This is a genomic window from Helicobacter sp. 12S02232-10 (assembly GCF_002272895.1).
Classification (GTDB): domain Bacteria; phylum Campylobacterota; class Campylobacteria; order Campylobacterales; family Helicobacteraceae; genus Helicobacter_J.
The window spans coordinates 1-57,671 of sequence record NZ_MLAQ01000010.1 but is presented as its reverse complement, the minus strand read 5'-3'; the positions used below and the strand labels follow the sequence as shown (position 1 = coordinate 57,671).

Genomic DNA, 57,671 nt, shown 5'->3' with positions numbered 1-57,671 from the left:
GAGTTGATGATATTTTTTTGAGATAGACTTGAAACCTCAAGACTCATAGCAAAGCCGTCTTGCAAAATATCACTGCTTAAATGCAGGTCTTGAACTGAAATTCCTTTGCCTTTAAGCATTTTGGTTAAATTTGCAATCAATTCATAACGTGGTAGGTAGGAGATTTCAGCCTCATAAAGAGAATGTAAATGTTCTTGAAGGAGGGAATTTTTAGCTTTTTTTGCATAGAGATGAGAATTTTGAGGGAGTGCTGATATTTCTTTGAGAATTTGGAGATTTTTGTTTGCAAGATCTTCAAATTTGGTTTTTAAATAAAGGTTATAAAAAAATTCGCCCATCGGATAAGTAAGCATTAAGATGATGGCACACATTGTTTTAAAGAGCAATCTGAAAGTATTGCTTTTAGAGAAAGAGGAAGTTTTAGAATTGAGAAAAAGGAGAGGTAAAGGGGTTATTTTGGATTTGGAAAAATAGAGAAAAGAAAGTGCAGCGATAGGGTTTTCGTTGTTATTTACAAGGGTTTTTAATGGGCAAATCTGAAGAGGGAGATCAGTAATATTAGGATTTTGACTATAAATAATCGAAGGGGTTGCAGAATAAATGGCGCGAATGTATTCCAAAGCCTTTAGAATTGATTGGGAATTTTCACATAAAGCGTGATAAACGAGTTTATTTTGATGATAAAATACAAGATTTTTATCAAATAAAAATAAACCTGATACCGTCATTGCCGAATCTAATCCCATTGGCAGGAAAATATCAGGGATCAGGATTTGATTTGATTGTAAAGCCACATCAGTCCCATAAATTTGAAAAATTTTTTCAGATGAAGTATCTTCACATAGATAAACAAAAGCATATTTCGTATTTGCCTCAAATATATCTTGTTCAATACATTTAGCATAAAGCCAATCTGAAAAGGCAATATTTGAAGAAGGTAAAGAATTTTTATCAATACGTATTTGCCCTTTGATAAGTGAAGTGCTATTGGCGCAGGCAATGATTGCATCTGATTTGGAAGGTTTTACAGGGCGAAAGCTTGTATCTAAAAAGCCATTGCCGGTGGAAAAAACAACCTTAGTTTTTTTGTCTGTGCGAATCATTTGCAATCATTCCTTAAGAAAATTGAAAAAGAATTATTCCAAATATAAAGTTAAATATAATTTAAATCCTATAAGTAATTTGCAAAAAAGCATTGATGCCAACCTATTGAATCAAAATTTAAAAATTTTTAAATACAAGAATAAGACAATCGAAACCATAAGAAAGTCGCCTAAATGAATAAAGACAGGACTAGTTTAATGAAAAATTTAGAATAAGATTAAGCAAAGGTTGGAATAATAAAGGTGATAATCGTTGGGTAATAACATCGTATGAAAATACAGAGTTGCCCCATTTTGATGTCCTTCCAAAAATGGGATTACTTCGGGCGATGGTCTTCACCCAAACAACCCTCTTTCAAATGTTGCCGAAAAAACATTAACACAGCAAGAAGAAGCACTCAAAGAAGAAAGTATCCGTTTTCAAAGAGGGTTAAAGTATTGGGAGGCAGAATTAAAAAAGAATGAGGCAAAATTAAAAAAAGCTTCGCCAAAAGATATCCACGATCTCACAAGCTGGCAAAATATCATTAAAGATAATATCCAATTCAATAAAAATGAATTAGAATTTTCAAAACAAGGGTTTTTAACAATCGAACCCATTGTTATCAAAGACAATGCTTTGATTAAAGAAATTAAAAAACTCTCCAATGCCACATCTTATACAAAAAAATATGCAGATGAACTTTTTAGACAAGCTCGAACAAAAACAGGGGTGTCTCTCATAGAACCAAAAGATGCTATACCGATAGCAGAGGCAAAGGTTTTTATATTGAGAAGAGTCAAAGAAGTTGATAGAGTCGTAGAAGGGCACTATAAAAGTGCAGTTGCAGAACTTCAATTTCTTCGATCTAAGATAAAACCTTTAGAGGAGTTTGGCAGGAATTATTCTAATTATTATCATAGAGGAAAAGAAGCGATTGATCATCTTTTGAGGACAAAAGAAGGGCAGGTTGCAGGGGCTTTTTTTAAAGAAGGCTTAGGCGATATTGATTTAATCTGGGGAAATGAAAAGATGGGGTTAAAACACATCTTAGAAAAACATCCTGAAATGGTTGAAAAGATTCCTAGGATTGTAAAAGATGGTGAATTGGTTAAGAATGGGGAATTTAAAACTATTGTATTAAATAATTATAAGTTAGGTTTATCAAAAGGTTGGCACAATAAAGGTGATAATCATTGGGTAATAACAGCTTATGAGGATACAAGATTGTCCCGTTCAGACCTTCTGCCAAGTAACGGGGTTGCCTCAAGGGATGTTCTACCCTCGAACAATCTTCCTCGTGATTTTACCGAAAAAACATTAACACAACAAGAAGAAGCATTAAAATTAAACTCGGAAGCTACAAGTAAAACAAAATTAAAAGAATCCGATTTTGTTTCTAAAAAACAAGAAGAAATATTGGATCCACAAACCGACCCATCAAAAATCAATGCTATCATCAATGATCCTCGATTCATTGAAGAAAGCATTCAAAAAGAAGCGACAAGCATTGCAAATGATGTGAGTCCTACTCAAGACTTCGTTCCATTGTTTAAAGACACTCGAGAAAGAATCCGCCTGCAAAATCTTGCCGAAAATAAAACAAGCATTATTTTTAATGATCTTGAAGATATCCGTGCAGATTTACCTTACTTATTAAAAGAGCAAGTAGAAGATGTAAAGTTTGCTGAAGAGAGATTTGCTAATGGAGGCAGGGGGGTATTATTCACAAATGGCACAGGAACGGGCAAAACATTAACAGGGCTTGGAATCATTAAGCGTAAATTAAAAGCAGGGGGGAGAAATATTTTAATCTTAACTCCAAGCACGCAAAAAAATAGCGATTGGATCAAGGAAGCGAAGTTATTAAATATTGATGTATCTGAAATCAAAACCACAAAAGATTTTATTTATTTTTTCGTCGTTTCGGGCGATAAAAATTAATGAGGTAAATTGCACCAATGGCAACACCTCCACCGATAATTGTGTGAATTTTTGGTATTTCACCCAAGAATATCCAAGCAAATAACAATGCTCCGACAGGGACCAAAAGAACAAAAATTCCTCCTTGTGTAACTCCTAAGACTTTGATCCCTTTATAGAAAATAGTTGTGGCAAATGTCGTGGATAAAATGGTAACGCTAAACATAGAAAGCCAAAAACTCCGATTGGCCTCAAATATAGGTTGCATATCTTGAATGAATAAAAAAGGCAAAAATATAATAAAAGGGATCATCGAACTATAAAAATTAATTGCAATAGGATTGGCTGATTCTGTAGCGTATCGCGAGCTGATAGTAATGCACGCCCACATCAGAGCAGCAAATACATAAATAGCGTTAAAGAGTGAAAATAAAACACGCGGGTTAGAAATATCTACCAAAAAAGCTGCTGAAACAATACCCAAAAATAATCCGATTTTTTCTTTTCTTAAAAGTGTGCTTTTTTTGACAATCATCCAAACAAATGTAGCAAAAAATGGAGCTAAAACTTCAGCAATCACACCGGCACTGCCTGCATCTCCATATTGCAATCCGATTAAGAGCAAATAATTATAAATTGTATTGAAAATGCCTACCAAAATTGTAGGGAAAATTGAGCTTTTAGGGAGATGAAAAGGGATTTTTAAATAAAGCATCAGAGGCAGGAAGCTTAAAGTCACAATGCCACATTTGATACAAGCAATCACAAAGGGATCAGCTTGTTCGACCATTATTTTTGATGCTGTCCAAGTCAGCCCCCAAAGCATCATAGACACAAACATCAAACCCCTCATAGGATTCCTTTATTAAGCGTTTTTGTGAATTTCTTTCAGCATTGTTTCAAAGGCTTCTTTGGTGCCTGGTCTTACTGGTTGCATCAGACTTACTCCAATAATGGCGATACTTGCACACAAAAATCCTGGTACGATTTCATAAATGTCAAAAAATTGTGTGCCAAAATTTTTATATAGAATAACTACCGCTGCTCCTGTAATCATACCTGAAATAGCACCCATTCGGGTCATTCTTGACCAAAAAAGTGAAAAAATAATAACACTCCCAAAACTTGCGCCAAATCCTGCCCAAGCGTAGGCTACGATACTGAGTATGCTTGAGTTTTTATCGGTAGAAATCAAAAAAGCCACGCAAGCTACAATTAAAACTGAGATACGCGAAACAATCATCACTAGCTTTGGCGGGGCTTTGCGATTGAAAATTTTTCGATAGAAATCTTCTGCGATGGTTGAAGAAGATACAAGAAGTTGAGAGCTTGCTGTACTCATAACTGCTGCTAATATGGCGCTGAGTAAAATCCCTGCAATCCAAGGATTAAAGAGTAATTGACTCATTACGATAAAGATTTTTTCAGGATCATTCAAAGAAATGTCAAATTTTACAATATAAGCGATCCCTGAAATCCCAATCAGACAAGCCCCTAAAAGGCTAATAACCATCCAAGAAATCCCTATTGCCGTAGCTATTGGAATTTCTCTAACTGAGCGTATCGACATAAAGCGCACTAAAATATGGGGTTGTCCAAAATATCCTAGTCCCCAAGCTAGTGAAGAAATAATGCCTATGACACTCACTCCTGTTCCAAATGATAAGGCTTCGGGTTTGATTTCTTTGACTAAAGAGGTGGCTTCACCAACACCGCCTAGATGATAAAGCATAACAAGGGGCACTACAACTAATGCACCCATCATCAAAAGCCCTTGAATCAAATCTGTCCAACAGACTGCTTTATAACCGCCAAAAAATGTATATGCCACAATAATAATCGTTCCAGTGATGAGGGCATAATTATATTTGATTCCAAAGGTTGCTTCAAAAAGTTTAGCTCCGCTGACAAGCCCTGAAGAAATGTAAAATATAAAAAATATCAGGATAACAAACGCCGAAATGAGTCTTAAAATATGCTTATCGTCAGAAAATCTTGTTTCAAAATAATCTGGAATCGTGATGGAATTTGCAATCACGCTTGTATAAACACGCAGTCTTTTGGCGACCAACGCCCAATTGATGAACGCTCCTATGCTTAATCCAATGGCAATGTAGCTTGTAGCAAGACCACCTACATACAAAGCTCCAGGCAGTCCCATTAAAAGCCACCCGCTCATATCTGAAGCACCTGCTGAAAGCGCACTGATGAAAGGACCCATAGTCCTGTTTCCAAGAAAATAATCTTCTGTGGTTTCATTTTTCCTATAAAAATAAAAACCGATGTAAAGCATAATCAGTGCATAGATAATAAAAGTCGTGACAATTGGAAAACTTAATGTGACTGTTTCTAATCCCATTTTAATCCTTTTTTTCAAGCGCTCTAGCGCCTAGATTTCCGTATCGATGGTAAGAAATACTAACGGATTTTTCAAAATGATAATAAAGCAGTTCAAAACGCCCATTGATAATTGGTTTTGCTGAAGCAATGACTATAGCATTGGTTGCTGCGGCTTGATAGATAGGATCTGTTCTGTTTGGTTTGGCAAAATATCTTACGCGTCCGAATTGGGAAATTTTTTCTGCGAATTCTTTATCACTTTCATAATGGATTTTGGCATTGAGGGCAAGTTTGCTCAAACTTTTTTCTACAAACTCAAAGTAGGGATTGTTTTCTTTGGAAGCAATGCTTAAGGTTAAGGGAATGTCGCAGGTATTAGCTCCGATGATAACGCCCATAATGTCTTTTAAGCTGTCTTGCTTGCTGATACGATAACCGATGGATTTGACTTTTGTATAAGAAAATAGGTTGTCTTCACCTCGAATATGGACATAGTCTTTTTTGGTTTCAAATTCATTTTTATTATGATAAGCATAGCTTTTTGCCATCATTATGATTGGCTTCAATGCTTCTTGTTGTTCTTTATTTAAGTCAGGAGAATTTTCAAGTTGCTCTAGACTTTTTGAAATTGTTGAGTCGAGCAGGTGTGAATCCGCATCTTTTTGGATGATATCTGTAAATTGAGTAATGTAGTTAAAAATACCTACTTTGCGTCCAAATCCGATGGCAGATTTTTTAACCCCGCCAAAAGGTTGGCGCAATACAATTGCTCCGGTAGTGGGCTTGTTGATATAGATATTTCCTGCTTCGATATGATTGATATAATAATCCCATTCTCTCTCATCTAAAGATTCTAATCCACTTGTGAGCCCATACCCTGTAGAATTTGCAATCGATATGGCATCAGCGAGATCTTTTGCACACATTACTGAAAGAATAGGAACAAAAAGTTCTGTTTTGTGTGTATAGTCACCTTTTTTTGTGCCGTATTTGATAGCAGGTTTCATTAAATACGGATTGTTGTTGATAAATTCAGGCTTGATAACCCATTCTTCGTGATCTTCTTTGGAATCAATCGCTTTTTGAACTTTATCATTGACCTTATCAGCAAGCGTCCCAATTTTGTTTTTTAAGATAAATGGATTGCCGACAGACATACTTTGTGTCGCATCAATCAAGGTTTTTTTGAAATTCTCATCTTTATAAACTTCTTCTTCCAAAATCAAAAGTGAAGTTGCAGAACATTTTTGTCCTGAATTACTGAATGCAGAATGGATAATATTTTTAATGGCTTGATCTCTGTCGGCCATTTTACTGACGATGGTTGCATTTTTTCCGCCTGTTTCTGCAGAAAGTAAAAGTGCAGGGTTGGCTTCAAGCATTTTATAAGCGGTGTCTTCACCTCCAGTGAGGACGGCAAAACTGATCGCTTCATCTTTTAAAAGATATTTGCTGATATCTGAACCTTTTGCAGGCAGATAAATGAGTGCATCTCTTGGAATTCCTGCTTCCCAAAAGCATTCACAAAGCATATAACCTGTGACACTTGAGAGACTTGAGGGTTTATAAATCACTCGATTTCCTGCAGCTAAAGGAGCAGCAATGGTGCCTGCAGAAATTCCTACTGGAAAATTCCAAGGGGCAATGACTACCCCGACACCCTTAGGAGAAAAATTTGCCTTAGGATTTTGTTCTTTGAGTGTTTTTAAGCTGTAAGGATAAAATTCCAAAAAGTCAATCGCCTCACTGACTTCTGCATCTGTTTCAGCGTAGGTCTTACCAACCTCTAAGGCTGCAATACCAATCAAATCCCCTCTTTTTTCGCGCAATTTTTGAGCGGCTTGCGAAAGAAGTTTGTGGATTTTTTCCGAATCTGTTTTGGAAAATCCGCTTTTATCTTCTTTAGCTATTTCAAGGACTTTTTCAATCGCTTCTTGATCAGCTAAAGCAATAGAGGCGATTTTTTTATTTTCTATTTTGTCAAAAATATCTGTTTTTTTCATTCCAGCTGTTTCAACTCTTTCTCCTGCTACTGGGTAGAGTTCTAAAATGGGAAAATTACTATATTTATCTTTGATTTTTTGCGCCCATTCGCGATTTTGTGGGAGAATGAAATCCGTATCGCTTTCATTGCTGAATTCTTGATGGTCATAAGTGCTTTTTCCTGTTTGGGGCAAGAGACGATTTTGGGTTCTGTGGGTAGAGTTGTCTAGTTTGACGATATTTTTTAAAGAGTCTAAGAAGAGTTGTTTTTGGATTTCCCAATTTTTTGATCCTACTTTGAGATTGAAAAAATATCGCATAAAATTATCTTCGCTAGTATTTTCATCAAGTCTTCTGACTAAATAGGCAATTGCATTGTTAAAATGTTCTTCATTGCATACGGGTGCATAAAGAATGAGTTTATGCATTTTGCTGAGTTCATAAGAAGCTTGCAGACTCATTCCCTCAAGCATTTCAAACGTAAAGCTTTCTTGCGCTTTTTTCTCATAGATTTTTGTGTAAGCATAAGCAATTTCAAAGATATTATGGGAAGCGATACCGATTTTGATGTATTTGTAATTATCTTCCTCTAAAACGAAATCAAGCATTTTATTGTAGTTGGAGTCAGTATCCATTTTTTTACAAAACGTTGGGAGTGCCCAACCCTTTTGTGAAGCGATGGTTTCTTCTGATTCCATATTTGCCCCTTTTACAAATCTGATTTTAATGGGGGGTTTGCCTGATTTCACTCTTTCTTTTGAAAATGCGTGGAGTTTTTCCAAATACATCAAAGAATCTGGAATATAGGCTTGTAAAACAATGCCTGCATTGATGTCAAATTTTGAGACAGATTCCATAAATGCTGCAACGGTAAGTTCTAAATCTCTGAATTCTTCCATATCTAGATTGATAAATTTTTGCACGCCGTGTTTTTTCTCATACTCTTGAGCAATACCATAAAGTGTGTCAAGACGTTTGACAACTTCGTTTTTGGAGTATTCAAAATCAATGATATTGATTTGTGAAAAAATGGTTGTGATTTTAATGGAAATATATTTGATATGCTCGGATTTAAGGGCATCTTCATATTTATGCATTCTGTATAAGGATTCTGCTTCGCCCAAAACTTCTTCGCCGATAAGATTTACATTCAGAGTGATGTTTTGCTCTTCTCTTTTAATGATATGGGCATCAAGCTTTGATTTTTCTTCATCTAATACCATTGTTTGGGTGTCTTTTCTGATATGATTGACAAAAAAAGGCACACTAATGCTAGGAGCAAGTTTTCCTGCAGACAAAAAAGCCATTAATAAAAATTTCTCATAGGCGGAAAAAAAGTCGGCAATGCCGTATTTTTCTAAAATGTATTCGATTTCATTGAACCTTGCTTTATTATCAAAGCATCGGAAGCTTCGATCAAGAAGTTCAATCAACATTACTTTATTTTTGGGATTTTCTAAGAGTTTTTGCATTTTTTGATGAAATTTTTTTTCTGATGAAGAGATGTGTTGCGTAATTTTTTCTTGTAACATTTCTGCTAGTTGTAGAGATTTGGAAATGAGCTTATCCATAATTTTGTCCTTACTTTTGGAATTTTAAAATTAACCTATTTAAAATATGTTAATTTCTCTTAAAAATTTTAATAAATAGCAAGTAAGTTGAACGGATTTTGTATGTGAGTGTAAAAATGCTACATAAATACCCAAATTTTTAGATTTTTCAAAGAGAAATATTTGTTTGTCTCTAAAGAATCTTTTCAAATAGTTATCTCTTTAATCTGTTACTAATTTACAAAAAACTAAAAAATTAATATATTTTATTACCGGTTTTTTAACAGGAATAATTATTATTTAAAAATAGAAAAATAATATAAAACAGGAGATTGGCGATGAAAAACAATCATAATTTGTTTGTACGCGATTTGAAAACGCGCCATTTAGTGATGATTGCCTTTGGTGGGGCAATGGGAACGGGACTTTTTGTAGGTACAGGCGAAAGCATTCATACCGCAGGTCCTTTAGGGACTTTGATAGCATATTGTATCGCTTCAGTGATTGTTTATTCAATTATGCTTTCGCTTGGAGAGTTGAGTTCTTATTTTCCAAATACTGGAAGCTTTGGGGATTATGCCCATCGTTTTATTTCACCCTCAGTCGGTTATTTGATTTTTTGGCTTTATTGGTTGAATTGGGTTGTAACGGTCGGAGTTGAGTTTATCGCGGTAGGATTTTTGATGCAAAAATGGTTGCCTAATGTTGAGATATGGGTGTGGGTGATCTGTTTTTCATCGATTATTTTTCTATTTAATTTCTATAAAGTAAAAGTATTTGCCGAAAGTGAGTTTATCTTATCATTGATTAAAGTCATTGCAGTCAGCGTGTTTTTGCTTATCGGCTTTGGAATGATTGGTTATCATTTGTATATGAATGGTTTTGAGCAGACTTTTGCAAATTTTTATTTTCAAAAAGAAGATTATCAAGGGTTTTTTCCTAATGGCATTCAAGCTGTTTTTATGACTATTTTGGCAGTGAATTTTGCATTTACAGGGACAGAGGTTATCGGCGTAGCAGTCGGAGAGACAAAAGATCCCGCCAAAGCAATGCCTTTGGCAATCAATGCAACCTTATGGCGTTTGATTATCTTTTTTATCGGGTCGGTTTTTATTATCGCAACATTTTTGCCGATGGATAGTGCAAGTATCACTAAAAGCCCTTTTGTGGGTGTGCTTGAACTTTTTAATGTGCCTTTTGCTGGGGATGTGATGAATTTTATTTTAATCATCGCTTTGCTATCGACAGCAAATTCAGGTCTTTATGCTTCAGCAAGAATGATTTGGGGATTGGCAGAAAAAAGAACGCTTCCAAGATTTTTTTCCAAAGTCAATCAAAGAGGAATTCCGATGAATGCGTTGGTACTTTCGATGTTGATGTCTTTGGTTGCTTTACTTAGTTATTTTTTTGCTCCACAAAATGTTATTAATAACCTCATTGCAGTCAGCGGGTTTTCTATGATGTTGGTTTGGGTGAGTGTGAGTATTTCTCAATATAAGTTTAGAAAATGGTATTTAGCGCAGGGAAAAAAGCTTGAAGATTTGCCTTATAAAACCCCATTCACACCCGCAATTCAAATTCTTGGCATTATTGGGTGTGTGATTTCAATGGTAGGGGCTTATTTTGATATCGAGCAGAGAGCAGCTATTTATGGGACGATTATTTTTAGTACTCTTTGTTTTGCTGCTTATTTTATCAGTAAGCGTTTTATAAAAAATGATGAGAATATTTGAAAAATCATTATTCAAACCTAAAAGGCATTTTTGTATGGCGTTCGATGTCTTCTGCTACTTGAAGGCAAAGATCGGCCCTGTAATCAGAAGCAAAAAGTTGCACTCCTTGTGGAATATTTCCATTTTTAAGCCCTGTGGGGATACTCATACTTGGATAGTTCAAGCATACTAATGCCAGCAAAGGAATTTGAGCGGGCATAATGACATTTTTAAAATATTCATCGCCCAAAAGATCTTCGCCGTATTTAAAAGGTTCTTTTCCTGATACTGGAAGCATAATCACAGGATAAACGTCTAAAATTTCATTATAAATTCTTCTTAATTCATCCCGTTTGGCAATGGCTAGCATATATTCGCGCATATCTTTAGCACCAGGTGCGCCATAAACCATCCCTTTCCAAGCTTTTTTTACATCTTCAGAGCCGTATTGTTCAACATAATGGCCAATCATTGTGGTTTTTTCAGCGATTAAGATTTTTCCCCAAACTTCTGCAGCAATATTGAATTCAGGAAGTTTGATTTCTTCAACGATATAACCATCTTCTTCAAGCCATTTTGCAGTTTTTATTAAATTTTCTTTGATGGCAGGTTCTATTTCCATTCCATCTATTTGAGTCACAATAGCAATTCTTTTCTTTTTATAATCATTGTAAGTCAATGGAGCAGGAACCCATACTTGATCGTAAATACTCCCTTTTGAAAGGACTTCTAATCCTAAGCGAATATCATTAACACTTCGGGCTATAGGTCCTTCGATAGAGAAAAATTCACTTGCAAATGTTCTGCCTCCAGGGCTACTTGGATCAAATTGTGGGATTCTTCCCCAAGTGGGTCTAAATCCAAATACCCCGCAAGCATAAGCTGGATAACGAATTGAACCCCCAATATCATTGCCGTGCCCGATGAAACACATCCCGCTTGCAACGGCTGCTGCTGCACCCCCACTACTTCCACCAGGCGTAATTTCAGGATTCCAAGGGTTTAGAGTACGTCCAAAAAGCGGATTTTCACTAAACCATCTGATGGCAAATTCTGGTAAATTGGTCATTCCAATCGTAACGCAACCTGCGATATTGAAATTGGTAGCAATCGTGCTATCTTCTTGACATATTCTGTCTTTAAAAATCCCGCCGTTAGTATTCCTCTCTCCTTTAACATCAACATTATCTTTGATGGTAACAGGTACCCCGTGTAGAGGTGAGAGAATAATGCCTTGAGCAATCAGATTATCGGCTTGTTCAGCTTGTTTGAGTGCTTTTTCACTCATCAAATTGATGATGGCATTGATCTTTGGATTTATTTGCTTGATTCTTTCAAGCACGCTTTTAGTTGCTTCAGTAGAACTGATTGCTCTATGCTTAATACCCAATGCTACTTCTGTGGCATTCCATTGCCAAATAGGAGAAGTCGGAAGTGTTTTTTGGATTTCTTTTGTTCGATTAAAACTCATTGTTTTTCCTTGATTTAAATCTTAATCCCAGCATTCGGCATTTTTGATACCGAGTTTTTGGGCGTTGAACGTTGGATTGAGACCTTGTTTTCTTTGTGTTTTATAATCATCTAAAGCTTTTTTTACAATTTTTGCAAGTAAAAAGACTGCAATGATGTTAATCGTCGCACCCAATCCCATCGCAATATTGGCAAGTCCCCAAGCTGAAGCCACTGATATTTGAGTTCCCATAAATACCACAATCACAGAAAGAATGCGATATGAGAATAATAAAGATGGGCTGTCTTTAAGGTATTTGATGTTCATTTGCCCCACATAGTATGCCCCGATAATCACGGTTGAGGTGAGGACAATGACCAAAAACGTAATGTAATATTCTCCATAGATACCAAAACTTTCATTCATTGCTGATTGAACAAGTGGCATTGAATCTTTGATTTGAGGTTTTCCATTGACAGAATCAGCAATGAGTTTAGCGTAAGTATCGCTATAGAGCATAAAAAGTATCGATAGAGTTGCAATGATTGTATCGGTAAAAACGCAAAATGCTTGTACAATCCCTTGTTTTACAGGATGAGAAGTATGGGCAGAGGAAGAAGCTCCTGGAACTGAACCCAAGCCAGCCTCATTTGCAAATAAACCTCTTTGAATCCCAATCACAACGACACTTCCGGCAAATCCTCCAAAAATTGCTTTGAAATCAAATGCGCTTTTAAAAATCATTGCAATCACTTCAGGCGTTTTTTCATAATGCATTAAGATACTGATGATTGAGATAATAATGAATAAGCCTGCCATAAACGGGGTAACATAACTTGTGAATTTCGCAATATACCTCCCCCCACCAAAAAACATAATCCCTGCAAAAACTGCTAAAACAATCCCGACATAAAAGCTTAAGTAATCCGTTTGAGCGGCAATATCACTACCTTGTGGCATAAAATAAGTTTCTAAAGATGTATAAATAGTATTGCTATAAAGTGCAGTAAAAGTAAATCCGATTAAAATCGTGATGCAGCTGTATAAAATAGCTGTTTTTTTAGCATTCAATCCTTTGGTTAAATAATATGAAGGACCACCTTTGAAAGCTCCCCCATCTTTGCTTTTGTAGATTTGACCAAGCGTATTTTCTGCAACAGAAATCGACCCATTTAAAAACGCAGCAATCCATATCCAAACCAAAGCACCAGGTCCGCCTACTACAATGGCAACTGCCATCCCTACGATTGTACCCATACCCACTCGCGTGCCCATACTGATCATCAGTGCTTCATAAGGGGAAATGTGATCTTTATTGCCTTTTGCATTCGGATCTTTTTCGGTAATGACTTTAAAGGCATCTTTTGCAAGCATAATTTGAGGCAAGAAGAGTTTAAAGCTGTAATAAATCCCCACTAAAAGCAAAAGCGCAACTAAATAGTATCCCCAGATAAAATTATTTGCATTTTCTATAAACTTGGAAAACAAAAGTATGAGATTTTCATTATGGTTTTGTTGCATATTTTTTCCTTAATTTTTAATATGAGCTTTTTGATATACTCTTTAGATTTTACAAATAAAGTTTATTTTTATCATTTTTGTGTTTCAAAATCAGCATAAAAAATTATGAATTGTTACTTTTATATACACTATATCTTCAACCAGAGACAATAAATTGACATTATTTGTATTGAATATATTAAAAAATATATTTAGAAGTTACCAAAAATATGTAATATTTTGTTATATTGTAATAATAATTCTATAACTATTGAAAAAACGGAACATTGATACAATGTAACTTCAATGTTTATATTCGATTTTGGTTTTGATAGCAGATTGTTATAAAAATTTAATCCATTATTAGCCCTTAAAGTCTATATTGGAGAATTTAAATAAGGAGTTTATTATGAAAAGAAGAGAAGCATTTGCCTTAGGCGGAGTATTTGCATTCGGTGGTATTTTACTTGCCAAAGAGGCTTTAAGTGATGAAAAAAAACAAAGTGTTTTAATTCGTAACGCCGTTGTATTTGATGGTAAAAGATTGGTGCCAAAAACTAATAATGTTTTGATTGTCGGGAATAAAATTACAACAATTTCTTCAGACACAATTGCAGCTCCTAAAAATGCTAAGGTTATTGATGCGGGAGGAAAATTTTTGATGCCTGGACTCAGTGATGCGCATTGGCATTTAATGTTTGCAGCTGCTCCGCTTGATAGCGTAGATTTGCCTGATCCAGGCTTATTTTATGCTACTGCGATTAAAGAAGCTAAACACACTCTTTTGAGAGGTTTTACCACGATTAGAGATATGGCAGGTGCTAGCTTTGGCATAAAGCGTGCTATTGATTCAGAGATGATTCTGGGTCCAAGAGTTTTTCCTAGTGGTGCTTTCATCTCACAAACAAGCGGACACGGGGATTTTGCTCCAGCTTATGAAAATGCTCCAGAATTTGGCGGGGAGAGATCTGAGCTTGAAAAACTTGGGAATTTTAGGGTGGTCAATGGAGTGCCTGAAGTTCTTGCTGCTGTTAGGGAACAGCTTAAAAAGGGTGCAAGTCAGATTAAGATTGGTGCAGGAGGTGGGATGATATCTGATTTTGATCCAATGGATAGCGTGCAGTTCAGCCTTGAAGAGATTAGGGCTGCTGTGGGTGCTGCTAAAGATTGGGGAACTTATGTTTGCTCTCACGTATATACGGTTGATGGCATTAAAAAGGCATTAGATGGCGGAGTAAGGTCTATTGAGCACGGCCAGCTTGCTGATGAAGCAACAATCAAAAGAATGGCAGGGCTTGGGGCTTGGTTAAGTTTGCAACCTTTTGAGGGAAAATTTATAGCCACAGCTAAAGGGAAAATTTTAGATGGCAAATGGAGGGAAACATTACGATTGGGTCTTAAACACAAAGTCAAATATGCTTTCGGAACAGATATATTATTTAATCCGAATTTGGCGGCTTTGCAGAATGAGGCTTTGGTAAAATTTGCTGATATATTAAGCCCTTTGCAAACTTTAGTGATGGCGACTTCAGGGAATGCGGAGTTATTTGAAATGAGCGGGAAGAGGAATCCTTATTTGGGCGGTAAGCTTGGTGTTTTAGAGCCTGGTGCTTGGGCGGATATGATTTTAATCGATGGGGATCCTCTTAAGGATATTGAAGTTTTAAAACAATACAACGACAAGTTTGTCTTGATTGTAAAAGATGGTAATATAGTTAAAAATATTATTTGATAATTGATGGAAATAAATTTTAATAAAAAGGATAAAAAATGATTATTGGTATTCCAAAAGAAATAATGAATCACGAACATCGAGTGGGTCTTATCCCCTCTGATGTAGCAAGATTAAAGCAATCTGATATCAACCATCAAATTTTGGTGCAAGCAGGATTGGGCGAAGAAATCGGGTTTAGCGATGCAATGTATCAAGAAGCAGGGGCAAAGATAGTTCCTGAAGCTAAGGAAGTTTGGGAAAAATCCCAGCTTTTGGTTAAATGCAAAGAGCCTTTAGAGTCTGAATATAAATATTTACGCAAGGATATGATTTTATATAGTTTTTTGGATTTAGCATATTCTAAAGAATTGGCACAGGCTTTAGTGGATTCAAAAATCACTTCTATTTGTGGCGAAACGATACCTGGACCTAAAAATAATTACCCGATTTTAGCCCCGATGAGCGAAGTGGCAGGTAAGCTTGCTGCTCAGTTGGTAGCAGAGTATTTTTGTACCCATCGTGGGGGAAGAGGGATTTTAATCGGAGGGTGTGCGGGTGTGCCACCTGCAAAAGTGGTTGTTCTTGGCGGTGGGGTTGTCGGAATGAATGCAGCTAAGACGCTTGTAGGAATGGGAGCAGATGTTTGGGTGCTTGATATTGATGTGCATAAGGTTTCTTCTCATCCTTTAGTTGTGAGCAATAAAGTCAAGCTTCTTTATGCTACTGAAGAAGGTATCCGTACAGCTTTAAAAGGTGCAGATGGGATTGTAGGTGCAGTCTTGGTTACAGCAACTCAAACCCCTAAAGTCATCAAACGCGAACACTTAAAATTGATGAACCAAGGTGGTGTGATCATTGATGTAGCTTGTGATTTGGGAGGCTGTATCGAAACAATCCATCAAACCACTCACGATGATCCTACGTATTATGTCGATGGGATTTTGCATTATGGCGTGCCTAATATGCCTGGAGTGGTTGCAAAAACTTCTAGCATTTGCTATTCTAATGAATCAATGCCTTATGTTTTAAGTATTGCAAACAAAGGCTGGAAAGAGATGTTAAAAATGCCTGGAGCTTTGGAAGGATTGAATGCTTATGATGGAAAAATCGGTTTGAAAACGGTTGCTACAGCTTTTGGTTTGCCTTATATTGATGCAAAAACTCTGATTGGTTGATAAACCATTAATAATCCCATAACACTATCTTAGTTTTGGGATTACTATCTATACTTTTCAAACAAATATTTTTCCACTCAATCAAATGAATTTGCAGTTTAAGACTTGAGACTTTGTATAATTGTAATTGTTATTAAAAGCAAAAGGTCACAATGGAAGCAAAGATTTTAAACATTGTCCATAAAGAAATTTTGGAATGGTATGCAATTTATGGCCGTAAAGAATTACCTTGGAGAAATCTTAAGGGTGAAAATGCACCTTATGGGGTGTATGTAAGCGAAATTATGTTGCAACAAACTCAAGTTAGCGTTGTTCTAGGAAAGTATTACAATCCTTTTTTAAACGCCTTTCCGACTTTAGAGGCACTTTCTTTGGCAAATGAAGATGATGTTTTGCTTTTGTGGCGTGGGTTGGGGTATTATTCGCGTCCGAAAAATATGCTTAAAACTGCTAAAATCTGTGGTAAATTTTTACCTGATGATCCTAAAGAGTTGATAAAATTGCCTGGTATCGGAGCTTATACGGCAGGAGCTATTGCTTGCTTTGGGTTTGGGAAAGCGGTGGGATTTGTAGATGGGAATATTAGGCGGGTTCTTTCAAGATTTTTTGCTCTTGTTTCACCGAGGGCAAATGAACTTCAAAAATATGCCACAATATTCTTAAATCAAACAAACAGCTTTGATCACAATCAGGCGTTGCTTGATATCGGATCAAGCATATGTATCCCTGTTTCTCCAAAATGCGGGGTATGCCCGCTTCAAGGATATTGCAAAGGGAAAGAGAATCCCATCTTTTATACCCATAAGTCAAAAATCATTTATGAAGCACTTGATTGGAATCTTGGTGTGTGCATTGAAGAGGGGAGAATAGCGCTTCATAAAAGCAATGTTGCATCTTATCAAGGATTGTATAATTTTCCTAAGATTCAAAATGATGGGATTTTAGATTTTCCCTTGATTGGAACTCTTAAACATTCTTATACCCATTATCGTTTGAGTTTAAATATCTATTTAACGCCTTTGAAAAAAGATTTAGAAGGTGAGATTGAGTTTTTCTCTCCCAAAGAAATGGCACATTTGCCAATAAGTGGTATGACTTTGAAGATACTAGGATTGATCGAAAAAAAGGGCATTTGGATGAGTTGTCTCCAACTGCATTCAAATACCCAAGATTGTAGGCTTTAAATCATCTCACATACAAAAATATGTGAGATGCGTGATATGGAAAGAAATATATCTTTTCTCAAGATCATTTGAAATATAATCCAAAAGTAACACCTGTATTATAAGCATCATATGTAAAACTGTAGCTCATAAAATCAAAAGAAAATTTTATTCCTAAATGTTTATTAAAATCTCTTTTGGCTCCTACTGAAAACCCAGTTCCAAGACCACTAAACATATCTCCTTTATAAAATTCGGTACCATTAACCGCATCAGGATTTCTTAGTGCTAAGGTTGCTCGAAGAAAGGAAAGTGTTTTGTCTTTAGAAATTTGCCATAAAACATTCACACCGAATTCATCCCCGCTTTTAAGTGTCAGATCTTTATAGCTCTGATTGAGATTGAGTCGGTAGTAAATCTGTCCTGTCGTCGATAGGGTCAATCCTCCATCAAATGTCTTTGTACGGCTACTATTGAGAAAAAAGGTATGCCCTTTGAAAAACTGCATATTTGATGCCGTTCTATCAAATACGACATTGCTGATGATATCAGAATTATCTCCGATAGCTACACGAGCGTACTCACCTTTATAAAGAGTCACTAATAGACCGATATTGGCATTGGCAAACCTTGCTCCAGCAATTTCTTCACCCGCATATTTTGAATAAGTGTATTCAAAATATCCATTAGCATTTCCAAAGATTTCAAAATAATCCAAAAACCCATACCTAGCATTGATATTTAAGAGAGCATTTATTTGATCGGAAGAATCCCCGCCTTCTTTAGTATAGGTGGGCAATGCAATGCGTTGTCCGTTCATCATACTTGGTGAATAAAGATAGGGAGCACCGACGCTGTCTTTTTTGGTGGTGGCTATCGCACTGATATCTGCACCAAGTACAAAATCATTCCCATCTAGTCCAATCCCCTCAAGCGGTGGTGTCGCTTGCGCGACACTAAAGCAAAGGGCGGATACCAAAGCAATGGTTAATTTTTTCATTATTTACCCCTCTATAATAATCTTTAAAATGCAAGAGTGATAGCACAAGCACTGCCTGTCAAAGCAATACAGCCTACAATCGATCCAGCAGTTACAATTTGACCTATAGGAGTCCTGAGAAAATCCCCGATACTACTCCAAAACCCGAAGCCCTGTGTGTTTTTCATTTCATCATTGCCCAAAACCATCGCATCGACTTGATCTCCAAAGATCAGATTTTGATCAGCACTGCTTAAAACACCTGCACTTTGCTGAAAAGAAGCATTTACAATAGACGCAGTATTCACTGGTTTTGCAAAAGCAAAAGAAGAACCTAAAAATGCCATAGAAACTAAAATAAAAATAAGCTTTTTCATTGCTTACTCCTTGTAAAAAAATTATATAAACAAAATTTATATAAATTAAATAATTTTATAACATCTTGCTTATGGATAAATCATAGTCTATTTCTTGACTTATATCAATAGTATGAATGAATTTTATGCTTATTATGAATATTTTGTTACAAATTGTAGCAAATATTTAATTATATTTTTGATTAATATCCAATAATCTATATTTTTATATATTTATTTTTTTAATAAATGATAAATTTTATTAATTATATAAATTATTTAGAACTTATATTTAATATCATCAATAATATGAATAAAATCAATGCATAAAATGATTTTAATGAAGATTAAGAAATTTTTGATGTTATTTTTTGTATTAATGATTTGATAAGAAGAGAGGATTCTCAATAGCGTGCAGATAAAACTTAATACCATTAATAATGTCTTTGAATGCAAAAATTCAAGTATTAAGAAAAATTTTGTATTCAGAAAATATCTATAAGATTTGACAGATTTTGCAAAAGTATTTGAAAAAGCCAAAAAAGAATCTAAAAATGCTTTGGAGGCTAAAACTGAAATAAGCTTTTTCATTGCCCGCTCCTACAAATAAAAGAATATTTTGATACCTATTATCAATATTCTATGATAAATCGTTAAAATAGTCAAGTTTATTGAAGATATTGAGTTTATAAATATAATTTATTTTTATATCTTTAAAGTATAGAATTTTTATATAATATAAAATTAAAATTTTAATTATAAAGGTTAATAATGATAAGACGGAATAAAATATGGCTCATATTGATTTTATTTGCTTTTTATATTTTGGATGCACAACCCTTAAGGGTTGATGAACTTTTTACCAAAAAACACAGCTTCAGACTTGAAACATCTCTTTATTATGCCAATATCCAAAGACGAAACAATACTGTTGCTCCTGTGATTGTAGGCTCAGGCTTAGGGACTTATCCTGTATATACTATCCCTGCTATCATCAATACTGCTCAGACCAATCAAGATTATTTAAACCTTGCTTTCAGTGCTAGGTATGGGATTACTGAAAATCTTGAAATTTTTGCTTCGCCAAGCTTTTTTTATCAATATACCAATACTAGCGATACAGGGTTTTCAAGTCAAAATAGTTATGATTTTAATAATTTTAATATGGGATTGATTTATCAGATAAAAAAGGAAGGTAAATATCCTTCATTATTTATTGGAGCAACACCTGTGATGATTGAAAAAGTCATATCTGGCGGGGATCAATCGAGCCAAATAGGAAAGATGGAATATTTTAAAAACTATTCCTTTTTTGCTACGAGTTACTATAGTGTCGATCCGATTGTGTTTTTAGTGCAGGGTGGTTTTCGGATGAATCTTGAGCGAAAATTTGAGGGGCATCGCGTTAAGATGGGCAATGTATTTAGTTTGAGTCCGATGGTGTATTTTGCAATCAACCCATATGTTTCGATTAATTTTGGCATTCGGTATGAATACAAGCTTAAAGATAGGATTGATGGAAAAACCGTTCTCCATCAAGGCTCTTATATCGGCTATCTTTTTGGGGTGAGTTATGAAGTCAATCCCGATTTGATGGTGAGTATTGATGCGAATAATATTGGGACAAATGCTTATGATGTCAATAGTATCAATTTGTTGTTTTCTTATAAAGTAAAATGAAAAAATTAATTATTTTTATATTTATTTATGGTTTGAGTGCAGATATATATCTGACAAAAGATAATATCTTTTTGGAAAAATCAGTGAAATCGTGGGTGGAGTTCAAAAATGATAAACTCGTAAGGCAACATTATGATTATAGTTGTGGAAGTGCTTCACTTGCGACACTTCTAAAATACTATTATCGCGAAGAAGGGATTAGTGAGCAAGGAATTATTGAAGAGATTTTAAAATCCAAAGGGTATGCTATGTCTGAAAATGAAGTGTTAAAAGATGGGGATAATGTTATCTCTTTTTCAGATCTATCAGCATATGCTCAAGGCAAGGGATTTAAGGCAATTGGGTTGGCGATTGATTTTGAAACGCTTTCTAAGTTGCAATTGCCTGCTATTATTTATGTCAATATTCGAGATATAGGACATTTTAGTGTTTATAAAGGGGTGGATAATACTTATGTATATCTTGCAGATCCGAGTTTTGGCAATATAAAAATCAGATTAGATAAATTCAAATCAATGTTTTATCAAAGGCAAGATTCGAAATATCCTGGAAAAATTTTGATTTTTTTATCTCAGGATAAAAATTTAAATATTGATAAGGATTTTATGGATATTTCCAAACAAAAAGGATTAAAAGTTGATGATCGACTCAAGCAGAACTTGATTTATCAGTTTAAAAACTTTTAAGGATTGCAGGGATTAATCCCTGGAACCTTTGTAATCGTGATGGACGCTTACGACTCCTTTAATATCACTCAGAATTGCGCAAGCAGTCTCTGCGGCACTTCCAAGTGCGCAACTCACCATCGAGGTTACCCCAGAGGCGATACCTGCAACGTATATGCCATCTTTGACTAAATTTCTACCGCTGTGTTTGAGCATAATTTTTCCAGGTTTTGGCATTAGTTGATGGGGCTGGGCAATCTCTCCCAATCCTTGAATATCAAAGCTGTTTGAACCTGTGGCTAAAATCACATAATCCCCATCAAAATCCCCTTGAGTTGTTTTGACCTTAAAGTTTCCTTTGGAGCCTGATATTTCAGTCGCTTTTGCATTGATGTATTTGACGCTTACAAATTCTTGGATTTGTTTTTTGATTTGATTGATAATTTCTTCGCCTTTGACAGCTTTTGGAAAAAAGGGAACATTATAAACTTCGGCTTTGAGAATATCGCCTTTTCCCTCATCGATTACACTCATATCAAAATTAAGTTCTTTGTTGGTGGCAGAAGCAAGTGTAAGAGCAACGTTTAATCCTGCTACGCTGCCCCCGATAATGATTATTTTTTTGATCATTTTAGATCCTTTCGATAAATTTTGGTTAGCTCGTAATCAGATTGTAGGCTGTAACGAGCATAGAAAGCCCATAAACGCTTAATAACGCCATTCGATGTAGTTTCGGGCTTGAAATTTGAATTAGCTTGATACCTAGCCAAACACCAAGTATCGAAGCAACGCCTATATAAATTCCTGTATGCAATACTTGTGCATCAATCACATTATGATTTTGAAATGATATCGTGCCTGAAATGGAGGAAAATATCACAAAAAACAATCCGAGGGGAACGACCCTTTTTGATTCATACCCTAAATAATATCCTAAAATCGGCACCATTAACAAACCCCCGCCAATTCCTAAAGAAATGGCAAAAATTCCTGTAATTATCCCTGTGAGTATAAGGATTAGACGCTGATAAAACTGAGATTTTATAGGCGGGGCAGCATTGGTAGAATACTTGATATTGAAAGCGTATTTGACAAAAGAATAAAAAGTGATGATTAAAAATAAGATCGTAAGCTTTTTGGTATCAATGACACTTAGGATCAGACCACTAAAGCTTGCTCCAATCAATCCGCCAATGCCTGCATAAATGCCATCTGAAATATTGAGAAGCTTTTTTTTATAGTTGATGATTGATCCAAATGTTGAAGAAAACATCATTTGCATTACAGAAATTCCAATAGCGTGCTCAAAAGAATAACCTAAGGTTAGCATTACAGGAACAATGATTGTTCCCCCACCCATACCAAAGAATCCAGCGCCGATTCCGCTTGTTAATCCGATGATGACATATGAAAAAATGCCCCAATCCATAAAATTCCCCTAAAGTTTTATCGTTATTATGCGATTTTAATTGTATAAAGTTATTTAAAATTTTGATTTTTATATCATCGGGAATTGATTTTGCTTTTAAAATATTTGAGCACGAGGAATTGAGGATATTGATATGAGTGTGAGTTATTGTAACCGATATGTTCAGATTGAGTTATTTCAAGGAAGTCGTTTGCTTGAGAAGGTATTGGAGTATGCCAATAAACATTTTTCCGAACAACATCATTTGTCTTCCTCACTTTTGATTTTAGATGACGGGGAAAGATTCAAGAAAGATTATTTGATTAATTGGACATATCACGCAAGCTTGCAAGAAGGAAAAAATGATCTTGAAACGCTTTTGCTTCAAAGCCATCTTCCGATTCGCATTAAGATTCTCAAAAAAAATAATATCCTTCAAAAAATAAAAATTTCAATGCGGGTTATCGGTCTAAATAAAGTGATTTTAGAATTAAATAGTCAAAATCGAGTTGCTAAGAGATATTTAAAAACTCTTTTTAGAGAATACCTTGTTTTAGAAACTGAAGATGAAATCCATTTGAGCGGTTTTGAAACACATTTTTGGGAAAATGTGATGGATCTCATCAGTTCAAAGATTATTCATAATGTCGCCATTGATTTTGACTATAAAGGATTTCAGAGCGAAACGTTTGGGAGTTCTTCATTTCTTACTCAAGATGAACGTTTGCTTAGGCAATGTTATTTTGAACTTGAATCGCGATTTGATGATGATTTTATGAGTGTGAAAAAACGTTATTTGCGATTGGTAAAAACTTATCATCCTGATAATGTTTATGGGAAAGACGAATCCATTATCAGAACCTACCACGACCGCTTTAGAAAAATCAATGAAGCTTATCAGGCGATTAAAAAAGTTTGTGCAAATGCTTCTTAAAAACCATAAAATTTATCAAGCACTTTTTTGGATTTTGTTTTTTTTGGTTTGTTTGATAATTTATTTGAGCGGTCTTATTGGCGCTTATGGGTATATGAAATTTTATTCTTATTTGTAGTTTTGATACAATATTTATAAAATTAATTTTAAAGTTAAGAAAATGAATCCATCGATATTAAAAGTCGGCGCTATTTTAAGACCTTTTACACCTGATCTTAAAGAACCTTTTTTGAAAATTCAAAAAGCATTTCAAGAACAAGGCGTTGCAGTTATGCTTGAAGATGTTGGCGGCGAGATGATTGGGCTTAAGGGGATAGGTTTCAAAGAGGTATGTCAAGAGGCGGATGCACTGCTTTCTGTAGGAGGAGATGGAACGCTTCTTTCGACTCTTAGGCGTGCTTATGGGTATGAAATTCCTGCATTTGGAATCAATACTGGGCATTTAGGGTTTTTGACTGCAATCAGTCCTCAAGATGTTCCTGAATTTGCTCAAATGCTTGTAAAAGGCAACTATGTCATTAATGAACATATGATGCTTGAAGCTCGTATTCAAACCAAAGTCGGAGAAAAAGTTTTTTATGCTTTAAATGAAATTTTAATTTCGAAAAAAAAGATTTCAGGAATGCTAAAGATTTATGCCAAAATTCAAGGAGAACCTTTTAATGTCTATCGTGCTGATGCTTTGATTGTAGGGACGCCGACAGGATCGACGGCCTATAATATCGGCGCGGGAGGTTCAGTGGTCTATCCTTTTTGTAGAAATATCCTTCTTACTCCAATTTCGCCACATTCTTTGACCCAACGCCCAATGGTTTTGAGCGATGAATTTGGTCTGGAATTCAGTGTTGCAAGTGATTGTATGCTTGTGGTCGATGGGCAAGAGATTGTAGAGATGAACAAGGAAGATGTTTTATTGATTCGCCCTGCTTGTTTGAGTGCAAAATTAATTCAAAAATCTTCCCGAAGCTATTTTCGGGTTTTAAAAGCAAAATTTAAGTGGGGGGAAGAATGATTCAACGGCTTATTGTTAAAAATTCTGTGGCGTTTGAAAATGTAGATTTGGAATTTCAAAATGGCTTCAATGTTTTTAGCGGAGCAAGCGGGAGCGGAAAATCCGTGCTTATGGAATCTTTGTTGGGAATTTTTGGGCTTAAGGAAAGTAATGCGGAATTGATTGAGGCAAATTTGGAAATTTCTTTGGAGGAATTTGGACTCAACTTGGAGGAGTTTGGATTGCTTGATGGTGATGATGGCTTGATTCTTAGTATCGTGAAGAAAGAAAAAACAAGGTATTTTCTCAATCGTTATGCTAGTTCAAAAAAAAGATTGAGTGAGCTTGTATCCAAATTTGGCAAGCATATTTCTTCAAAAGGTGCCCAAGAACTTAGATCTGAAAATATTTTAAGGGTCTTTGATGATTTTATCGCTTCTAAAGTTCCTTCTCATAAAGAACTTTTAGATAGGCTTGCAGATAAGTTTGCCACACTTGTGCAGATGAGAGCGGATTTGAGGGATTTAGAAGAACAGGAAAAAAATATTCAGGCCTTACGGGAGTTTGCCGAGTTTGAAATACAAAAAATTTCAAGTCTTCAGCCTGAAGATGGCGAGTATGAAAGATTGCTTGAGCTTAAAAAATCTCTTTCCAAAAAAGAAAAGATTCAAGAAAGTATCCAAGAGGCGATGGAAGTTTTTGAAAATTTACCTAAGATTTATGGAGCACTTGCTTTGATTGGAAAAGAAAATAAATTATTTGAGGATAGCGCTTTTGAAGTCAAAGCGATTTTAGAAGAGCAAAATGAACGCTTTGTTGAGCTTGAAGAATTAGATGTTGAAGAAATGCTCAACCGCATTACTGCGCTTTCTGATCTGAATCGCAGATATGGAAGTATTAAACAGGCGCTTTTGCACTTGGATACTCAAAAACAGAAACTTCAAGATTATGAAAATTTGAGCTTCAATAAAGAAAATCTTTGCAAACAGATTAAAATCTTAGAAGAAAATTGCCATACTTTAGGTGAAAAAATCGCAGAAAATCGCAGGAATTTTCTCCAAGAATTTCAAAAAGAAATTGCTTTGCTTTGCGCACAGCTTTTGCTCAAGAAGCCTCAAACAGATCTTAGAATCTGTGAAATGAAAAAAAGCGGGATACAAGAAGTGGATTTGAAGCTTGAAAATACAGGGGTAGAATCTTTAAGTTCGGGAGAATATAATCGCTTGAGATTGGCAATAATGTGCTTGGATGCTAAAATCAATCATTCTAAGGGAATTTTAGTTTTAGATGAGATTGATGCAAATTTGAGTGGGGAGGAAAGTGAGGGGGTTGCAAAGGTGCTTAAAAGTCTTTCGCAAACCTACCAGATTTTTGCCATTTCTCATCAACCCCATATGCCCGCTCTTGCTGATTGGCATTATTTGGTTTCCAAAGATGGAGAAAAAAGTCAAGTGAAGCTTTTGGACAAAGATGGCAGGATTTTTGAAATGGCGCGAATGATTAGCGGAGCAGATATTACTAAAGAGGCTTTGGAATTTGCCAAAAAGAAACTTGAACAAAATCATTAAGGATTAAAATGAAATTATGGTTGCTAAAAAATATTGCAAGGTTTTTTAGCACTCAAGAATTTATTTATAATTTAAAGCGTGTTGATGATAATTTATTTAAGATCGAATTCAAAGACAGCGTTTTTTACTTGGATATGACTAAGGGTGCTAGCGATGTGTTTATAGCCCCAAGTTTGCTTATGAGTGCAAAAAAATACAATGCGCCGTTTGATGTGATGCTCAAAAAATTGGCAGCACGTTCTAAGATTTCAGATGTTTGGATAGATGGCAACAATCGGATTTTAAAAATTTCTTGTCTTCAAAGTGGGGCTTATAAAAATACACCTTTTTTTATTCAATTTGAATTTACAGGACGCTATACAAATGTTATTCTTCTTGATGAAAAAGGATTTGTTTTGGAGGCTTTACGCCATATCAATCAAGATAAGAGTTCTAGAGAAGTGCGTATAAACAAATTTTTGGAGCCTTTGGAACAGCCTGTTGGGGCATTGGAACAAGAAGATAGGGAATTGAATGATATAGAATTATTTGAAATGCTTAAAAACGCCTATTCAAACAGATTGCAAAAAAATCTTGAAGTTAAGAAGCAAATACTAATCAATAAGATTTCAAAAAAAATTCAAAAACTTCAAGAAACCCTCGATGCTTTGCCAAAAGAAGAAGAGCTTCAAATAAGCGCTGATGAGTTGAAAAAAAACGCGGGCATTGTTTTAGCTAATTTGGGGGATATTCAAAATTTTTCTCAAGAAATTAGAGTCAAGGATTTTTTTGGCAAAGAAGTAAATATTTCTTTGCCAAAGGAATGCAGAACTCCCCAAGAGAGTGCAAATTTGATGTTTTTGCAGTCAAAAAAGCTTGCTAAGAAAGCCAAAAATACGCATTTGCAGATACAAAACCTTGAAGATAAGATTCGTTTTTTGAATCAAGAGATTGTTTATGTTAAAAATATAACTGCGTTACAAGATTTGATCATCCTTGAACCTAAAAAATCCAATAAAAAAATACCTTCAAAATATGAAATATTTTTTATTGAGGGGATAAAAATTTCCATCGGAAGAAATAAGATGGAAAATCAAGCTCTTTTAGAAGAAGCCAAAGCCGATGATATTTGGATGCACATCAGAGATGTGCCTTCTTCGCATATGATCATTCATTGCGGTAAAAATAAGGTTTATGAAGAAGTAATTTATAAGGCTGGAGAAATTTTGGTAGGATTGCATACAATTCAAGTAGGAAATTTTAGTGTCGATTATACTAAAAGAAAGTTTGTGAAAATTATTGAAGGCGCTAATGTCATTTATGCAAAACATCAAACTTTCCATTATAAAAAACCATTTCAAGGATGAACAATGGCGATTTCACCTATCGGTAACGTAACTTATATCAATCAAAATACTCAAGCAAGTTCAGTCCAGCAAGCTAATTCTATAAGTAGAAGTGATCTGATTAGTATCACGAATAAAGAATTTGAAGATAAGCTTAAAATTATTGGGGAAGTTCGTCCTACAGAGGATTCTCAAGCCGTTCAACCTGATGCTCAAGGGAATGGCGGGTTTTATGGAAATTCCAAAGAGAAACAATCAAAAGATCCAAAGTCTGAAGAATCCAAAGAGGAAACCCCCTTAAAGAGCTCGCATATTTTAGATATTAAGGTTTAAATCATATTTGCGAATTGTTTGAAAAGATGATTGGATTCTTTGGGTCCTGGACTTGCTTCGGGATGATGTTGGACGGAAAATATCGGAGAATGTTTATATTTGACTCCCTCAATCGTATTATCAAAAAGATTTCTGTGGGTGACTTCAGCAATTTGAGAGATTTCTTCAGGGACAGAATAGTTATGGTTTTGAGCAGTGATTTCTACGCTTTGGGTAATGAGGTTTTTTACCGGATGGTTGCCGCCGTGGTGACCGAATTTTAGTTTATAAGTTTCATAGCCGTGTGCTATAGCGAGCAATTGGTGTCCCAAACAAATTCCAAATATCGGGATTTTTGCTTCGATGAGGAGTTTGATTTGTTCGACCTCATCTTTTAACATCAAAGGATCGCCTGGACCATTGGACAGGAAAACTCCTTGAATTTCTCCATTTTTGAATCTTTGAATGATTTCAAGGGCTTGAAAATTATGGGGCATTACTTCTGCTTCAAGCCCGACGGCACAAAGTTCATTTAAAATATTTCTCTTGGCGCCAAAATCAATTGCGATGATTTTTTTATGGGTTTTGGGGGTTGCATATTCAAAAGTATTGAAATCAAATACACCGTGTTTGTGTTTGTAGGGAGTTTTTGTAGAGACTTCTGGCATTAAGTTGATTTCTTGGATATTTTTAGACTTTTCAAGCTTATTTTTTAATTCTTGTTGGTTTGAGATTTCTGTCGATGCTATCATCATCATTGCGCCGTTGTTGCGGATAGTTTTGATCAATGATCTTGTATCAATACCTGCTATGCCTAGTATATTTTGAGATTTTAAGAAAGTGTCTAAAGAGTTTATGGATCTGAAATTTGAGTGAAATTCATTGTAATGGCGAACGATAATGCCTTTGCAAAATCCTGCCCTTGACTCCATATCTAAGGGGTTTGTTCCTACAATGCCGATTTCGGGCATACTAAAGATTATAAATTGTCCTGCATAACTCGGATCGGTAATGATTTCTTCATAGCCACTCATTGATGTATTGAAAACGACTTCACCCACGCTTGTGCCTGCTGCTCCAAAACTTTTTCCCTGTAGAAAAAGTCCATTTTCAAAATAAAGATAAACGTCTTGCATTATAAAAACCCTTTTCTTTTGAGTTCCTCTTCATAAAGCTTTTCAAAAACCAATTCATATTCATCTGTGCCTGCTAAAAGTTTTCTTTTGTAGTTTTTTATTTTTTCAACAACTTCTTCTTCAATCTCTTCATACATTTTTGAATACGTATCGATGGATTTAAAGATAAGATTTTTAATGAGATTTTCTGATACTTTAAATTCAATAAAACCTTCAAGACTGATTTCATCAAGTATTTTATGCGAGAGTTCATTATATCTATCTTCCCAAGACAAAAGAAAATTTTCTTTTTCAGCGATTTGACGCTTGATCATCCAGAATAATTGCCTTTCATCTGCACGCATAAATTCAATTTCATCTAGATTTTCTTCCAATAGGTTTTTAGCTTTTTGATCAATTTCTAATTCCCTCTTGATGTCGTCTTCCAAGATTTTTTTAGCCAAATTTGCCACGTTTTCTATCGGGACTTTGAGTTCCAATAGATTGGAGTTGGCAATGTCTAATGCGATTTTGTTGGCTACGTGGGGTATATGGGCTAGTTTTAGTTTCATTGCTCACCTCTATATTGAATTGTGGAAATTCTAGCTAGTTTTAGGTAAATTTCTATTTAAAGCTAATTCCAAGTTTGTTCTTAAAACAGTAATTTTTCATCAATACTATCTTGAGATTTATTGACAGGGAGTTTAGAAGTTTGAGTATAGTAGTATTCGCTTCCATTGATTGTTTTTTTTGCGACACCTTCAGGAATATCAAATTTTCGTTTTAATCCTGGATCAATCTTAAGGACATTCTTCATAAAATATGCAAATACGGGGGGAGAGACGATACCGCCAGATTCTCTAGGTCCAATAGGGGTATTATCATCTCTTCCAAACCAAATGATGGCTTGAATAGAGGGCGTAAAACCTGAAAACCACGCATCAACGTTATTGTTTGTTGTCCCTGTTTTTCCTGCTATCTCTATGCCTTTGACTTTAGCGCGCCTGCCTGTGCCATTTGAGACGACTTCTTTTAAAATGGATACGGTTAAGAAAGCTTGTTCTGCGGAAGTGACTTTTTTAACTTCTATCGGTTCAAATATTTTAGTATTTCCTTTATTGTCGGCGATACTTTCGATCAAAGTGGGTTGCACTATCGTTCCGTAATTTGAAAAAATCGAATATTCTTTGGCTGCATCTAAAGGCGAAATACCAAAACTTCCAAGGATAATAGACATATCTTTGGGAACATTTTTAAATCCGTAGTCTTGGAGTTGAGCGTAGATTTTATCAAAGCCTACCATTTCGACGAGATTAATGGTAGCTAGGTTGAGCGAATGGCTTAAAGCTTCTTTAAGTGTTACAAGACCTTTAAAGCTTTTGGAAAAATTATTGGGTCTCCAATATTCATCTTCTTTATCTGCTTGATTGGTATTGTAGTTTTTATTAAAGCTTCTAGCTACGTCAGGAACGGTGGTAGCAGTTGAATACCCGCTGTCAAAAGCGATTTGATAGATAAAGGGTTTGATACTGCTTCCAAGCTGTCTTCTTGCTTGAGTAGCCCGATTGAAAGCACTTTTATTATGATCGATTCCCCCTACAAGTGCGAGAATTTTCCCAGTTTTTGTATCTGTAGCTACCATTGCCCCATTTAAGGAATCATAATCGGTGAGTTCTTCTTCTGGAGATGGATGTGATTTATTTTTATTTAATCTTGTTTTAATATTTTCATAGCCAAATTTGAGCGCTTCTTGGGCAATTCTTTGGTAATCCAAATCAATGCTTAACTTGATTTTATAGCCACCAGTCTTGATATCTTGAATATTGCTAAGTTGTTTTAAAACTTCATCAGTTACATAAGGAGCTGCATTTTGAGTAAGGGTTTGGTTATAGACACGTGGGATTTCAGCTATAGCTTTTTGAAATTCCTCCTTGCTGATCCATCCTAAATTATGCATTCTATTAATGATATTGTTGGCTCGACTTAAAGAGAAGTCTAGATTTTTTGTAGGGTCATAAAAACTTGGAGCTCTTGGAAGGGCTACAATCATAGCAATTTCTTTAAGACTTAAATGGTTGAGAGGCTTTTTGAAATAACCCATAGAAGCTGTTTTTACTCCATAATAACCGTGACCAAAAAATGTTTGATTGAAATATCTTTCCAAAATTTCTTCTTTTGTCAAAGTTTGTTCAATCTGGATAGATAGCAACGCTTCTTTTATTTTTCGAGATAGGGTTTTATCGCGCGTAAGAACCATATTTTTAATGAGCTGTTGGGTAAGAGTGCTTCCTCCTTCGACATATTTGCCATTTTTAATATTTTTGATCATTGCGCGTATGATGGCATCATAATTGATACCTTCGTGTTCAAAATAAAGCGTATCCTCTACGGCTAAAAGTGCTTCAATCATTTTGGGGGGAATTTCATCAAAATGAGCATAAAATCGAAACTCTGTATCGTATATATTGGCTATCAAGCGGTCTTTTCGATCAAAAATCTGTGTTGCAAGTTGGGGTTGGTAGTTTTTGATTTTAGTAACATCTTGTCTTAAGTCCATCCACAACATTCCTATATAGACAGCAATGGATAAAACAAAAATTCCTAGAATAAATATAATAATTTTTTTGAGCATCATAAACCTTGAGATTTTTTGATTATTTTACACAATTTTTTTGTTTGTTTGGGAGAATTTTTTATTGATAAAACAATTCGTAATATCGGTTGTTTGACCGTCGGTTTTCTGATGGCTCCGACTAAAATTTTTTTATCCTGAAGTTTTTGATGCGTTTTTTGCATTTCTTGCGTATTTTTGAAGGGAATAATGAGAATTTGAGATTGAGGAAAAAAGCCCAAAATTTCTTGAACTACTGCTTTATGGGATTGAATTTTTTCAATCAGGGCTTGCTTATTTTTTTGAATATATTCTAGATTGATTAGAGCTAAGGCAGTGTCAAATATAGAAAGAGCAGTCGTATAAATAATGCTTTTTGAGCGGTTGCACAAGAAGTTGATAATTTGTTTGTTGGCAAGTATGTATGCTCCATAGCTTCCATAGGCCTTTGAAAATGTTCCCATTTTGATAAAGTTGGGTTGGATGGGGATATGATAGTGGTCGAAGTATCCCAATAGATTTTCGCCGATACTCCCTGTGCTATGGGCTTCATCTACGATTAAGAGAGCATTTTTTGAAATAGCGATTTGGGCAAATGCTTTATCGGCAATATCTCCATCCATAGAATATACGCCTTCAATAGCAATAATAATTCTGCCCTTTGGAGGGGAAGATTGAATTGTTTTTAGGAGATCTTGTGGATCATTGTGTTTGAAATATATGGCTTTTTCCCCGAGATTTTTTGCAGCATAAATCCCGCTGGCGTGGTATTTTTCATCAATATATATTTTATCGTTTTTGCGTATGAGGGCATCAAAAAGTGCGATATTTCCTAAAAATCCGCTTCCTAAAATCACACCGTCTTCAAATCCGTTGAGTGCGCAAAGTTTTGATTCAAGAGTGCGGTGTAAAGGAGAATAGCCATTAACTAAAAGGGAAGCTTTAGGAGAATGGCTTGGTTGTTTTTCAAGAAGCTTAAAAGCTTTTTTTGCAAGATTCTTTTTTTGAGAAAGACCAAGATAATCATTAGAGGCAAAATCTTTTAGCGTATTTTTAAAGATTTTGCGTTCGCGATAGAGATTAGAATGTTTGATTGCAGCAATTTCTTTATCAAACATCTTGAGATTGTTTTTGTTTGTTTAGTACATTTTGCATATTTTTGTTGATGTCATCTTGTTTTTCAACTAACATTTCATCAATACTTTTCATAACGCCAAGACTGCCACTTTCCATTGAAGATACTTTTTGATCGATGAAATTTTTAGATGGAACACTTGAGCTGTCCAAAAGTGCTTTTGCCAAAGCATTTGCTTCTGTATGGACTGCAGCATGGAAATTGTCAAGGTTTTTGTAGCCTTGTGTAGAGGCAAAGTGTTTTTTACCATCGCCTTCAAAATACCATTTGCCCAAGCGGCAATTTTGATGTTGGACTTGATTGAAAGAGTCAGATATTTTAAATAGCAAGGCATAAAGATTATTTTTATACACGGTGTGATCGATTTTGGCCAATGCACAAAAGATTCTATTATTTGAATTGTAGATCGCATATTTTGCAAGTTGGGCGCCATCTTTGAGAGAATCAACCATTTGATAAATTTCATCAATACTCCCTTTTACTTCTTCAGTAATATGATTTGTTTCATCGGTGCTTGTTTGGATATCACTGGCTTCTTGTTGCATTGATTTGACTACGATGGCTATTTCTTTGGTAGCTTTTTGAGTTTTTTCAGCGAGCTTTCTGACTTCATCGGCTACGACTGCAAAACCTCTGCCGTGTTCTCCGGCTCTAGCTGCCTCAATAGCAGCATTAAGCGCTAAAAGATTGGTTTGTTCAGCAATATCATCAATCAATGAAATAACGTTGGTGATTTCGTTGCTGCGTTGCGTGAGGGAATTGACCAACATAATTGCATTTTGCATTTTTTCATAGAGATTATTGACGTTTTGAGAAGCTTTCAAACTTGCATCCAAGCCTTGAACACCATTTTTTTCAGCTTCGGCAGCTTTTTCTAGGATATTTTTACTATCAGTAAGAATATTTTGAAATGAGTTTTGAGCTTCAGTTAGACCATCTTTGAGGCTTTTGTGATAAGTTTGGAAAAGATCTAGCCCGTTTTCTTTGTCAAACACAGATTCGACTTCAAGCAGTGTGTAATAAATTGTGCCTTCGATATTTTTGCTTTTAACCTCAAAACTGCGATTTTTGATCGAAAGATTGCTGATACCTTCTTTGAGATTTAGAATGATTTCATCAGGATTGGAAATCTTTGAAGCATTTTCGTTTCTAAAGACCACTTTTCCGTTTTTAATGCCAATCACAATTTCTTTGAGAGAAAATTCTGCCAGTGATCTGTAGATTTCTGCTTGTTTTTTGAGCTGATCGATTTCAGCATCTTTTTGAGCCAATTGAAATTGAGAGTTTTTGCTACTTCCAAACATTATATTCACCTCGTTGCTTTGTTAATTTTTCAAAATATTATATTGATTTTTACCCAATAATTTATTAAAATTACATAAGATTCAATAGATTCAGTGTTAGTTTTACAAAAATATATCCAAATTAAGAGTAAAATAGAAAATAGCGTCGTAATTTAGTGAAAATTTTAAAATTGAGGTTTGATATGAACAACAGATTGGAGACACTAGAATCCATATTAGACAGGCTGAGGTCATCGATTAAGAAGAATGGCTTGAAAAATTCCAAACAAAGAGAGGAAATTCTTGCAGTTCTTTATAAAAGCGGTACTCATTTAAGTCCTGAAGAAATTGCTTCTGAAGTAAAGGTTAAAGACAGAACGACTAGCATTTCTTCAGTCTATAGAATATTGAGTTTTTTGGAAAAAGAGAATTTTATTACCGCTTTGGAAGCTGATAAAAGTGGCAGAAGATATGAAATTGCAGCAAAAGAGCATCACGACCATATCATTTGTTTGCATTGCGGAGAGATTATTGAATTTGTAGATTCTGAAATAGAAGACAGACAAATCAAGGTTGCCCAAAAGTATTCTGCTAAGCTTATCAGTCATAATATGAAACTTTTTGTGATTTGTCAAAAATGCCAGAAGATTAAATAAAATCTTCAAATTGAAGCGGTTTTCCAAATGGGAGATCTCTGAGTGCTTTTTTACCGATAATGTTTTTGAGATGTTTTGGAGGGATTCCATTACCAGGTCTGATAGAGCGGATATTTTCGTGATTGAGTGTTTGACCTTTTTTGATGTTTTGGCATACAAAAAGGCTTCGGGCGAATTTTCGTCGGTTTTTTAATACTTCAGGATCTGTTTTGGGATTGGCTTCTCCAAGTGCTGATATGCAAAGATTAATTTGTGCAACCATTTCTTTAAATTCGTTTGCGTCCATACTAAAAGCACAATCAGGTCCCCCTAAAGATTTGTCTAAAATAAAATGTTTTTCTATCATTGAAGCCCCTAGACTTGTCGCAATGATCGGGGATAAATAGCCTTTTGTGTGATCAGATAATCCATATTTGACACCGTATTTTTTACCGAGTTCAGGCATTGAGAGTAGATTGGCATCTTCTATGGATGCCGGATAAGAACTCGTGCATTGAAGCAATGTGATATCTTGATTTTTTGCTTCTTTGCAAGCTTTGAGTGCTTCTTTTATTTCATCTTCTGTAGCAATTCCTGTTGAAATAATGATGGGTTTGGTAGTCTTGGCAGTGTGATAAATCAGATCCGTATCTGTGATCTCAAAGCTTGCAATTTTATACATCGGGCATTTTAGAGACTCTAAAAATTCTAGTGCTTTTAAGCTGAAAGGCGAACTAAAGATTTTTAGTCCGATATTTCTTGCTAGATCAAAAAGTTCTTGATGCCATTCCCAAGGTGTGTAGGCTTTTTCATAAAGTTCATAGAGGGTTGTACCATCCCATAAAGTGCCTGAGTTGATTTGAAAATATTGATTTTTGGCATTTAATGTTAAGCATTCAGGTGTATAAGTTTGGAGTTTGATGGCATCTGCACCGCATTCTTTGATACTTAAAACGGATTTTTTTGCAATATTTAAGTCTTGATTGTGGTTGGCACTTAGTTCTGCAACGATCATAGGCCTATTCATAAGGATTCCTTTTGGCATAAAGACAAACGTTGAGATATGTGCTATTTTGGCAAACAAAATCTAGCAGTTTTCCTTCTTCGATATAATTGTGTTTTTGATAAAAATAGATTGCTTTTTGATTGGTTTCCATCACTTCCAAATGCAAAGCGTGTAGATTAAACTCTTTAAAACCAATGTATTCTAAGCATTTTAAAATTTCCTCTCCAACTTTTGAGAGTTTTGGATTTTTATAAATCCCTAAATAAGCGTGGCGATGGGTTTGATTGATTCGTGTGATTGAACCCACCCCTAATAGAGTTTGATTTTTTTTAAAAAGCCAATAATGCTTGGTGGGATTTTTTTTTAATTCATCAATGAATTGAAGATGAGAATCCAAAGAAATATTTTTTGAATACATCCATTTGGAAATGTCAGGGTGGTTTCGAAAATCTAGAACTTTCAAATGATCCTGATGATCCATTCGGGTAAAATCAAGGGCATAAATGTTGTTAATGTAAAAATTCATTCTTTTGTCTCACGAAGAATCGATTGGAGTTTGTTTGAAAGCAGTTTTCCAAAGGGTATGTTTTTGTATTTTAAAATCATTTTTTCCCGCTTTTTCATAGGGACTATTGTATCTAAATCTCTTAAAATGTCTTGAAAGCTTGTGATTTTCATAGCTCCTGTTTTTTCCCAGTTTTTAGCTTGAAATATTTGATTAGGTGCAGTTGGAATGACTAAAGTAGGGACTTGCGACATTGCTAATTCATTTAGCGTTCCTCCGCCTGCAGATATTGCAATGTCGCATTTTTGCATTAAATCTGCCATTTGTGATGGAGAAATATTGTGATAAGGTTTGATTTTTTGGGATTTTAGAACTTTAAGGGATTCTCTTGAAACAATATGAAAGATATAGGGTTTATCCTTAATGATTGTAATGACGCGTTCGGTTATGTTTAAAGGATCAGTCCCTCCAAATGTTATAAGAATATCTTGAACTTGGGGTTTTGGGGTTTTTTCACAAAAGAATATTTTATCAAAGATTAAAAATTCAATGCCAGCAAGATGATTGGGGGTCTTTGGATAAAGGGTTTGTGCTCCCAAAGCCCCGTTTAAAATAATTGCATTTTTAGGGTAGGGAATGCGATTGTTATCATCTAAAATGATGAGTTTTTTCACTAAAGCCATAATTTTTTGATAAATATGTTCTGTTGCTTCATAGCTGTCAATAATAGCAACATCAGTTTCTTGGAGCAGGTTTTCAATCTTATCTTCATCCAACCATTTGCAATGGAAATCAGACAGAGAGGAATTCTCTTCACCGCTCTGATAAATAAGAGCTTGATACCCCAAATCTAGCAGCATTTTTTTAAGCCGATAACAGCGCATTAAATGCCCTAAGCCTTGATTTTTTCCGGCTTCGCAGAATATTTTTATTTTCATCGGGAATGTTTGAGTTTGTATTTTATTTCTGCAATTTCCCAATCATCAGGCGTATCAATGTCTTGAACTGACATTTTTGGAAGGACAATGCCTAAAGAATGGGATTCAAAGATCATTTTTCCTTCACAAAACGCACTTGCTCTTCCCCAATAAAATGCACCTGCGTCGTGATAAATTTTTGAGAGATCTTGAGAGCGGGTGAGGGAATGTTGGGGAAAAAGCATTGAGATTTTTTCATTATCAATCAAAAATCCTCTCCAAGGTGTATAATCAAAATTTACACACGAAAAAGCATAGAGTTTGTGAGGATTTTCCATAAGCTTTTCAAGCCCTAAAATAATATATTTGGGTTCTAAAAGCGGTGCGGTAGGGTAAATACAGCAGACTAAATCGTCCTTTGAAATACCAAGAGTTTCAATCGCGTGAGCAATGACAGGCAAAGTAGGGGTAGTGTCAAGAGCAAGATGTTTTGGACGTATAAAAGGTATTTTTGCATTATGCGATCGTGCAATTTCAGCAATTTCTTCATCATCTGTGCTGACGATAATCTCATCAAATGCACCACTTTGGATTGCGTTTTGAATAGAGTAGGCCAAAATCGGTTGGCCACAAAAGAGTCGAATATTTTTTTTTGGAATTCTTTTGCTTCCACCTCTAGCGGGAATAACAGCAATTTTTTTCATCTAGTAAGGCCATTCTGTTTCAAGCGCATCTGAGGCAAATTTTTTCTTCTTAGTATTGCTAAGTGCTCCGATATTGCTGTATTCAATTTTAGAATCGGCGATAAATTTGGATTGAATCGTATTGTCTCTACTGATGTCATAAGGTCTGATGACGCCACTTATTTTAAGGATTTGCTTTTCTCCATCAACCAAAACTTCTTTATTGCCATATATGAAATAATTGCCATTTTCTAAGACTTTGATAATCCGTGCTGTGATATTTAATGTAAGATTTTCACTTTTATTTTGAGAGCCTCCGCCTTTAAAATTGGTATTATTGGTGGGTTTGGTAAGACTATAATTTGTTTGATCATCTAAAAATTCTGTAGATTGTTTTTTTCTCTCATTGTTGCCATTGTAATTCAATCTTGGAGGTGTGGAGTTGCCTCCTGAAGCGGTATTATAGGTTTTTGAAGTGGAATAGTCTGCACTAGATGATTCAGATATGATCACAGTGATGAGGTCATCGGGCTTCATTGCTCTTCTATCAGCAAATAAAGGTCTTTCTCCTTGCCCAAAAAGACTACCTGGTTTGCTGAATTCAGGAATGAATTCTTTAGAGGGCATTTCCTCAACGTATTTTGGCGGATAAAGGTCGATTTCTGGTTCATAGGCTTGTACAAAAACTGCCACAAAAGTCACAAATAAAATTTTTGAATGGTTACCAATTCTTTTTTTCATTATTAAATCCTTTTAAAACCTTGCTTATAATTAGAAGCAAAGTTTATTCCAAGAGAAAAGGATAAAAATGAGTGCGATCAAAGAAAAAATGGCACAAGATCTTAAAATTGCAATGAAAGAGGGCAATGCATTCAGGCGCGATACTATCCGTATGCTCAATAGCTCGCTGAAACAAGTGGAGGTTGATCAGAGAAAAGTATTGAGTGATGAGGATGTGATTCAGATTTTAAAAAGCGCTTATAAGCAAAGAGAGGACGCCGCACAGGCTTATAAAAATGCTCAAAGGTTAGATTTGTTTGAAAAAGAAAGTGCTGAAATGAAAATTATTTTGGAGTATTTGCCCAAACAGCTTGATGACAAAGAGCTTGAAGCAGAAGTGATCCAGGCAATTCAAAAAGTCGGTGCACAAGGTTCTGCAGATATGGGGAAAGTAATGGGAGTCCTCAAACATTTGAGTCAGGTGGCTGATGGACGCAGGATTTCTTCAATGGTAAAAAAACATTTGGGTCAGTAGGGTTTGCACACCGAAAACATTTTTTCAAAATAGCTTTTTGCTTTTAAAATCATTGCTTTATCATCGCTTCTTAAAAGCACTTCATAATTGTTTTCAAAAGCATTTTTGCTCCAGTTGGCTGATCCTATAAAGAGTATTTTGCCATCTATGAGAGCAATTTTTTGATGCATAATACCGTTGTATTTGTCATTTTTTGCTCTTTTTCCTTGAAGCAAGCAGGTTTGAATCCCATTGTATTTGCTCAGATACCCGATAGTTGAGCGGGGATTATCTTCATTGGATTCATAATCATAAATAATCCTGATTTTCACTCCTTTTTTAGCCGCATTTTTGAGGGATTTGGCAATTTCTCTATGGGTAAAGCTGTAGATGGAGATATCAATATTTTTTTGCGAAGAATCAATTGTTTTTATCAGTGAAGATAAAGCGTCTTTTTGTTCATAGGGCATAAAATAAAGCATTTGGGCGGCCGTGAGAAAACCCGATGAAACGATAAATAAGCAAAGTATAACAAAACGCCGAGACATCCTTTTTCCTTAATCTAAAATAAGGCAATTAATTGCTATAATCCTAACACTTTTTAAAAAACAAGCGGAGCGAAAATTGAAGATACTTTTGATAAATAGCGATTCGATGGTAGCCAAGCTTTTTGAGGCAGTTGCGAAAAAACTGGGGCTGGAGCTTGTCGTGCAAGAGGGGTTTGAGTTTCAAGACCCTGAAGATAAAGTGTTCTTTTTTGCAGATGATAGTGTTACAGGTGATTTTTTTGGTTTTATTCAAGCGCATCAGCCTGCTTTAAGCTGTTATTTACATAAACGTTCGACCCCAGAAGCAGATGGATTTAATTTTTATGTCAAAAAGCCTTTTTTGCCTACCGAAATTTTAGATATCCTTAAACCTAAGCTTGCTGAATTTGGTATTACTGAGGAAACTACAAGCAATATTGCAAGGAATGATCTTGAAGATCTGTCTGATTTTGATTCAAAAAGTTTAGATTTGGATTCTGATTTAGATGGATTTGATTTGGAAAGTTTGGAAAATTTAGAGTTAGATGAAAAGACAGAGGCTCTTGATGAAGAAAGTTCGATTGATTTTGGCAAATCCGATGAGGAATCTTTAGAAGAGACCAAAGAGTTTGTATCTTCTGAAAATAAAGATTTGGATTCTGATTTTGAACTCAAATCTCCTCAAGAAGATGAGGAAAAGCTTGCTAAAGAAATGGATTTTGGTTTGGATGATTTGGAAGAATTGAGCGATGCAATAGATATCAGAGATGATAAACACTCTTTGGAAGAAAATTTTGATGGTGTTCTAGATGAATCCCACAAATCCCCTGAAGAGGAAAAAGAAGAAGATCCTTTTTCTTTAAATATCCCTCAAGAACAGCCCCAAAACGAAGAAATTTCTGCCATTGAGGATAAAGAAATGTTTGAAGAAAATGAAAAAACTGAAGTCCAAAAAGATGTTTCAAGTGAGTCGGGCATACTTGATAAAAATCAGATTGATGAAGTGAAAAAAATACTTGAAGAAACAAGCAAAAAGGATACGCTAATGGAAGAAACAGATAAGGTTGAAAATTTTGAAAATATCGATGAAAAAGATATTATGAGTGCTTTGGATGATGAGATTTCTTTAACACAGCCTCAAAGCAAACAAGCTCCTCTAGAAACAAATAAGGACAAAGAAATTTTAGAAAGTAAATATGATTTGGAACCTGCAAATGAGGATTTGGCTAAAGAATTAGGTTTGGATGAAATTGATATTAACCAAGAAGAACACGAGGTTTCACAAGAAAGCTTTGTTTCAGGCAAAAGCGTTCAGGACTTGATAAAGAATGCACCTTTAGAGAGTTTGAAATCATTGCTTGATGGGATGCAACTGACCATTAATATCAGTTTCCCAAATAAGAAAAAATAATGGAAAGCGGTGGGATTTTGATTTTATCAGGTCCGAGCGGATCTGGAAAAAGTACCTTATGTAAATACTTGCAAGAAAATATTCCCAACATTTATTTTTCAATTTCAACAACCACAAGATCTCCTAGAGAGGGAGAGAAAAATGGCAAACATTATTATTTTGTTTCTGAAGAAGAATTTTTAAAAGATATTGAAGAAAGTAGATTTTTAGAATGGGCAGAAGTTCATGGAAATTATTACGGGACTTCTTTAGCTCCAATTCAAGAGGCGTTAAATCTTGAAAAATTGATTGTTTTTGATGTTGATGTGCAAGGACATCGAAGTATTAAAAATTATTATCCTGAGGCTTACTCGGTTTTTGTTACTACTAAAAATCAACAAGTTTTAAGAGACAGGTTGAATTTCAGGCAAACCGATTCTGATGAAACGATTCGATTGCGTTTGATGCACGCTTATAACGAAATGAAACATATAGAAGAGTTTGATTACTTGATTGTCAATGATGAAATCAAGGCTGCAAAAGAAGCAATTTTGCACATAGCAAAATCTTTACCTTACAAACAGAACGTGAAGAATTCAGCTTGTTTATGCAAAAAATGGCTTGAAAATTTGCCTTAATTATGTTGTGAGAAAAAAATTATCCGTTTAATGTTATAATAGCCCATAATTTTAATTACAAAGGATTCAAATGGGCGGTTTTGGAAGCGTATGGCATTGGGTAATTGTTCTTTTGGTCATCGTTTTGCTCTTTGGTGCGAAAAAAATCCCAGAATTGGCAAAAGGCTTGGGTAGCGGTATAAAGAATTTTAAAAAAGCGGTTAAAGAAGATGAGGATGATGAGGATATAAGTGAAATAGCAACTCAAAAAGCAGAAGAAAAACCCAAAATCATAAAAGATCAAGTAAAAAATACTTCTGATATTGAAGTTGAAAGTGTTGCCCAAGCCCCTAAAAAAAGAGGAAGAAAGCCAAAAACCCAAATTAATGACTGATGAATAAGCAATGTATTATCAAGTCAAAAAAATTTTAGACAACATCCTTTCAAGCGATGTCATTTTAGAACGCCCTAAGAATAAAGAGTATGGGCATTACGCTACTCCGATTGCCTTTTCATTGGCAAAAATTCATAAAAAAAGCCCAACTTTGATTGCCCAAGAAATTGCGGAGCGATTATCCAAAATCAATGAATTTGCGCGTGTTGATGCCTTAAATGGATATATCAATATCACGCTTTCAGAAAGTTTTTTTGAAAAACTTGCTTCACTTGCAATTGAGCAAGGTAGTGATTTTGGTAAATATCAAGGTTCGATCAAAAAAAAGATTCTTTTAGAATACGTGAGTGCTAACCCAACTGGACCTCTTCATATTGGTCACGCTAGAGGAGCAGTTTTTGGCGATAGTTTATGTAGAATCGGTCGTTTTTTGGGCTATGAAATTACTACTGAATACTATATTAATGACGCGGGCAGTCAGATTCAAATGCTTGGACTTTCTATTTATTTGGCTGCTCGAGAGCATTTTTTAAAAAAAGAAGTGCATTATCCTGAGCAGTATTATAAGGGAGAGTATATTCTTGATTTGGCCAAATTGGCTCTGGATCAGTATGGTGAGGAAATTTTTGAATCTCAAGATTCAATTTTAATGTTGAGTGAATTCGGAAAAGATTTGATGCTTCAAGAAATTAAGGAAAATCTTTGCGAAGTCGGCATTGTTTTTGATCATTTTGTGAGTGAAAAGTCTCTTTATTCCAAATGGAGTGAAGTTTTAGGGCAATTGGAGAAAAATGGAGGTATTTATGAAGATGAGGGGAAAATTTGGCTCCGTTCAAGTGCTTTTGGCGATGAAAAAGATCGTGTGGTTGTAAGGGAAAATAATGAGCCTACTTATCTTGCAGGCGATATTATTTATCATAATGATAAATTTATGCGCAACTATGATCACTACATTAATATTTGGGGTGCAGATCATCACGGCTATATCGCACGCGTTAAAGCAGCTATTAGTTTTTTGGGCTATGATGCTACAAGGCTTGAAGTTTTGCTTTCACAGATGGTAAGCTTGCTAAAAGGTGGTCAGCCTTACAAGATGAGCAAGCGCGCAGGTAATTTTATTTTAATGAAAGATGTGGTCGGAGATATTGGTAGTGATGCATTGCGATTTATCTTCTTATCTAAAAAATCAGACACACATTTGGAGTTTGATATTGAGGAACTAAAAAAACAAGATGCCTCTAACCCTATTTTTTATATCAATTATGCGAATGCGCGTATCCACACAATGTTTCAAAAGTCTTGTTTTACACAAGAACAGATTTTGAGAGCTTCTTTAGAAGGGATTCACAAAGATGCTCAAAGTTTATTATTCAGTGCTTTGAGTTTCCCAAGAGTGATTGAGACGGCTTTTGAAGAACGCGGACTTCAAAAACTCTGTGAATATTTAAAGATGCTTGCTTCAGAATTCCATAGTTATTACAATGCCCATAAAATTATTGGCACTCTTTCAGAAGCTTCAGTTCTTAAGGTTTGCAAGGTTGTAAGCCTTTGCATTACCATAGGACTTGACTTGCTTGGTATTGAAGCAAAAACAAAAATGTAACTTTGCCCTTTCAGGCTCCTTTTGGAGGAGTGAAAGCAGTAATTGCAGGAACTTTACCTTTATATTTTTCAATATTTACTAAAGTGGTATGGGCAATATTTCCATCGGCTAATTTAGATGTGGGGAGATCGATTGTTAAGACATTGGCGCAACCATTTTTGCATAAAGAACCGATTTTTCCAGGTTCTACTGGGTCATACCACGCTCCCTCACTCAATCTTACAACCCCTTTGGCAATATCTTGTGTCACAAATGCTCCAGCTAAAACTTGTCCTCTTTGATTGAAGACACGTACAATATCACCAGTCTTAATCCCTTTTGCTTTTGCGTCTTCTTGATTGATCCAGATAGGTTCTCGATCTTTGATGGCGTATTTTTTTCTCAAAGATGTATTGGAAAGCTGTGAGTGAAGCCTATCGCCAGGATGGGGGCTGACCATAGCAAATTCAGCAGGTTTATTTTTCATCCCCAACCATTCGATAGGTTCTATCCAAGATGGGTGAGGGGGACAATCCTGATAATTCATTTTTTCTATTTCTTGAGAATAAATTTCAATCTTTCCTGATGGCGTGCCTAAAGGTTCCAAAATAGGATCTTCTCTAAAATCAGCATATCGTGCCCATTCTTGATTTTCAACAGAGGCTTCAAAAGTGAGGGGTTGATTATTCTTCCAGAATGTTTCAAAATCAGGCATAGATATTTTTTGAAGTTTAGCTTGAGAAAGGGCATTTTGATAAAAACTCTTTATCCATTCCATTGTATTTTTGTTTTCGCTATATTGTTCATAAACTCCAAATTCCCTCGCTAAATCGCAGAAAATATCATAATCGTCCCTTGCCTCAAATTCTCTTTTAATAAGGGCTTTCATCGGAACAATATTAAGATTGGAGTAATCTCCTGTCATTGTAATGTCGTTTCTTTCATAACTCGTGGTAATAGGCATTACAATATCAGCGTGCTTAGCTGTTGGTGTCCAATAGATGTCGTGAATGACAATAGTTCGAGGTTTTCGCCACGCTTTTAAAAGTTGGTTGGTATTTTGATGGTGTACAAATGGATTGCCCCCTACCCAATAGATAAAATCAATATCGGGATAGGTAATTTTTTGTCCGTTAAAATCAATTGTTTTACCCGGATTTAATAATGCCTCAGCAATCCTTGCAACAGGAAAATCATATTTAGCACCTTTTAGCAACCAACTTGCTCCACTATCAGCTTTACCAGAAGTATTGCCTAGATTCATTCCTCCAATGATGGGTGCATTGGTGGTAGGAGAACCTCCGTTGGCATAATGATAACTCAACCCAAATCCTCCACCTGGCAAGCCGATTTGCCCAATCATAGATGCAAGTGTTACTAACATCCAATGCGGTTGTTCCCCGTGGTGTGCTCTTTGCATTCCATAACCTGAAATCAATAATGTTCTGTTTTTATAAAACAGCTTTGCAAGATCTTTAATGATGCTTTCATTAATGCCAGTAATTTTTTGTGCCCATTTAGCATCTTTAGGTGTTTTATCCTTTTTACCTAAAAGATAGTCTTTGAATGGTTCAAATCCCTCAGTATAGTTTTCGATAAAATCTTTATTGTATTCCCCTGTGATTAGCATTGTATGAGCAATTCCAAGCATTAAAGCTACATCGGTGTTTGGAATTGGAGCGATCCACTTGGCGTTTAAAAATTTTGCAGTTTCATTGCAAACAGGATCAATACTGATGATTTGCTTTTTGGATTCTTTGAGTGCTTTCAGATATTCCAATCCTTTTTGATCGCTTGAAGTCCAAGCAATTTTAAGTGTTAAAAGCGGATTAGCTCCCCAAATAACAACAACATCAGAATTTTCAAGCACAACAGGCCAAGAGGTTTGTTGCTCATACACTTCAATCGTTCCTACCACGTGAGGCATAATAATTTGTGAAGCTCCCGCAGAATAATCCCCGCTTGTCCCACTAAATCCCCCACTCATTCCCATAAATCTTTGAAGCAGGGTTCGGCTGTTATGCATATTTCCACTGCTTTTCCATCCATATGATCCAGCAAAAACCCCTTGAGCCCCTTTTTCTTTTCGTGTTTTTTTGAGCTCTTTAGAAATAAGCTTGATAGCATCTTGATAACTGACTCTTACCCATTCATCTGCACCCCTGAGCTCAGGTTTGGGATTATCAGGATTTTTCAGATAGGATTTTCTTACCATCGGGTATTTAATCCTATCTTTTGCATAGACCAAATCAGCGGTAAAATTTTGAAGCGAGTTGGGCATATTCCCAGAAAGGGCATTTTGACTTTTAATGATTTTTCCATTTTTGAGAGTGACTTTGATGATTCCCCAGTGTGCTGCAGTAATAACATCACCATTCATCACTAAGCTTGTAGAAAATTTTTTAGCTCCTGCAGCCATCAGTGTAGTGCGATTGAGGAGAGAGTCTGCAAATGGGATTGCAGCACAAATAGCGGCATATCGAAGAAGAGTTCGTCTTTTTTCATTGATTTGATTTTTCATTTTAATTCCTTTATTTGTGTATCACTTGCGTGTTTTTGTAAATACTGTGTTACTAGATAGATTTCATCCTTATTGAGTCCTGTTCTGCTTGACATTGAACGGATAACAGCAGGCCATTGATTAGCTTTGAATTCAGTTGGTTGGTGTAAAGCGTGGCATATAGAACAATTTTGAGAATACAAACTATCTGCCTTAGAATATAAGCTTTTTAAATCAGAACTAAATCCCCCATCATCACTCCAAAGCTCTACAGATATTTTTTGATAAAGCGTTTGGGCATCTTTTCCTGTTTTGGGTTTTAGGTGGGAAAGTGATATTTTGCTATCCCCTGTTTGAGATTCTTTGGCTGCTTGAGTTTTTAGAATCTTAAAAGGAACGTCTGCATTTTTAATAAGTCCTGCGACCAAGATCCTTTGTCCCATCGTGAAATAAATTGCATTTGGGATGCCTTTTTGAATATACCCTTGAAAGGATAAAAGCACTTTATTCCCCGATTTTTTGATGATCTTAACCTCTGAAGTGGGCAATAGTTTCCCAATTACTTTTTGGGAATTTTGAGTGCTGTAAAGTGGTTTTACAATGCCAGCATAAACCGAATCGCTTGCTTCAAGAATGCTTAAAATGCCCAGTGCCCCTAATACGAAAGTTAAAAGTAATTTTTTCATTGCTATCTCCTTAAAATAAACCTTAGATTGATTATAGGCCTTTTATCAAAAAAGATAGATGATTGAGAACAGAAAACAGTTATATAAAAAAATATACATAGAATTTAGTAACATAAAAATATTGATTTTATTTGTTTTCAGAAGCAGTAACAGAATGGATAGAGTTAGTGTTTAAAAGCCTGTCAATTTTGGCTAGTGAGATAGCGATTTCGTATTTGGATTGCGTGATATTAGTTTTAGCAGTGGTTAGTAGAAATTGAGCATTTAAAAGCTCGGTATAGGTGGCAATATTTTGAGTATATCGATTATTAATGATTCGGTAGTTTTCTTCAGCTTGTTTCAAAGAGATTGAGGCGACCTTGAATTGTTCTTTGGCAAGTTCGAATTCGTTCATAATTTTATTGATCTGAATTCTAAGGTCTTTTTTGTATTGGTTGATTTTGCTCAATAATGAGAGATAATAAAGCTTTTTTGCCTGATAATTGTAATGATCGCTTAATCCATCAAATATATTCCAAGAAAAAACAACTCTTGCCTGACTTTGGAGGGCATAACTCGTGCGCGCTATGCTACCGCCGTTGATATACCAAAATTTTGTCCCGATAACATCAATAGTTGGCATAAAAGCACCTTTGGCGATATTTACCTCTAGGGAAGCAGATTGTAAAAGTGAGCGTAAATACAAATAGTCGGGATTTTCTGATAAGACCTTATCTAATATGACTTCTAGATCAAAGTTAATTTGGGTAGGTGTGTCGATGTCTTGAAGTTCTTCAGGGTGGATAGTTAAGCCTGTAAGCGTTCCCAAAGTATTTTTAAAATATTCCAAATTTAGCTGGTTATTTTTGAGTGTTATATCAGCATTAGCGATTAAAACTTCCACGCTTAAAACTTCGTTTTTGGCCCGAAATCCCTGATTATAAAATTGCTGCGCCTTTTGTTTTTGAGCTTCAAGGAGTTTTTTGGATTGTTGGGCAATTTGTAGCGTATCCATTGCCTGCAAGATCGAAATATAAGCCATTTTGGTTTCTAAAGCGACATCAGCAATATTGGTTTGTAGGACATAATTTTGGCTTTTTTGCGCTTGTTTGGAATCTTTAATTGCATAATAATCTCTTAATCCATTAAAGAGATTGTATCTGCCTGTAAGATTAAAACTATTTAAAAAATAATCTGCAGAAGCACCTGGAATGTTATAGCTGAAGATATACCCAAAATCTACCTTTGGCATAAGGGCAGAGAGTTTGGCTTTAGAGACGCTTTGAGATTGTGCGTAAAGATAGCTTTGAGATTTGATTTTGTCGCTGTTCCTGATAGCTAAATCAATGGCTTGCCCGATGTCAAGCGCAAAGCAGAAATGCCAGAAAGTCAAAAATAAAAACCAAAATCTCAACGTTCAGTCCTTTTGTCTTTAATCACAAATAACAAAAGTGCGGGTATCACAAAAACCGTGATAAGGGTTGAAAACACTAGACCGCCGATAATCACTGCTCCCAATCCTCGATAAATTTCGCTTCCTGATCCTGCAAACAAGACTAGAGGCAACAGCCCAAAAACGCTTGTAAGCATACTCATATAAATCGGTGAAAGCCTGCTTTGAGTAGCATTTAAGACAGATTCATAAGCAGGAATTTTATATTCTTTAAAATTAATGAGTGTTTGATATACGATTAAGATTGCATTATTGACCACACTACCTACTAAGATGATAAAGCCTAACATTGTAATCACATCAAGATTTTGAGGGGCGATGAATTTATTTACTAGATATAGTCCTATCAAACCTCCCGTAGTTGCAAAAGGCACGGTTAAAATGATGATAAAGGGATAGATGAAGTTGCTATAGAGTGCACAAAGTATCAGATAAGTAATGATGATAGCAAGTATAAATCCACCTAAGAGTTCAGTTTTAAGTTTGTTTAGTTTGCCTGCATTACCACTAAGTTCCATTCTATCAGGAGTATTTTTTTGAATACTTGGAAGAATCTTTTCAGAGATGGTGTCAGTTATTTTTTCCAGTGGTTCATTTTCTTTTGGATTGAGAATGAGTAAAATATTTCTGTTTTGTTCAAAATGCCTAATGCGTGATACACCTAATTCATTTTTGATTGTTGCTAGAGAATTGATAGGCAATATACCCCCATTAGGTGTATAGATTTGAGAGTAAAGAATATCTTCGGGTGACATTTTGGATTTATTTTTATTTTGAGAAGACTTCAGCACGAGATCAATGTTTTTTCCATTGTCATCTTTGTATTGGGAAATTTTTTTTCCTTCTAACATCACTTCTATAATTGTGCCGAAATTAGTCAGATTGAGTCCGTTTAGAGCAAGAATCCTAGAATCAGGGTAAAGATTAATTTCGCGGTTGTTGATTTCAAGCGATGGGACTGTGCGGATACTCAGATTTGGAAAGTGTGTTTTGAGCGAGGCAATGAGCTCTTGAGCAGTTTGGAGCAGAGAGTTGAGATCGTTGCCGTTAATATTAATATCAATGCTTGATCCGCTTGCTCCGCTGAATATCCCTTGCTGGAGAACCACGCCGGTGATATTTGGGATAGAGTTGATGACACTTTGAGCGTAAGGAACTAAATCGGGGGCTAAATCTGGATTTTGGGCTGTCAGGTAAAAATACATATTTGTTCCTGAACTGATAAAAAAATCTTTGATGACAGGCACATCTTCAGCAGATTCTTGTTGGTAGCCATTGATTTCTAAAAAGGGCTTGAAATCTTCATAGATTTCTTTGATGATTCGATCTTTTTCTTCAAGAGAAAGACCAGGTGGAGGGTCTAGATAGCTGATGATGAAGTTTTGAGAGCCTTTTGGTAAGTAGTCTGTTTTTGGGAATGCAAAAAAGCTGAATACGCAACAAAACCCAACGAAAATAACGATAGTAAAAATTTTAGACAAAGTACTCTGCGTACATATTTTAAGTGCTTGCATCAAAAGATTGGAGATTTTTTCCCCAAGCTGTTCAATAGTTTTATTCAGCAATGAAAAGACTTTGATTTTTATTTTCGGCATATAGGCGAGCTTTTGGAGCATAAATAAAGTAAATGTCGGGATGACAAAAATACATACCAAAAATGAAATCAAAATTGAACTGCTTGAAGCTAGAGCAATATCAACAAAAAGTTGTCCAGCTTCATCTTTAAGTCCGATAATAGGGATAAAAATCGCTACGGTTGTTATCGTGGAGGCAAAGAGTGCCCCAATAACTTCTTTTGTTCCTTTAAGGGCTGCCTCCCAAAGACTACTTCCTTTGTCTTTGTGTGCAATGATATTGGCCATCACAACAATTGCACTGTCAATAATCATACTGATCGCAAACGAAATGCCTGCTAAAGAAACCACATTCAGCGTTCTACCAAAAGCCTGAAGCAGGATAAATGAACCGATAATGCTAATGGGAATGATCAAAGCAACCACGATTAGCGAGGAAAAATTTCTCAAAAAGAGGTATAAGACCAGTGCAGCTAAAACAATGCCTGCAAAAATATTTTCTTTAACTTGATTGATAGAGGATTGTATATAGTATCTTTGATCTCTTCCCCAATCAATGGTAAGTTGATGTTTTTTCATAATCCCATCGTTAAGTTTTTGCGTGAGTTTTTCAACCCGATCTGTTAGATCTAAAATGTTCGCATCAGCATTTGGACGGATTTGCAAAGAAATCACATTATCATTGTTGTGAATATTATAGCTAGTTGTGTTTTCATACCCCTGAACAATTTTGGCAATATTTTTGAGTAAAATAACCTTGTTCCCTTGAGATTTGATCACAGTATCATAGATAGAAGTGATATTTTGATATTCTCCTATTGTTGAAATACGATAATTCCGTTGATCAAAATCAATACTGCCCCCAGTGATGTTTGTGTTTTGGGTTTGGATGGCTCTGATGACTTCTTCCATCGTGATATTATTAAAGGCGAGTTTTTGGGTATCTAGAACGATTTGTATTTGTTTGCTAACCCCTCCGCTTACATAAACTTCTCCTACGCCATTTAAGCGTTCATAATATTTGATGACTTCATCATAAATAAAATTTTTATAATGATCAATAGGTTCTTTATTTCCTTCAGAAGTCTTGACAAAAAGATACACTGCAATAGGGATACTCTCCCCAGTTGTTTTAATGATGGGTTTTTCAATGTTTGGAGGATATCCTCTGACTTCATCAAGTTTGGCACTGACATTCAAAAATGCTAATTTCATATCCGTGTCGATGTTGAATTCAAGATTGATGATACTCATTCCCTCTCTTGAAGTCGAAGTTATTGTATTGAGACCCGAAATATTTTTGAGATATTTTTCTTGTCGATCGGTGATTTCTTTTTCAATCTCATAAGGTGTCGCCCCTTGGTAAGACGTATAAATGCTGATGATAGGGCGAGTCACTTGGGGGAGAAGCTGATAAGGCATTTTTGAAAGCGCGATGCCTCCAAAAAGAAGTAAAAAAATCACGCCCACACAGACAACAACAGGATTTTTCAGACAGTATTGAATGGATTTCATTTTTTTCTTGGATTTTTTTCTTCGATTTCACTGCCGTTTTGAAGTCTGTCTTGACCGCGATAAATGACTTTTTCGCCTTCGGTAATCTTGCCTCTGATAAGGGCTTGTGAATCCTGAACAGAGAGGGTTTCAACCCTAATGGCAAAGGCTTGGTTGTTCTTGGCGATAAAGATGGTTGGGTATCCCAAATAATATACGATACTATCTCTTGGAACGATAAATCCTTTGCTTTCTCCATCAATGTTAAGCATTGCTTCCACAGCCATTCCATCCAAAAAACTCCCGTCGTTTTTCACCCCGATATGAACTGGAAAAGTTCGCGATCGGATATCGGCTTTGGGAATGAGGGCAGTGATGTTGCCTTGATAGTTTTTGTTATTAATAGTCAAATTGACTTTTTGCCCTAACTTGATATTTTTGGCAATTGAGCTTGGCACATCAACAATCGCTTCTACATCGGAGTTGTTTAAAATTTGACAAACAGGCTCACCTACGTTTACCCATTCGGCAATATGGACTTTTTGTTCTACAATGATACCTTCAAATGGCGCATAAATGGTTTTTTTAGCAAGTTCAACTTGAGAAATTTCAAGTTCGGCCTGAAGAGCGAGCATATTGGCTTCTTGGGATTTGAGCTTGTATTCAAGATTTTCATATTCTTGGAGTGGGACAGATTGACTGTCTAAGAGAACTTTATAGCGTTCAAGCTCTTTTTGTTGCCTTTGAAGAGAGTATTGTGCTTGAGTGAGTTTGGCTTGTTTGATTTGGATATCTTTTTGAAGCAAATCATCATTAATGCTTAAAAGCTTCTGGTTTTTTCTGACTTTTTGCCCGATACGAAAATATACTTTTTTGACAACGCCTTGAGTTTGGGAAGCAATATTAGAAATCTCTTTAAAATTAATGCTACCGATAAAAATCTCTTGTTTTTGTAGTGTTCCGCTTCGGATTGGTTTGGTATTGACATAGATAGGTTTTGCCCCAAGCATTCCTGCTATAAGCACAAAAATCAAAATGAACGTTTTAAACATCTAATTTAAAACCCCCGTGATTTTTTCTAAAATTCTTAAAAATTCTTTTTTTTCTTCATCTGAAATTGTTTGAGTAAAAATATTGGTGATTTTTTGTTTGTTCTTTTTGATGACGGCGAGCTTTTCGATCCCTTCGGGAGTGATGCTGATTTTTGTGATTCGATTATCTTCTTTTTTGGAGTTTTTTGCGACAAATTTTTTTTTACATAAGGATTCGATTGTTCTAGAGATTGTTCCTTTGTCTTTGAGAGTAATATTAGAGAGATCAGTGACGTTGAGAGGTCCTTCTTTTTCTAAGATGATGAGTGTGCCGATTTGTTCGATTCCGATATTAAAAGGACGAAGTTCTTGACTGAAATAATTTTTGATTTGTCTAGAAGCGAGAATAATGGAGAGTGCGACATCTTTGTTTTCTCCTTGCATTTTTTTATTACTCTCCTTGAATTGAATATAAATATTATTCTCTAAATTATTTATTTAAAATATGATAGCATAAAACTTTGAGAATTGCGGCTGGGTTTAAGTTATTTTTAGTTAAAATGTAGGTGCAGGCATAACAGGCGGTTGCTCCCAAAGAACGAAAGAGGAGAGGAAAGTCCGAGCTGCAGAGACAGGATTCCATTTAACGAATGGCTGGCGCAAGTCAAGGGAAAGTGCAACAGAAAATAAACCGCCCCTAGAGGGTAAGGGTGAAATGGTGAGGTAAGAGCTCACCGGAATCCAAGCAACTGGATTTGTCCGTGTAAACCCAATCCGCAGCAAGAAGAGTATGGTTAATGTCTCATTTTAGCTCTTCGCTTGAGGCACATTGCGAAATGTGTCCTAGATAAATAACCGTCCTTGACAGAACTCGGCTTATCGTTACGCCTGTCTTTTGAATTTCACCGATTAATCCTATTTTTAGTATTTATTTGTTTAAATTTGTTTTATTATTTTTTCAAAAAGCAAAATTTATGGATCAAATGAATCAAAAACTTCAAATCTTATATCAAAAAGCCTTTGAATATCATACAGACGCTTGTGAGGTTGAAAAACTTGCTGGGTGTATGCGTGTAGTTAGCAGGACTGGAATTTTATGATGAATGCTCCCCATATCCCTGTTTTATTGGATGAGGTCCTTGAAGTGTTTGAAAAGATACAAGAGGGTATTATTGTTGATTGCACTTTAGGTTTTGGTGGCCATTCTCAAGCCCTTTTGGAAGCCAAGCCTGCCATTCGCGTAATTGGCATTGATAAAGATGCTCAAGCAAGAGATTTTGCTCAAAAAAGACTCCAAAGTTTCGGTGATCGTTTTATGTGTATAAGTGGGGGATTTGGCGAAAAGTTTCAAGAGGTTTTGAATACTTATGGCTCTATGATCAAAGGTGTTTTAGCTGATATCGGTGTGAGTTCCTTGCAACTTGATAGCCCTGATCGTGGTTTTGGTTTTGCGTCTGAAAATTTGGATATGCGAATGGATACGCTTGCTTCTTTGAATGCCTATAGCGTTGTAAATCGTTATTCTGCCTATGAACTTCAGAGGATTTTTAGAGATTATGGTGAAATCAGAGAATACAAAAAGATGGCTTCTTTGATTGTGGAGAGACGCGCAAAAAAACCTTTTGAATCCGCTAAAGATTTGAGTGAATTTTTACAAAAGCATTTTAAAAATCCTAGAATTCATCCCGCTACGCTTGCGTTTCAGGCAATTCGCATTGAGGTAAATGATGAGCTTGGAGAGCTTGAAAGGCTTTTGAATACACTTAAGGATATGCACGGGGCAATATTTGCAGTGATTTCTTTTCATTCTTTGGAGGACAGGATAGTAAAAAACGCTTTTAAACAATGGTCAAAATCGTGCGTTTGCGATCCTTTGCTCTACAAATGCGAATGCGGGGGCAATCATTCAAAAGGTGATATAATAACCAAAAAGCCCAAAATCGCATCTGATGAAGAAATCTTTAAAAATCCAAGATCGCGCAGTGCTAAGCTCAGGGCTTTTGCTTTTAAGGATTGAAGAGTATGGAAGAGAAATATTTGCGAATCAAAGAGCACGAAAAAGAAGAACTTCTTTTTGAGGAGGAGCATACCAAAGGGTTGAGCGTGAATGCATTGTTTGCAGCCTATATGATTTTGGTATTTTCCTTGATAGTCTTGCTTCCTAAAATCTATCTTGCGAGCAATATCTATTATGTCAGTCGTGATATTGCTAAGCTTCAAACACAAGAAAACTTACTCAAAGAAGAAAATCATCGTTTAGAGCGTGAGCTTGAAGATGTGAGATTTAAATATTTAATGATGGATTTAAGCTAATTTATTTCAAAATATTTTTTTTAAATTAATAATGAATATTAATTTTATTTTAATCCAAAGAGCGTTAAAATTTATAAAATTTAGCTCCAAGTAAAAAATAAGGAAAAAAATGACTCAAATATTAAAATTAATAATGATCATTTCAGCTGCAATCACTCTTTGTATAGCAGATGAAAATCATAATCTTGTACCTGTGGTTCAAAAACCTACCGATAAGCCTAAGGATAAACCGATTATGTTGCATTCTTCGGGTGTAAAAACTTGCTATATCCCTACTTTTAGATTCGATGGGGCTTATGTGGGAATATTGAACTGCAATGATCAAAATGCCAAGCCCGCCAGATATGATGTATTCCAGAGGATTAGTTATAATATCAATAATGTATGGGTATGTCTGAGTGCTCCTAAGAATGTGACAGAAGGGAAGGATCAATGGGATTATATTCATTTAACTCCTTGCGTTATCAATGACAAAAGCCAACGATGGATCGTTAAAAATAATGCTTTTTATACTGCGGATGGAAAATTCCGTATCAAAAGTACCGATTGGCTCTATATTACCAAAGATACCAAAGACGCGAATGATCATACGCTTGATATCTCAATGAAGGATTGGATAGATACGATAGCCACACCCGGAAATATAAGTATTGTAAGCTCTATAGGTTGGGATTTGGTAACACAAAGCTCTATGAATCGCTATTATATGGGCAAGAACAGATCGTGGGACTATTATGTTTCGCTTTATTATAATCCTGACAATGGACATATTGCGAGTTATGATCCTACAACTGGAAGCCTTTTTTGTATGCGCAGTCGAATCACAAGCACCCAAGATTGGAATTGGGTTGATTGGGTTTCTTGTGATGATACACCTTCAGGTAGAAATAACGCGACTTTTTGGGGTATGGATTTGATGAATAAGAATGGGGGAGTGATAAAGGATTTTAAAGGCAATGCTTTAAGAGTTACTAGATATGGTTCTAATTGGGGCGTGCCCTATACTGCTAAACCTGCTTTTTTAAAAAGCGATACTACTCATAGTCCCACTTCTGAATTTAAAGTTGAAAAAGATTTGCTTGATTGGATACGCTATGCTGATGGAAATGTAAGCAAAACCCTACATTATTGCCCTGCTCCAGGAATAAGTACTCAAAAGCGAGTAAAAAGAGATTTACCTTCTGATTTTTCGCTCAATCAAGATTGGATAAGGCGTCTGTATGACATAGCTGTTTCTACGGATGGAAGCGCTCCTATTGCCGGAAGGTGTGGAGTGTGTCTATTGCATTCTTATCAAATGTTAGGGGAATTGGGTCAATATTATCCCCATAGTCCGCTTTCAAGCGGGGGTTATTTTTTTAATACCGCTGCAGGCGTAAATCCTTTTGTCTCTTTCTCTCACAGAAATTCTTTACTTTATGATAGCTTGATGGATATGACCCATTGGTTTGGTCGACCACTTCTTCCGGGAGATAATGCGTTTTATAGAGATATGGATATTATTTTGGCTTCTTCGATTTCAATGCTTTCTCAATACGATTGGACACTGACGCATAGGGCTTTAAATCGTCAAGAAATTGTTACGGCCTTAACCTCTCTTTTCAATGCTCCAAGCGGTAGGGCGTGGATAGCCGTTGTAGTCAGACGTGCCCCTGATGGGAGTATCAATAACCACGCCACACCCATTATTGCCACGCAACAAGGGTTAGTTGTGATTCCTACAAATACAAATATGCCTTTTACGGCTTTCACCGAATTGATAGCACCTGTAAATAGTGCCCAAGCATTGGTGGATAGGCTTACTAGAAGAAGCTCAGGGAGTTATACCTTAAACGGAGTAGCTTTATTTGCAATGAGGGATTTTTATACAGATTCTCTTGATAGGGAAATTTCCAATCATAGTTGCACAGGAGATGGGGAAGATAGACGTGGGAGTGGTCTTTTTCCTTCAGCAGCATCAGTCAATCAGTGTGTAAGTGGCAGATGTGCTTTGAGCCAATAGATTCTAAGCAAACCATCTTGCCTGAGAGATTTAAGATTTGTTCTGATTCAGCCTTTCTTTAACAAACGCGTCTTTTATCGACTCTTGGGTAATTTAAGGCGAAGTCTCTTGAGAATCTATCTAAATAGTAATGTAGTTTTGGAATGACTATAAACGACAAAATATTTTATTTTGTCGAGATTTGTTTAAGGTGGCATTACTATGAATTCTAGTGGAAAATTGGTAAGTTTGGAACGTATAGTTTTAATTTGAACTACGTGGCAATCAATGATTTTTAACAATCCTAATGGTATACTTCAAATAACTGCCTTAGATTCAAGCACAGACAAATCAATCTTTTTTAACCTCAAATTATAGTTATTACCGCTTAAAAACAGAACGCAAGTTCAAGGAGCGTGCATAATAAGACCTTAAAGAATGTGAAAATACGATGCTAAAATGTTTATGCGTGGTTGTATATTTTATTTTTACGTTTTAGGCAGTTATTAAATTCTTCTATGCTAAAATAGTACGGCGATATCAAGTTGTGATGGGGGTGGTTTTAGGCAGTTATTAAATTCTTCTATGGTAAAATTAGTTTTTTGCTTATTTGATATCGAGGCGTTGTTTTAGGCAGTTATTAAATTCTTCTATGCTAAAATTCATTTTTTTTATTGTGTTCTTGTTTCGAAGTTTTAGGCAGTTATTAAATTCTTCTATGCTAAAATCAAATTCTCTTTTAAAAATAGAAAAATATGGTTTTAGGCAGTTATTAAATTCTTCTATGCTAAAATCAAATTTTTAACGAGGTTAAAGAAGAATTTGTTTTAGGCAGTTATTAAATTCTTCTATGCTAAAATAGATGTACGAACTTCGTTAAATATGTGGAAGTTTTAGGCAGTTATTAAATTCTTCTATGCTAAAATACAATTATCCTAACGGTGCTCATTCGTTCAGTTTTAGGCAGTTATTAAATTCTTCTATGGTAAAATGGACTGCAAGCCCATTTAAACATTTTTTGAGTTTTAGGCAGTTATTAAATTCTTCTATGGTAAAATTCAATAATTCTTTTGCCTCTTGATAATCTTGTTTTAGGCAGTTATTAAATTCTTCTATGGTAAAATACACCTCTATCAAATCATTGATATTAGGGATATACATAGAATAAAATGATAAAAAATATGCTATAATACACACAGAAGATTTTAATAACTG

Annotated in this window: 49 protein-coding genes, 1 other RNA gene, 1 pseudogene and 1 CRISPR repeat array (1 of these 52 running past the window's edge); of the genes and pseudogenes, 23 read left to right on the top strand and 28 right to left on the bottom strand. The window is 35.5% G+C overall.

Translation table 11 applies throughout. The annotated features are described in order from the left end of the window. A protein-coding gene (locus BKH41_RS08055; RefSeq protein WP_095298826.1) for a hypothetical protein crosses the window boundary here: on the bottom strand, positions 1-1,103 show its 5' portion. The gene continues 124 nt to the left of window position 1, outside the view; only the first 1,103 of its 1,227 coding nucleotides appear in the window; its start codon is at positions 1,101-1,103; its stop codon lies beyond the left edge, outside the window. Between the two features lie 619 nt (positions 1,104-1,722). Between BKH41_RS08055 and BKH41_RS08050 the strand changes: the two genes are divergently transcribed. Continuing rightward, complete coding sequence (locus tag BKH41_RS08050; protein WP_095298824.1) at positions 1,723-3,027, top strand: DUF3519 domain-containing protein; 1,305 nt, start codon at positions 1,723-1,725, stop codon at positions 3,025-3,027. Here BKH41_RS08050 and BKH41_RS08045 read toward each other — a convergent pair. Genes BKH41_RS08045 through BKH41_RS08035 form a run of 3 tightly spaced genes read right to left on the bottom strand, consistent with a single transcriptional unit; the run spans position 2,990 to position 8,900 of the window. Continuing rightward, the gene (locus BKH41_RS08045; protein ID WP_257875446.1) at positions 2,990-3,859 is read right to left on the bottom strand and encodes a DMT family transporter; all 870 of its coding nucleotides are present in this window, start codon (positions 3,857-3,859) and stop codon (positions 2,990-2,992) included. The genes BKH41_RS08050 and BKH41_RS08045 overlap by 38 nt on opposite strands. A 12-nt stretch (positions 3,860-3,871) precedes the next feature. Then, positions 3,872-5,365, bottom strand: a complete 1,494-nt coding sequence (gene putP, locus BKH41_RS08040) for a sodium/proline symporter PutP (protein ID WP_095298822.1) — start codon at positions 5,363-5,365, stop codon at positions 3,872-3,874. 1 nt (position 5,366) lies between these two features. Further along, positions 5,367-8,900 (bottom strand): proline dehydrogenase family protein, encoded by a 3,534-nt coding sequence (locus BKH41_RS08035; protein ID WP_095298820.1) that lies wholly within the window; start codon positions 8,898-8,900, stop codon positions 5,367-5,369. A 317-nt stretch (positions 8,901-9,217) separates the two neighbouring features. On the opposite strand from BKH41_RS08035, the gene BKH41_RS08030 reads away from it, so the two are divergent. After that, the gene (locus tag BKH41_RS08030; protein WP_095298818.1) at positions 9,218-10,612 is read left to right on the top strand and encodes an amino acid permease; all 1,395 of its coding nucleotides are present in this window, start codon (positions 9,218-9,220) and stop codon (positions 10,610-10,612) included. A gap of 7 nt (positions 10,613-10,619) precedes the next feature. On the opposite strand, the gene BKH41_RS08025 is transcribed toward BKH41_RS08030, so the two are convergent. Then, a complete protein-coding gene (locus BKH41_RS08025; protein WP_095298817.1) occupies positions 10,620-12,062 on the bottom strand; it encodes an amidase in 1,443 nt (480 codons plus the stop codon). Positions 12,063-12,083: 21 nt separating this feature from the next. Beyond that, positions 12,084-13,562, bottom strand: coding sequence for an alanine/glycine:cation symporter family protein (locus BKH41_RS08020; protein ID WP_095298814.1), 1,479 nt, complete (start codon positions 13,560-13,562; stop codon positions 12,084-12,086). A 388-nt stretch (positions 13,563-13,950) separates the two neighbouring features. Between BKH41_RS08020 and BKH41_RS08015 the strand changes: the two genes are divergently transcribed. The 3 genes from BKH41_RS08015 to BKH41_RS08005 all read left to right on the top strand — a co-directional run bounded on the left by BKH41_RS08015 (position 13,951) and on the right by BKH41_RS08005 (position 17,614). Continuing rightward, complete coding sequence (locus tag BKH41_RS08015) at positions 13,951-15,273, top strand: amidohydrolase family protein (protein ID WP_095298812.1); 1,323 nt, start codon at positions 13,951-13,953, stop codon at positions 15,271-15,273. Positions 15,274-15,311: 38 nt separating this feature from the next. Continuing rightward, positions 15,312-16,430 carry an alanine dehydrogenase gene (ald, locus tag BKH41_RS08010; protein ID WP_095298809.1) on the top strand — a complete coding sequence of 373 codons (1,119 nt, stop codon included), beginning with the start codon at positions 15,312-15,314 and terminating at the stop codon, positions 16,428-16,430. Positions 16,431-16,582: 152 nt separating this feature from the next. After that, positions 16,583-17,614 (top strand): A/G-specific adenine glycosylase, encoded by a 1,032-nt coding sequence (locus tag BKH41_RS08005; RefSeq protein WP_095298807.1) that lies wholly within the window; start codon positions 16,583-16,585, stop codon positions 17,612-17,614. Positions 17,615-17,678: 64 nt separating this feature from the next. On the opposite strand, the gene BKH41_RS08000 is transcribed toward BKH41_RS08005, so the two are convergent. The 3 genes from BKH41_RS08000 to BKH41_RS07990 form a co-directional block, all read right to left on the bottom strand. Then, positions 17,679-18,593, bottom strand: coding sequence for a hypothetical protein (locus BKH41_RS08000; RefSeq protein ID WP_095298805.1), 915 nt, complete (start codon positions 18,591-18,593; stop codon positions 17,679-17,681). Positions 18,594-18,616: 23 nt separating this feature from the next. Beyond that, the gene (locus BKH41_RS07995; protein WP_095298803.1) at positions 18,617-18,949 is read right to left on the bottom strand and encodes a hypothetical protein; all 333 of its coding nucleotides are present in this window, start codon (positions 18,947-18,949) and stop codon (positions 18,617-18,619) included. Positions 18,950-19,207: 258 nt separating this feature from the next. Continuing rightward, positions 19,208-19,519 carry a hypothetical protein gene (locus BKH41_RS07990; RefSeq protein WP_095298801.1) on the bottom strand — a complete coding sequence of 104 codons (312 nt, stop codon included), beginning with the start codon at positions 19,517-19,519 and terminating at the stop codon, positions 19,208-19,210. A 180-nt stretch (positions 19,520-19,699) separates the two neighbouring features. Between BKH41_RS07990 and BKH41_RS07985 the strand changes: the two genes are divergently transcribed. Next, the gene (locus tag BKH41_RS07985; protein WP_095298799.1) at positions 19,700-20,608 is read left to right on the top strand and encodes a hypothetical protein; all 909 of its coding nucleotides are present in this window, start codon (positions 19,700-19,702) and stop codon (positions 20,606-20,608) included. Beyond that, positions 20,605-21,294, top strand: a complete 690-nt coding sequence (locus BKH41_RS07980; RefSeq protein ID WP_095298797.1) for a C39 family peptidase — start codon at positions 20,605-20,607, stop codon at positions 21,292-21,294. The genes BKH41_RS07985 and BKH41_RS07980 overlap by 4 nt, the downstream gene beginning before the upstream one ends. Before the next feature lie 12 nt (positions 21,295-21,306). On the opposite strand, the gene BKH41_RS07975 is transcribed toward BKH41_RS07980, so the two are convergent. Beyond that, positions 21,307-21,903, bottom strand: coding sequence for an NAD(P)/FAD-dependent oxidoreductase (locus BKH41_RS07975; protein ID WP_095298795.1), 597 nt, complete (start codon positions 21,901-21,903; stop codon positions 21,307-21,309). Between the two features lie 25 nt (positions 21,904-21,928). After that, positions 21,929-22,702 carry a sulfite exporter TauE/SafE family protein gene (locus tag BKH41_RS07970; RefSeq protein ID WP_095298793.1) on the bottom strand — a complete coding sequence of 258 codons (774 nt, stop codon included), beginning with the start codon at positions 22,700-22,702 and terminating at the stop codon, positions 21,929-21,931. Between the two features lie 133 nt (positions 22,703-22,835). Here BKH41_RS07970 and BKH41_RS07965 point away from each other — a divergent pair, with 133 nt between their 5' ends. The 5 genes from BKH41_RS07965 (at position 22,836) to BKH41_RS07945 (ending at position 27,832) form a co-directional block, all read left to right on the top strand. Beyond that, complete coding sequence (locus tag BKH41_RS07965; RefSeq protein WP_095298791.1) at positions 22,836-23,615, top strand: J domain-containing protein; 780 nt, start codon at positions 22,836-22,838, stop codon at positions 23,613-23,615. 160 nt (positions 23,616-23,775) lie between these two features. Further along, on the top strand, positions 23,776-24,627 hold the full coding sequence (locus BKH41_RS07960; RefSeq protein WP_095298789.1) for an NAD(+)/NADH kinase: 852 nt from the start codon (positions 23,776-23,778) through the stop codon (positions 24,625-24,627). Continuing rightward, entirely contained in the window at positions 24,624-26,174 is a 1,551-nt protein-coding gene (locus BKH41_RS07955) for an AAA family ATPase (protein ID WP_095298787.1), read from the top strand. The genes BKH41_RS07960 and BKH41_RS07955 overlap by 4 nt, the downstream gene beginning before the upstream one ends. An 8-nt stretch (positions 26,175-26,182) precedes the next feature. Continuing rightward, positions 26,183-27,520 (top strand): NFACT family protein, encoded by a 1,338-nt coding sequence (locus BKH41_RS07950; protein WP_095298785.1) that lies wholly within the window; start codon positions 26,183-26,185, stop codon positions 27,518-27,520. A 3-nt stretch (positions 27,521-27,523) separates the two neighbouring features. Next, the gene (locus BKH41_RS07945; RefSeq protein WP_095298783.1) at positions 27,524-27,832 is read left to right on the top strand and encodes a hypothetical protein; all 309 of its coding nucleotides are present in this window, start codon (positions 27,524-27,526) and stop codon (positions 27,830-27,832) included. Here BKH41_RS07945 and carA read toward each other — a convergent pair. The 5 genes and pseudogenes from carA to BKH41_RS10195 form a co-directional block, all read right to left on the bottom strand. Then, the gene (carA, locus tag BKH41_RS07940) at positions 27,829-28,947 is read right to left on the bottom strand and encodes a glutamine-hydrolyzing carbamoyl-phosphate synthase small subunit (RefSeq protein ID WP_095298781.1); all 1,119 of its coding nucleotides are present in this window, start codon (positions 28,945-28,947) and stop codon (positions 27,829-27,831) included. The two genes, BKH41_RS07945 and carA, sit on opposite strands and share 4 nt — an antisense overlap. Beyond that, the gene (locus tag BKH41_RS07935; protein WP_095298779.1) at positions 28,947-29,498 is read right to left on the bottom strand and encodes a DUF507 family protein; all 552 of its coding nucleotides are present in this window, start codon (positions 29,496-29,498) and stop codon (positions 28,947-28,949) included. Before BKH41_RS07935 ends, carA begins: the two co-directional genes overlap by 1 nt. 164 nt (positions 29,499-29,662) lie before the next feature. Beyond that, positions 29,663-31,558 (bottom strand): annotated as a pseudogene (locus tag BKH41_RS07930) (PBP1A family penicillin-binding protein); the annotation flags it as partial. Beyond that, positions 31,558-32,655 carry a pyridoxal phosphate-dependent aminotransferase family protein gene (locus BKH41_RS07925; protein WP_095298775.1) on the bottom strand — a complete coding sequence of 366 codons (1,098 nt, stop codon included), beginning with the start codon at positions 32,653-32,655 and terminating at the stop codon, positions 31,558-31,560. The gene BKH41_RS07925 and the pseudogene BKH41_RS07930, both read right to left, overlap by 1 nt. After that, the gene (locus BKH41_RS10195) at positions 32,648-33,976 is read right to left on the bottom strand and encodes a methyl-accepting chemotaxis protein (protein WP_095298773.1); all 1,329 of its coding nucleotides are present in this window, start codon (positions 33,974-33,976) and stop codon (positions 32,648-32,650) included. The genes BKH41_RS07925 and BKH41_RS10195 overlap by 8 nt, the downstream gene beginning before the upstream one ends. Positions 33,977-34,158: 182 nt before the next feature. Here BKH41_RS10195 and BKH41_RS07915 point away from each other — a divergent pair, with 182 nt between their 5' ends. Continuing rightward, positions 34,159-34,611, top strand: coding sequence for a Fur family transcriptional regulator (locus tag BKH41_RS07915; RefSeq protein WP_095298771.1), 453 nt, complete (start codon positions 34,159-34,161; stop codon positions 34,609-34,611). Here BKH41_RS07915 and pseI read toward each other — a convergent pair. From pseI to flgH, 5 genes are read right to left on the bottom strand one after another with little or no spacing between them, the layout of a single operon-like run. Next, positions 34,604-35,617, bottom strand: a complete 1,014-nt coding sequence (pseI, locus tag BKH41_RS07910) for a pseudaminic acid synthase (protein WP_257875445.1) — start codon at positions 35,615-35,617, stop codon at positions 34,604-34,606. The genes BKH41_RS07915 and pseI overlap by 8 nt on opposite strands. After that, positions 35,610-36,122, bottom strand: coding sequence for a UDP-4-amino-4,6-dideoxy-N-acetyl-beta-L-altrosamine N-acetyltransferase (gene pseH, locus BKH41_RS07905; RefSeq protein WP_095298767.1), 513 nt, complete (start codon positions 36,120-36,122; stop codon positions 35,610-35,612). Before pseH ends, pseI begins: the two co-directional genes overlap by 8 nt. Continuing rightward, positions 36,119-37,039, bottom strand: a complete 921-nt coding sequence (locus BKH41_RS07900) for a glycosyltransferase (protein ID WP_095298765.1) — start codon at positions 37,037-37,039, stop codon at positions 36,119-36,121. Before BKH41_RS07900 ends, pseH begins: the two co-directional genes overlap by 4 nt. Beyond that, positions 37,036-37,722: a pseudaminic acid cytidylyltransferase gene (gene pseF / locus BKH41_RS07895; RefSeq protein ID WP_095298764.1), complete on the bottom strand. Its 687-nt coding sequence runs from the start codon at positions 37,720-37,722 to the stop codon at positions 37,036-37,038. Before pseF ends, BKH41_RS07900 begins: the two co-directional genes overlap by 4 nt. Beyond that, on the bottom strand, positions 37,723-38,442 hold the full coding sequence (flgH, locus tag BKH41_RS07890) for a flagellar basal body L-ring protein FlgH (protein WP_095298762.1): 720 nt from the start codon (positions 38,440-38,442) through the stop codon (positions 37,723-37,725). Positions 38,443-38,509: 67 nt separating this feature from the next. Between flgH and BKH41_RS07885 the strand changes: the two genes are divergently transcribed. Then, positions 38,510-38,956 carry a GatB/YqeY domain-containing protein gene (locus BKH41_RS07885; RefSeq protein WP_095298761.1) on the top strand — a complete coding sequence of 149 codons (447 nt, stop codon included), beginning with the start codon at positions 38,510-38,512 and terminating at the stop codon, positions 38,954-38,956. Here the strand turns inward: BKH41_RS07885 and BKH41_RS07880 are convergent. Further along, positions 38,950-39,483 carry a phospholipase D-like domain-containing protein gene (locus BKH41_RS07880; protein WP_095298760.1) on the bottom strand — a complete coding sequence of 178 codons (534 nt, stop codon included), beginning with the start codon at positions 39,481-39,483 and terminating at the stop codon, positions 38,950-38,952. The two genes, BKH41_RS07885 and BKH41_RS07880, sit on opposite strands and share 7 nt — an antisense overlap. Positions 39,484-39,559: 76 nt before the next feature. Between BKH41_RS07880 and BKH41_RS07875 the strand changes: the two genes are divergently transcribed. The 4 genes from BKH41_RS07875 (at position 39,560) to argS (ending at position 43,466) form a co-directional block, all read left to right on the top strand. Then, positions 39,560-40,873: a hypothetical protein gene (locus BKH41_RS07875; protein WP_095298759.1), complete on the top strand. Its 1,314-nt coding sequence runs from the start codon at positions 39,560-39,562 to the stop codon at positions 40,871-40,873. Further along, entirely contained in the window at positions 40,873-41,490 is a 618-nt protein-coding gene (gene gmk / locus BKH41_RS07870) for a guanylate kinase (RefSeq protein WP_095298757.1), read from the top strand. The genes BKH41_RS07875 and gmk overlap by 1 nt, the downstream gene beginning before the upstream one ends. A 70-nt stretch (positions 41,491-41,560) precedes the next feature. Next, entirely contained in the window at positions 41,561-41,863 is a 303-nt protein-coding gene (tatA, locus tag BKH41_RS10145; protein WP_257875444.1) for a twin-arginine translocase TatA/TatE family subunit, read from the top strand. Positions 41,864-41,873: 10 nt separating this feature from the next. Further along, positions 41,874-43,466, top strand: a complete 1,593-nt coding sequence (gene argS, locus BKH41_RS07860) for an arginine--tRNA ligase (protein WP_095298755.1) — start codon at positions 41,874-41,876, stop codon at positions 43,464-43,466. A 10-nt stretch (positions 43,467-43,476) separates the two neighbouring features. Here argS and torA read toward each other — a convergent pair whose 3' ends face one another. From torA to BKH41_RS07830, 6 genes are all read right to left on the bottom strand, one after another. Then, a complete protein-coding gene (gene torA / locus BKH41_RS07855) occupies positions 43,477-45,966 on the bottom strand; it encodes a trimethylamine-N-oxide reductase TorA (RefSeq protein ID WP_095298753.1) in 2,490 nt (829 codons plus the stop codon). Then, positions 45,963-46,631, bottom strand: a complete 669-nt coding sequence (locus BKH41_RS07850; RefSeq protein WP_095298749.1) for a heme-binding protein — start codon at positions 46,629-46,631, stop codon at positions 45,963-45,965. Before BKH41_RS07850 ends, torA begins: the two co-directional genes overlap by 4 nt. 127 nt (positions 46,632-46,758) lie before the next feature. Further along, positions 46,759-48,024: a TolC family protein gene (locus tag BKH41_RS07845; protein WP_095298747.1), complete on the bottom strand. Its 1,266-nt coding sequence runs from the start codon at positions 48,022-48,024 to the stop codon at positions 46,759-46,761. After that, a complete protein-coding gene (locus BKH41_RS07840; protein WP_095298745.1) occupies positions 48,021-51,152 on the bottom strand; it encodes an efflux RND transporter permease subunit in 3,132 nt (1,043 codons plus the stop codon). The genes BKH41_RS07845 and BKH41_RS07840 overlap by 4 nt, the downstream gene beginning before the upstream one ends. Beyond that, positions 51,149-52,183 carry an efflux RND transporter periplasmic adaptor subunit gene (locus BKH41_RS07835; protein ID WP_095298743.1) on the bottom strand — a complete coding sequence of 345 codons (1,035 nt, stop codon included), beginning with the start codon at positions 52,181-52,183 and terminating at the stop codon, positions 51,149-51,151. The genes BKH41_RS07840 and BKH41_RS07835 overlap by 4 nt, the downstream gene beginning before the upstream one ends. Beyond that, on the bottom strand, positions 52,184-52,606 hold the full coding sequence (locus BKH41_RS07830; RefSeq protein WP_095298741.1) for a MarR family transcriptional regulator: 423 nt from the start codon (positions 52,604-52,606) through the stop codon (positions 52,184-52,186). It lies immediately after the preceding gene. A 125-nt stretch (positions 52,607-52,731) separates the two neighbouring features. Between BKH41_RS07830 and rnpB the strand changes: the two genes are divergently transcribed. The 5 genes from rnpB (at position 52,732) to BKH41_RS07810 (ending at position 56,477) form a co-directional block, all read left to right on the top strand. Continuing rightward, positions 52,732-53,057, top strand: an RNA gene (gene rnpB, locus BKH41_RS07825) — RNase P RNA component class A. Between the two features lie 79 nt (positions 53,058-53,136). Continuing rightward, the gene (locus BKH41_RS10140) at positions 53,137-53,262 is read left to right on the top strand and encodes a hypothetical protein (RefSeq protein ID WP_257875443.1); all 126 of its coding nucleotides are present in this window, start codon (positions 53,137-53,139) and stop codon (positions 53,260-53,262) included. After that, positions 53,259-54,179, top strand: coding sequence for a 16S rRNA (cytosine(1402)-N(4))-methyltransferase RsmH (rsmH, locus tag BKH41_RS07820; RefSeq protein WP_095298739.1), 921 nt, complete (start codon positions 53,259-53,261; stop codon positions 54,177-54,179). Before BKH41_RS10140 ends, rsmH begins: the two co-directional genes overlap by 4 nt. A 5-nt stretch (positions 54,180-54,184) precedes the next feature. Continuing rightward, on the top strand, positions 54,185-54,475 hold the full coding sequence (locus BKH41_RS07815; RefSeq protein ID WP_095298737.1) for a hypothetical protein: 291 nt from the start codon (positions 54,185-54,187) through the stop codon (positions 54,473-54,475). A 109-nt stretch (positions 54,476-54,584) separates the two neighbouring features. Continuing rightward, on the top strand, positions 54,585-56,477 hold the full coding sequence (locus BKH41_RS07810) for a DUF1561 family protein (RefSeq protein WP_095298735.1): 1,893 nt from the start codon (positions 54,585-54,587) through the stop codon (positions 56,475-56,477). Between the two features lie 471 nt (positions 56,478-56,948). Then, a CRISPR array of direct repeats spans positions 56,949-57,580; the repeat unit is 36 nt; unit sequence GTTTTAGGCAGTTATTAAATTCTTCTATGCTAAAAT. Positions 57,581-57,671: the final 91 nt, after the last annotated feature.

Excerpts from the sequence above, each read along its gene's own strand:
- BKH41_RS08045 (WP_257875446.1), bottom strand. The coding sequence starts at position 3,859 with ATGAGGGGTTTGATGTTTGTGTCTATGATGCTTTGGGGGCTGACTTGG.
- putP (WP_095298822.1), bottom strand. The coding sequence starts at position 5,365 with ATGGGATTAGAAACAGTCACATTAAGTTTTCCAATTGTCACGACTTTT.
- BKH41_RS08035 (WP_095298820.1), bottom strand. The coding sequence starts at position 8,900 with ATGGATAAGCTCATTTCCAAATCTCTACAACTAGCAGAAATGTTACAA.
- BKH41_RS08030 (WP_095298818.1), top strand. The coding sequence starts at position 9,218 with ATGAAAAACAATCATAATTTGTTTGTACGCGATTTGAAAACGCGCCAT.
- BKH41_RS08025 (WP_095298817.1), bottom strand. The coding sequence starts at position 12,062 with ATGAGTTTTAATCGAACAAAAGAAATCCAAAAAACACTTCCGACTTCT.
- BKH41_RS08020 (WP_095298814.1), bottom strand. The coding sequence starts at position 13,562 with ATGCAACAAAACCATAATGAAAATCTCATACTTTTGTTTTCCAAGTTT.
- BKH41_RS08015 (WP_095298812.1), top strand. The coding sequence starts at position 13,951 with ATGAAAAGAAGAGAAGCATTTGCCTTAGGCGGAGTATTTGCATTCGGT.
- ald (WP_095298809.1), top strand. The coding sequence starts at position 15,312 with ATGATTATTGGTATTCCAAAAGAAATAATGAATCACGAACATCGAGTG.
- BKH41_RS08005 (WP_095298807.1), top strand. The coding sequence starts at position 16,583 with ATGGAAGCAAAGATTTTAAACATTGTCCATAAAGAAATTTTGGAATGG.
- BKH41_RS08000 (WP_095298805.1), bottom strand. The coding sequence starts at position 18,593 with ATGAAAAAATTAACCATTGCTTTGGTATCCGCCCTTTGCTTTAGTGTC.
- BKH41_RS07995 (WP_095298803.1), bottom strand. The coding sequence starts at position 18,949 with ATGAAAAAGCTTATTTTTATTTTAGTTTCTATGGCATTTTTAGGTTCT.
- BKH41_RS07990 (WP_095298801.1), bottom strand. The coding sequence starts at position 19,519 with ATGAAAAAGCTTATTTCAGTTTTAGCCTCCAAAGCATTTTTAGATTCT.
- BKH41_RS07985 (WP_095298799.1), top strand. The coding sequence starts at position 19,700 with ATGATAAGACGGAATAAAATATGGCTCATATTGATTTTATTTGCTTTT.
- BKH41_RS07980 (WP_095298797.1), top strand. The coding sequence starts at position 20,605 with ATGAAAAAATTAATTATTTTTATATTTATTTATGGTTTGAGTGCAGAT.
- BKH41_RS07975 (WP_095298795.1), bottom strand. The coding sequence starts at position 21,903 with ATGATCAAAAAAATAATCATTATCGGGGGCAGCGTAGCAGGATTAAAC.
- BKH41_RS07970 (WP_095298793.1), bottom strand. The coding sequence starts at position 22,702 with ATGGATTGGGGCATTTTTTCATATGTCATCATCGGATTAACAAGCGGA.
- BKH41_RS07965 (WP_095298791.1), top strand. The coding sequence starts at position 22,836 with ATGAGTGTGAGTTATTGTAACCGATATGTTCAGATTGAGTTATTTCAA.
- BKH41_RS07960 (WP_095298789.1), top strand. The coding sequence starts at position 23,776 with ATGAATCCATCGATATTAAAAGTCGGCGCTATTTTAAGACCTTTTACA.
- BKH41_RS07955 (WP_095298787.1), top strand. The coding sequence starts at position 24,624 with ATGATTCAACGGCTTATTGTTAAAAATTCTGTGGCGTTTGAAAATGTA.
- BKH41_RS07950 (WP_095298785.1), top strand. The coding sequence starts at position 26,183 with ATGAAATTATGGTTGCTAAAAAATATTGCAAGGTTTTTTAGCACTCAA.
- BKH41_RS07945 (WP_095298783.1), top strand. The coding sequence starts at position 27,524 with ATGGCGATTTCACCTATCGGTAACGTAACTTATATCAATCAAAATACT.
- carA (WP_095298781.1), bottom strand. The coding sequence starts at position 28,947 with ATGCAAGACGTTTATCTTTATTTTGAAAATGGACTTTTTCTACAGGGA.
- BKH41_RS07935 (WP_095298779.1), bottom strand. The coding sequence starts at position 29,498 with ATGAAACTAAAACTAGCCCATATACCCCACGTAGCCAACAAAATCGCA.
- BKH41_RS07925 (WP_095298775.1), bottom strand. The coding sequence starts at position 32,655 with ATGTTTGATAAAGAAATTGCTGCAATCAAACATTCTAATCTCTATCGC.
- BKH41_RS10195 (WP_095298773.1), bottom strand. The coding sequence starts at position 33,976 with ATGTTTGGAAGTAGCAAAAACTCTCAATTTCAATTGGCTCAAAAAGAT.
- BKH41_RS07915 (WP_095298771.1), top strand. The coding sequence starts at position 34,159 with ATGAACAACAGATTGGAGACACTAGAATCCATATTAGACAGGCTGAGG.
- pseI (WP_257875445.1), bottom strand. The coding sequence starts at position 35,617 with ATGAATAGGCCTATGATCGTTGCAGAACTAAGTGCCAACCACAATCAA.
- pseH (WP_095298767.1), bottom strand. The coding sequence starts at position 36,122 with ATGAATTTTTACATTAACAACATTTATGCCCTTGATTTTACCCGAATG.
- BKH41_RS07900 (WP_095298765.1), bottom strand. The coding sequence starts at position 37,039 with ATGAAAATAAAAATATTCTGCGAAGCCGGAAAAAATCAAGGCTTAGGG.
- pseF (WP_095298764.1), bottom strand. The coding sequence starts at position 37,722 with ATGAAAAAAATTGCTGTTATTCCCGCTAGAGGTGGAAGCAAAAGAATT.
- flgH (WP_095298762.1), bottom strand. The coding sequence starts at position 38,442 with ATGAAAAAAAGAATTGGTAACCATTCAAAAATTTTATTTGTGACTTTT.
- BKH41_RS07885 (WP_095298761.1), top strand. The coding sequence starts at position 38,510 with ATGAGTGCGATCAAAGAAAAAATGGCACAAGATCTTAAAATTGCAATG.
- BKH41_RS07880 (WP_095298760.1), bottom strand. The coding sequence starts at position 39,483 with ATGTCTCGGCGTTTTGTTATACTTTGCTTATTTATCGTTTCATCGGGT.
- gmk (WP_095298757.1), top strand. The coding sequence starts at position 40,873 with ATGGAAAGCGGTGGGATTTTGATTTTATCAGGTCCGAGCGGATCTGGA.
- tatA (WP_257875444.1), top strand. The coding sequence starts at position 41,561 with ATGGGCGGTTTTGGAAGCGTATGGCATTGGGTAATTGTTCTTTTGGTC.
- argS (WP_095298755.1), top strand. The coding sequence starts at position 41,874 with ATGTATTATCAAGTCAAAAAAATTTTAGACAACATCCTTTCAAGCGAT.
- torA (WP_095298753.1), bottom strand. The coding sequence starts at position 45,966 with ATGAAAAATCAAATCAATGAAAAAAGACGAACTCTTCTTCGATATGCC.
- BKH41_RS07850 (WP_095298749.1), bottom strand. The coding sequence starts at position 46,631 with ATGAAAAAATTACTTTTAACTTTCGTATTAGGGGCACTGGGCATTTTA.
- BKH41_RS07840 (WP_095298745.1), bottom strand. The coding sequence starts at position 51,152 with ATGAAATCCATTCAATACTGTCTGAAAAATCCTGTTGTTGTCTGTGTG.
- BKH41_RS07835 (WP_095298743.1), bottom strand. The coding sequence starts at position 52,183 with ATGTTTAAAACGTTCATTTTGATTTTTGTGCTTATAGCAGGAATGCTT.
- BKH41_RS07830 (WP_095298741.1), bottom strand. The coding sequence starts at position 52,606 with ATGCAAGGAGAAAACAAAGATGTCGCACTCTCCATTATTCTCGCTTCT.
- BKH41_RS10140 (WP_257875443.1), top strand. The coding sequence starts at position 53,137 with ATGGATCAAATGAATCAAAAACTTCAAATCTTATATCAAAAAGCCTTT.
- rsmH (WP_095298739.1), top strand. The coding sequence starts at position 53,259 with ATGATGAATGCTCCCCATATCCCTGTTTTATTGGATGAGGTCCTTGAA.
- BKH41_RS07815 (WP_095298737.1), top strand. The coding sequence starts at position 54,185 with ATGGAAGAGAAATATTTGCGAATCAAAGAGCACGAAAAAGAAGAACTT.
- BKH41_RS07810 (WP_095298735.1), top strand. The coding sequence starts at position 54,585 with ATGACTCAAATATTAAAATTAATAATGATCATTTCAGCTGCAATCACT.